This is a genomic window from Lysinibacillus fusiformis (genome assembly GCF_003049525.1).
Lineage (GTDB): Bacteria > Bacillota > Bacilli > Bacillales_A > Planococcaceae > Lysinibacillus > Lysinibacillus fusiformis.
Genome location: NZ_PYWL01000007.1, coordinates 115343 through 173013, shown reverse-complemented (window position 1 = coordinate 173013; position 57671 = coordinate 115343). Strand labels below are relative to the sequence as shown.

Genomic DNA, 57671 nt, shown 5'->3' with positions numbered 1-57671 from the left:
AATCATCATTGTAGCTGTACGTCTTTCTCCCCAGCATTCATGAATATTTGGACAGCGAGCCTCTTCACAAACCGTATGAAGATTTTTCTCACGCATTAGCTTCTTAAGACCTTTATATTCATCATTAGTGTTTAGTTTTATTTTTAGCCAGTCTGGTTTTCTTAAATGTTCTTCTTTACTTGTAGGTTTACAAGATGTCATACGGATATCGCCCCTATCAAAAATATGCATTTTTTATATTAACTATCTTCACTGTTGTCAATGTAACATAATAAATGAACTCCAACAACTATCACAGTAAACATTTCTATTTAAATGGCACAGGTATTTCAATGGATGGTTGAGGCGCATCACTACTATTGGTATAGATGTTCGGGACTGGACCTCTAGTTAACCCCATAGCTACAGGAATATCCTGTGCAACGGTTGAGGATTTACTTGCAAACGGAACAATAATTTGGACATTTACCTCTAAATGAATGCCCACTTCTACATACGCACTATTAATCCCAAATTCTTGAATGGATGAGGTGACATTACTATGGACATTTCCGATCACATGGAATCGTATAGGGATTTTTGGTCCTAAATTTCCGAGCAAAGGAATATTCGCGGCTTGCCCGAGCGGTACAAAAAAGACAATGCCATCGCCATCCTGAATTCTGTTAATATCATATTCAACATTATCTAATTCAGGCAAATGTGATAGCTCTCCTTGTTCTGCCTGCTCTAAATACATTTTTACAAGCTCTAATGTCTCCGCTCGTACACGATTAATAATTTCCGTATTAAACTTTGTCGTCATCATATCAGAACTACCTGGAGGAATATCTTCAATGATATCATTTACATCTAATACATTGGAGGTTCTTGAGTTAATGGCTTTACTTACTACATATGATGCAATTTTTGTAGTTTGTACCTCTGCATATTGCAAATAGGTGGGCATGAGCCGTTCATTTAAATAATAAATAAATAATATAAGACAAACAACCATACTAACAATTAAAATGGTTAATCGATTAAGACGTATTCCCCGTTTATTATAAGAGCGCAATTTCATCCTTTTTCGAGGGAAAAACAAAAAAATCTCCTCCTGTTCCATAACGTATGAACAGGAGGAGTATTTTATTCTACCTTTGCAGGAACCATATAATCCGTCTCAACATTTTCAATTAAAACATTTGGATAGTCCACTAAATTAATTTCATATGTAGCTGCGAGCAGTTGATTTTGCTCCTCAAAAATACGAATCCATGGTAATGCTGCATCCAATGGGTTTTGTCTAGATACAATGCCACGTCGACCATCTGATAATTTTAAGATAACGCCATTTGGATAATGAACGACAGCCCTTTTAAGCGCTTTTACGATGCGAGCATCATATAGCGTACCGGAGCCTGCCTCTACAATAGCTAGTCCTTGTGAAGGAAGCATTTTTTCACGATATACTCGATTCGTTGTAACCGCGTCAAAGACATCGGCTACGCCAATAATTTTGGCAAATGGGTGAATTTCAAAATCAACTAATCCTCGTGGGTAACCACTTCCATCAATACGCTCATGATGTTGAAAAGCGCAATGGGCCACTAGCAATGAAATAGAATGTAAATTGCGTAATAAATCAAAGCCATAGCGGGCGTGCATTTTCATCGCTTCAAATTCTTCATTAGTTAGACGACCTGGTTTTGTTAGGATATCTTTTGGTACCATTAGTTTACCTACATCATGTAGTAATGCACCAATCCCTACTAACCGTAAATCCTCAGCAGAGTAGCCGAGCTCTTTGGCGATGGCTATCGAGTAAAGTGTCACTTGGAAGGAGTGTTGATATAAATACTCATCAAATAAATAAGCATCTGTTAATATCGTTAATATTTCATCATTTCCAGTAACAGCAGAAAGTAGTTCATCTACAATCGAGACAATTGTCTTTGATTGTTGATCTAATATATAAGAGGCATTTACTGAATTTAAACCATCGATTGATTGAAATGAATCTTTAATTGTTGTAATGACTTTATTTCGCATCGCAGGTGGCACAGTTTCTTCTACTTCAATGCCCTCCGAAATATCATCGTCAATGTATAGGTAATGTGTATTTAACTGTTGAAGTCTCTGAATAATGCGGTCATTAATGATGACATCCTTCTTTAAAAGCGGATGCCCCGCCTCATTCCAAATGGTTCTGCCTAATACCATTCCTTCTTTTAATACATCGATTGAAATTAATCGCATGATTTCTTCCCCAATCTATTCTTTAAGCTAACGCTATTACTTAAAGAAACTTTGACCATAATCTATCATAATGTTCCGTAAAAATTCTGGTAATATATATTGCTTCTTTGCATATTTGAAACTTGGATAAAAATATCCAAAAGTAAACAAATCTAAAGTTACAAGTTTATAAATGTGATTATTATCTGCCAGCTTTCCATTAATTAATAACTGACGATTGTCGTTCATGGAAAAACCATATGTCAACATTTTTCCAAAAATTACACCTCTAAACCCTAATCCTTTTAATTCAATATAGGGCCATTCTTCATTTTTGGATTGCATATAAATTTCCTTTATTTCCGTAACGGATAATTCAATTGTACATAAATTAATAGGATGTGGAAAAATCCGATGCACATCTAATGCAGTCACATTTCCTTTTGGGAGGCCATCTAAAAAAATTCCTGCATTAAACAAGGCACAGTCAGCACCACTTTTTTCTAAAATAGCATGTGCAAATAAATCAGATAACTGTGAGTAGTGGAACCATTCCTTATTATAAGATTTTTCGGTCGTAAATACTGGTGTATCCAGTATTCTAATTCCTTCATCCTCTAGGGATTGTACAATTTGCTGTTCGTTTTGGATATTTGGCAAGTCCTTATTATGAATTAAAGTATCCTTTTTTTCAACAATTTTCCTCATTTTTTTATCATATTCGATAACAAGATGTCCTGTATATTGTCCAAATTTCCCGCCACCTGTCAATAAAACACCATTGACAAGTTTCCCTTCTGGCAAGACATGATGTGTATGAGAACCGAATATGACATCAATTTCTGGACATTCCTCCGCTAATAGCTCGTCTTCGGTTATCCCTAAATGTGAGAGGCATAAAACAATATCGACCTCTTTACGTAGTTGATGGGCTAAACGAAGAAGTGTGCTACGCGCTTCAACCAACTGCCAATTTAACGCCTCATAATACACGTCAAACATAGCCGTGGCTGCAATTATCCCTAGCTTCGTTCCCTTCTCTGTTGTAAGCACCACATAGGGCTTCAGCCAGGCTGGATTTCTCCCATTAACCGCATCAATATTACCTACGACGACATCAAAATTTGCATCATCATATAAATGAAAAAGCTCATTATGAGACAATGTAATGCCCTCATTGTTCCCAATTGTCACTACATCATATTCTGCCTCGTTCAGTAATTGTACATTCCCCTTACCGATTGTCGCTTCAGTATAAATATTAGAGCGATCTAAATGATCTCCCACATCAAACAAATAACTCGTTTCCCCTATTCTCGCTAGATTGTTGCGCTCCTCTTTCACATAGCTTTGCATTCGTGGCCAATACTTAAAATGACTATGCAAATCATTTGTGTGAAAAATATGGATTTTTTCAAGCATTAAAGCCACCTCATTTTCATTAGCTAGTCTAGCCGATTAAGCCAATATCCCTTCAACGATGGAACGAATTCCTAATAATAATAAAATAATTCGAAGAACCAGTACAAGCGTATCTGATTTAATTTTTTTATTTAACGCCGCACCAAGCTTCGCACCAATAAAGGCTCCTGGTATGACAGGAATTGTATAAAGCCATGGAACATGCCCCAAATATACATGGCTGGCCGTATTAACAAGAGACGTTAAAAACACTAAAAACATCGAAGTTGCTACTGCTACATGTGGGGGAAATAAGAACAAAATAATCATAGCCGGCACAATCATTGAGCCTCCACCTATACCAAATAGCCCCGAGGCAAAGCCCACCCCGAACGTAAATAAAATCGCAAACCAAATCGGATATCCGTAGACAAAGGTTTTCCCTTCGGCATCCGTAAATTCTTGTTGCAGACCATTTTTCACAAACCATTTTACAGGCTTCAATTTGTCGCGTACAAGTAAAATAATCGATAAAATAATAAGCAAAATACCAAAGTATAAATTGAAGGATGGTAAATCTAAACCTTTATTAACCCAAGCGCCCAAAATAGAGCCTGGAATACTGCCGATAAAAAATATATAGCCAGTTTTATAATCCACCGTTTTTGATTTCATATAGCTTAATGTGGAGGCAAGTCCTGTAAATATCATCATGACAACAGATAAACCAACTACTTTTTGTGGTGTTATATCTGGAATCATTCCAAGGTTTAAACCGATATATAAAGTTGCTGGCACTAATACCACGCCACCGCCTAGCCCAACTAATGAGCCAAGGAGACCGGAAAATAGTGCAATAATTATTAATAAAATAAACGCCATTATAATTCCCCTTCAAACATGTTTAATTGTTTAGGCGCTAACCCAACATCTTTAATATTCAAAACACCCTGTAATTCCTTTGCGTTTTTCGCTGCATGATTACCTGAATTGTTATTAAATAATATAAATAGTTCCTGCACCTCGGACTCAAGCTTCGTGATTTGCTGTCCAAGCTGCTGCAATTCTTCTTTATTATAGTCATATAAAAAGCGCACTTTGCGCCAATTTTCTGCATTCCCCGTGTTGCGCCAACCATGTATATTTCGCCCATGGATACGTACCAGTGCCTTATCTGCAGTCACTACAGGATGGAAGGGCACAGATCCTACACCAGCCTGTGGCTCATCACAAATCGTATGAATCAATTGATGCTCTCGTAAAAAGTCCATTGTTTGTTGTACTACATTATCTGCATACCATGTTTGATTGCGAAATTCGATAGCCACTTCGAAATCCTTTAGTTGTTGACGAATATACAATAAGTATTGAACATTTTTCGACTGACAATCAAACCACGGTGGAAACTGAGCTAAAACCATTCCTAGTTTCCCCAAACGTTTAAATTCATGGGCACATTCAATAAAAGCATTGAACATATCATTTTTGGATTCAAAAGGGATTTCTCCCCGCAAATGCCCCGTCATGCCCTGATAGGCCTTCACTATAAAACGAAAATTCTCCGGTGTATTCTCACACCATTTACGAACATTCTCTTTGGATGGTATGGCATAAAAGGAAGTATCTACTTCCACTGCTAAAAAATGACCTGTATAATCAAATAATTTATCCTTTGAAGTAGTCACTCCACTATAAAGTGAAGGGTGATCGCCCCATCCAGTTAATCCAACTACAATCATGTGACATCCTCCTCTATCTACAACATAATCATAGCATACAGTCTTCTCCTACAATTAAACATCATGTAAAAAATCTAGCTTTTTACAAAGAAAAAGCATGAGTCCTTATACAAATTGAACTCATGCCAAACAAGTTATTTATCAAGATTTTGTTGGATTGCTTCTAAAAAAGTAATACGACTAAACGCTGGGCCACCTTCCATTAGTGGGTTCACAACATTAACAAATACTTGCTCATTTTTAAAGGCATTGATATTTTGGATAATGGGATTCTTTTTAAAATCTTCTAACGCATTTGGAGCATCCGCATTTTCATCCGTTGAAAACTGTACAAATAAATAATCTGGATTCATATCCGCTAGTTGCTCAACAGAAATCGCTTCTTGTGATTTCGCCTTAGCGATTTCAGCAGGAACTTCTAAACCAAGCTCACCATATAAAACAGGGTTTAAAAATACCTCTTTTGGATAGACATAAGCTTGTCCCCCACGAATTCGAATGGCTGCTACTTTTTTGCCTTCTAGCTTTTCTGTTAAGCTAGATTTTGCCGCTTCAATATCCGCCTTATATGTAGATAATATTTTTTCTGCCTCTGCTTGCTTGCCTGTTAATTCAGCTAATAAGTTTAAATTAGATTCCCAATTCGTAGAGATATGCGAAACTAAAATGGTTGGAGCAATTTTCTCTAATTTACTTTGTACTTCCTCTGGAAATTTCGTTGAGCCTAAAATCACATCTGGATCTAATTCTAATATTTTTTCAAAGTTTGGCTTAATCTTCTCCCCAATCGACTCTGCCTTATCTGTAACAGCAGCGTACAACTCAGGGAATTTACCACCGACCGCAATCGCTCCTACTGGATGAACATCAAGTACAACCATATCTTCCATGGCCTCCATCGCACCCGTAACAACAATTCTTTCGACCTTATCTGGCACTTCATAGCTTTCTCCAAGATAATCAATGGTTCTTGTCCCATTTTCATTGCTAGAATCATCTTGTGTTTGTGCCACTTCCTCTTTCGTCGAATCTGTGGACGTATCCTCCTCCGTTGTTTTCTTCTCTCCGCATGCAGCGAGGATCAGCATAAATACCGCTATCATACTAATAAATAGAAACTTGTTTCTCATGTACTCAAACTTCCTTTCTCAATTGATATTGATTCTCATTATCATTTTAGTATGTCTCCTTATAAAAATCCACTATTATTTCAATATATTAAGAAAATTATTTTTCATACAAAACAAAAACCCTTGCCACAAACATAGTTGTGACAAGGGTTAATTAATACTTTATCCGGTAAAACCCGTTATAATACAGGGCTTAATAAGTTCCTAATCTGATGATTGAATAAAGCTTTGAACATTGCCCTCCCTAAAGGGATAAGTGAGGGCTTGGCTGCTTCTCTCCATTTTCTCAGCAATTACTCTCAGGTGCCCCTTGAATTTTATCGAAGGCTATAAAAGCATCCTCTACTTCCTCATAGAAAACGTAAAAAAGGAGCAGATATTAGAATCTGCCCCTTTTATTTTAATTTTACCCGATAGAACCTTCCATCTCAAACTTGATAAGACGGTTCATTTCTACTGCGTATTCCATTGGTAATTCTTTTGTGAATGGCTCGATGAAGCCCATTACGATCATTTCTGTCGCTTCTTCTTCAGAGATACCACGAGACATTAAATAGAATAATTGTTCTTCAGATACTTTTGAAACTTTAGCTTCATGCTCTAAAGAAACGTTATCATTCAGAATTTCGTTGTATGGAATAGTATCAGAAGTAGATTGGTTATCCATAATCAGCGTATCACATTCAATGTTGGCACGAGCACCGCTAGCTTTAGGACCGAAACGAACTTGTCCCATATACGTAACCTTACCACCTTGTTTAGCAATCGATTTAGAAACGATTGTAGAAGATGTGTTTGGTGCCATATGAATCATTTTTGCTCCAGCATGTTGATGTTGACCTTTACCTGCTAATGCAATAGATAATGTCATACCACGAGCACCTTCACCTTTTAGGATACATGCTGGGTATTTCATTGTTAATTTAGAACCAATGTTACCATCAATCCATTCCATTGTACCGTTTTCTTCAACAACTGTACGTTTCGTTACAAGATTGTATACGTTGTTTGCCCAGTTTTGAATCGTTGTATAACGGCAGTAGGCATCTTTACGAACAACAATTTCTACAACAGCTGAGTGTAAAGAGTTTGTTGTGTAAACAGGGGCTGTACAACCTTCAACATAGTGTACATGCGCGCCTTCATCCACAATAATTAGCGTACGTTCGAATTGTCCCATATTCTCAGAGTTAATGCGGAAGTAAGCTTGTAAAGGTGTTTCAACTTTAACACCTGGTGGTACATAAATAAATGATCCACCTGACCATACAGCTGAGTTCAATGCCGCAAATTTATTATCTGTGTACGGGATTACTTTACCCCAATATTGTTTGAAAATATCTTCGTTTTCGCGTAATGCTGAGTCTGTATCTTTAAACACAATACCAAGATCTTCAAGGTCTTGCTTCATGTTGTGATAAACTACCTCTGACTCATATTGTGCAGATACACCCGCAAGATATTTTTGTTCTGCTTCCGGAATCCCTAATTTATCAAAAGTAGCTTTGATTTCGTCAGGTACTTCATCCCATGATTTTTGTGTAGCTTCTGATGGTTTTACATAGTACGTAATTTCATCAAAGTCTAAATCACCAAGATCGCCACCCCATTGTGGCATTGGTTTTGCATAAAATGTTTCAAGTGCTTTTAAGCGGTACTCTAGCATCCACTCTGGCTCTTGTTTCATATTTGAAATTTCACGGACGATTTCTTCAGTTAAACCACGTTTTGAACGGAAAATTGATACGTCCTTGTCATGGAAACCGTATTTGTAATCGCCGATATCAGGCATTTTTTTAGCCATCGTTTATCCTCCGTTCATTGAGATGTATTTTTCAAGGTATTCGACCCTTGCCTTGAGTGAAAGTATGTCACTTTCACCCAGCCGACAAGGCAGTATGATTTATTTCACACCTTTTTCCATTGCTTTCCAAGCTAATGTTGCACATTTAATACGAGCAGGGAATTGTGAGACACCTTGCAGTGCTTCAACATCCTCTAGGTCATATTTATCGCTATACTCTTCACCCATCATCATTTTAGAAAAAATATCAGCAAGCTCTAAAGCTTCATCTACCTTTTTCCCTTTAATCAGTTGAGTCATCATGGAAGCAGAGGACATAGAAATTGAACAGCCTTCACCATCAAATTTGGCATCCTCTACAATACCGTCAGTCACTTTTAATGTTAAGTGAATACGGTCTCCACATGTCGGATTGTTCATATCAATCGTTACAGCTTCACCTTCTAAAGCACCCTTATTACGAGGATTTTTATAGTGATCCATAATGACTGAACGATATAGTTGATCTAAATTATTAAAAGACATCGCCAAAATACTCCTTCGCAGAACGTAACCCTGCAACAAGACGGTCAATATCCTCCTCTGTATTGTACAGATAGAAGCTTGCACGCGCTGTCGCTACTTGCTGAAGACATTTCATTAGTGGTTGTGCACAGTGATGACCAGCACGAATAGCAATACCATTCATATCAAGCACTGTTGCCACATCATGTGGATGGACATCATCTAAGTTAAATGTCACAAGTCCACAACGTTTCATTGGGTCACGTGGGCCGAAAATTTTTAAACCGTCAATGGTTTCAAGCTGATCCATTGCGTAGCCAACAAGCTTATGCTCATGCTTTGCAATATTATCTAGCCCAATCTCAGTTAAGAAATCAATAGCGGCACCTAATCCTATTGCACCTGCAATAATAGGCGTTCCACCTTCAAATTTCCACGGTAATTCCTTCCACGTTGAATCATATAACCCAACAAAATCGATCATTTCGCCACCAAATTCAATTGGCTCCATCTTTTCAAGGTGTTCCTTTTTACCATATAGTACACCTATTCCAGTAGGACCGCACATTTTATGCCCAGAGAACCCTAAGAAATCTACATCCAAATCTTGGACATCAATTTTCATATGCGGAGCAGCTTGAGCTCCATCAGCCACCATAACAGCACCATTAGCATGTGCAATTTGCGCAATTTCTTTAATTGGATTAATAGTTCCAAGTACGTTTGATGCCATTGACACCGACACGATTTTTGTTTGCGGTGTAATCGTCTCACGTACTTTTTCTAAACTAATCGTTCCATCAGCTTCTAGCTCAATGTATTTTAATGTCGCCTTTTTTTCTTTGGCTAACTGCTGCCAAGGAATAATATTGGAGTGATGTTCCATTTGAGTAATGACAATTTCATCACCCTCAGCAACATTTGCACGTCCATAGCTGGATGCTACTGTATTTAATGCTGTCGTTGTTCCACGAGTAAAAATAATTTCTTGTGTTGATTGAGCATTAATAAACTTACGAACCTTTTCACGCGCACCTTCATATTTATCTGTAGCACGGTTTCCTAATGTATGCACACCACGGTGAACATTGGAATTATCAAATTCATAATAGGCTTTAATTGCTTCAATTACTTGAACAGGTTTTTGAGACGTCGCTGCACTATCAAGATACGCAAGTCTATGACCATTTACATCCTGATTTAAAATTGGGAAATAGCTTTTAATGTCTTTTTTCATCATTAGCGAACTTTCCTTTCAATAACCTCCGTCAGTTGCTTTTGAACGCCCTCAATTGGTAATTGCGTAACAACTGGCGCAAGGAATCCATGGATAACAAGGCGCTCTGCTTCTGCTTTCGAGATACCACGGCTCATTAAATAGTAAAGCTGTAATGGATCTACTCGACCAACAGATGCTGCGTGTCCTGCTGTTACATCATCTTCATCAATTAATAAAATTGGGTTTGCATCCCCACGAGCTTTTTCAGAAAGCATTAATACACGTGATTCTTGTTGTGCATCTGCTTTCGTTGCACCATGTTCGATATAGCCAATACCATTAAAGATAGATTGAGCTGCATCTTTCATGACACCATGTTTTAAGATATGCCCGTTTGAGTTTTTACCCCAGTGACGAACCTCTGTAGTGAAGTTAAGTTTTTGTTCTCCACGACCAACAACTACTGTTTTTGTATCTGCATGAGAACCGTCACCAATTAGATGAGTAATATTTTCTGAGATTGTATCTGAGTCATTCATTAAACCAAGAGCCCAATCTACTTTTGCGTCACGCGCTAAGCGTCCACGACGGTTTACATATGTCGTAAAGCCTTTTGCAAGCACATCCACTGCTCCATATGTTACTTGCGCATTATCTTGGACAACTACTTCCGCAATAATATTTGCTTGGCCTTTTGCTTCTTCAACCGTTGAAATATATGTTTCCACGTATGTTACAGCAGAATTTGCTTCTGCCACTACTAGTACATGGTTGTATAATGATGCATCAGCATTATCGTTTAAGAAAACAACTTGAAGTGGTTGCTCAATGACTACATTTTTTGGTACGTAAACAAATACGCCACCGTTAACAAGTGCTGTATGAAGCGCTGTTAACTTATGCTCATCCACTTTAACAGCTTCAGTCATAAAGTATTTTTGAACAAGCTCACCATGTTCACGAACTGCTGTGAAAATATCTGTAAAAATAACACCCTTATCAGCAAGCTCTTGTGATGTTTTAATGTAAGCTGGTGTATTATTGCGTTGAATATAAAGGTTTCCTTGCGCTTCAAGGTCAATTAATCCTTTTGCTTCTTCAGGTAAAGCATCCAATGATGGATATGCCTCACTATGAACTGTAAATGCTGGGAAGTTCATGAAATCCCATTTCGTAATATTAGTTCTATCTGGTTTTGGCAAATCTAAACCAGTTACTTTGTCTAGTGCTGCCGCGCGAAGCTCAGTAAACCAAGTTGGTTCACCATTTGCTTCTGAGAACGAGCGCACGTCCTGTACTGTTACAGGCAAGTTAAGTTCCACTGTCATGCTAGTTCGTCCTCCCTCTTATGCTTCTTGTTCCTCTGTTTCTTCTTCAATACCTAATTCTTTTTTGATCCAGTCATAACCTTCTGCTTCTAAGCGTTGTGCAAGCTCTGCACCACCTGATTTCACAACACGTCCTTGCATCATTACGTGTACATGGTCTGGTGTAATGTAGTTAAGAAGACGTTGATAGTGCGTAATCATTAAGCAGCCAAAGCCTTCACCGCGCATTGCGTTGATACCTTTAGATACTACTTTAAGTGCATCAATATCAAGACCAGAGTCAATTTCGTCTAAAATAGCGATCGTTGGTTTAATCATCATTAATTGAAGAATTTCATTACGTTTTTTCTCACCGCCAGAGAAACCTTCATTTAAATAACGTTGTGCCATATCTTCGTTCATTTCTAGGAATTCCATGCTTTTATCTAATTCACGGATAAATTTCATTAATGAAATTTCATCGCCCTCTTCACGGCGAGCATTGATAGCTGAGCGTAAGAAATCAGCATTTGTAACACCAGCAATTTCAGAAGGATATTGCATAGCTAGGAATAAACCAGCTTGAGCACGCTCGTCTACTTCCATCTCAAGTACATCTTCGCCATCAAGCTCAACAGTACCTGAAGTAACTTCATATTTAGGGTGACCCATAATAGCAGAAGCTAGTGTTGATTTACCAGTCCCGTTTGGTCCCATGATTGCGTGAATTTCGTTTGTATTAATTGTAAGATTTACGCCTTTTAAAATCTCTTTCCCGTCGATAGCAACGTGAAGATCTTTAATAACTAAAGTTGACATGAAAATACCTCCATAGTGTTCAGTGAATGGGTCGACCATTCCTTAATTATCATCATTCTAATCTTAACTGAAAATCGTTCTCTATGCAAACCATTTCAATTACTTTCCTTCTCCTCAAATAAAATCTTGAAAAATAAAGGCTTTGTAAGCATTTTCAGATTATTACTATTTGGAATAGATATTGAGAATAGACTTTCTTCATTTTCAATGAATTATCCCTAATTGAGAATTGATTTCATCTAGCTACATAGTGGAAACCTCGTGAAAAGGGTTAATTGTAGAGGTTTTGTGACAAATTTGCATAAACAACCATAACTATACTATAACCTATTTCATTAAAATGGAATCAATTAAAATGAAGATATTTTCAAGGTAATCTCTTTTACACTCAATAAAATTCTATCGTACGAGATTACTGAATACTTAAACTTTTTTCTGTATTTACAGTCACTTTTTATCTTCAATACTATATAATTGAGCTATAATCAATCTTATTTTTAGATTAATAGAGGTGAAATGTTAGTGGAGTTACGTCAATTACGCTATTTTGTGGAGGTTGCTGAACGCGAGCATATTTCAGAAGCCGCTGAGCATCTTCACGTAGCCCAATCAGCCATTAGTCGGCAAATCGCAAATCTTGAAGATGAATTAGGTACTCCGTTATTTGAACGAGTAGGTCGTAATGTGAAATTAACCCCTATTGGGAAGACATTTCTTGAACATACCATTACAGCATTGAAGGCCATTGATTTTGCTGCCAAACAAGTAGAAGAATATCTTGATCCTGCTAAGGGCTCTATTAAGATTGGCTTTCCAACAAGCTTGGCTAGCTATGTACTTCCAACCGTTATCTCAGCCTTTAAACGTGAGCATCCGAATTTACAATTTCATCTACGACAAGGTTCTTACCGATTTTTAATTGATGCTGTCAAAAATCGAGAGTTAAACCTTGCCTTTTTAGGTCCGCTTCCTCCTAAAGATGAGTCTATTGAGTCGACTATATTGTTTACAGAAAATATTGCAGCTCTTCTCCCTGCCAATCATCCATTGGCGAAAAGAGAGAGTATCCAGCTTGCAGAATTGAGAAATGATCTATTTGTGTTATTCCCAGATGGCTATATATTGCATAAAGTGGCTATGGATGCCTGTCGTGCTGCAGGATTTTTGCCTAATATTATTTCAGAGGGTGAAGATTTGGATGCACTTAAAGGCTTGGTAGCAGCTGGAATAGGTGTTAGTCTGTTACCAGAAAGCTCACTTTATGATTCTGCTGCTCGCTTTACTGTAAAGGTGCCCATCGAATCACCCTCCATCCCAAGGACAGTTGGCATTATTTCTCCAGTCAATCGAGAAATCGCTCCATCAGAAACCATTTTTCTAAATTTCGTCAAAGGTTTCTTTTCACGTCTGTCCCAATTTCAATAAAAAAATCGCCTTGATGGGGGATTCAAACTGTAGACAAAAGCCATCGAGATGTTTGATATAATCTCGATGGCTTTCGTTGAAATTCTCATTATTGGTGATTTTTTTAGGGCGACGAGCGCTCTCCAGTTTCTTGCTCATTAATCCACTGTAATGTTTTGACACCTAATCCACCTGCACGCCACAACACTACATCATGATAGCTCTTCCTTTGGACATATTTGACCCATTTTTCAAGTGTTTCCTGATCGGCATACCAAACCTCATGACTAATATTACTAGAATCTGTATACGTAAAATAAACAGCTCCACTTGCTTTATCGCGTTTTTTGTTTGCGTTTGTTTCAGCTAACACTTTTTCAGCCTCAAGCTCCGTTAATGCAACCGTATTCCCTTGAGCTACCCAATCGAAACCACCCGTGGCAAAGGCGATGGCTAATTTTTGATTGGATTTCTTGATTTTTTTTATTAAATCATTGAGGAAGGTAAAAGTAGCCTTCGCACCTGGTCCACTATGATAACCATGTACATTATAGGCCATTACCGTATAGCTAGGCCCATTTGGTAGCTTCATATCAAATGGAAAGCTAGGCTCTAGCACGACATGCAGTGTAACATTCCTTTTGGCAAGCTCTCGGTAAAGCTCCTTTAAAAATTGAACATATTTTGATAGGTCCTCTTTAGCTATCTTTTCATAATCAATTTCGATGCCATCCGGTTGGTATTGTTCAACTACCTGCAAAATATTATGGATATGCTTTTTCCTTGCTGCAGAATCCTGTAATAGCCTATGCAAAAGTGTGCTATCCTTTTGAACAGATGAAGCATTATCTGTCACATAATCATTAATAAGCGTTAGGATTACACGATGTGATTCATTGTATTGCTGCTGTGTCTGTTGCAACATATCGACTGCATTATCCGTTAGCAACAATTCATCTTGATCATTAAAATACGCACCGAAAACACGTATATCTTGTAATCCTTGTTGAGAATTTTGAACATCTTCTAAGGCTAATTGATTTTGCCATTCAGGTAACCACATAGATAAACGGAGCTTTGCTTTATCTTTTAATTCTTCCTTTGCTATAGCCGGTGGTTCTTTACTATTACTACAAGCAGTGATAAAAATCAGGGCTATACAGATAAATAATATAAAATTTTTCACTTGTTTTAAATTTCACCCCAACTTAGAAGGTTTCAATAAAGAAATCCACAACATGATTAAACAATGTTGTACTTTTATACTTAACCTTCTCGAAATTCGTATATTGGTTTGTAAAAATGGTTTGATCTTTTCTATCTGTAATTAAAATATCTTCAATTAATGTATCGTATATATCATCTGCATACTGTTCATGGGACGTATCTTTATGACTAAACATCGCCCCAAATCCTATTTGTGATCCATGAAGGCTAGGATTTATTTGAATAGTTTCAGATAATATATTATCTACATCTATGTTTATTTTATCCTTATTTACTGCAATGTTAAATACTCTATTTTTTGTTAAGTTTCTTGGGTATTCTTCTTCAACAATCCGTGATCCCTTTTGGGTATCCTGATACGTATAGACGGTCGCCTTATTAAATGCATACTCCTCTTCATTCCACTTAATCTCATTCAATGGAAAACGAGCCTTTTCCACAATGTCTGAAGCTGGTAATTTTTCACTTACTACAAGCTCATTATCGATTAAGGCAATGCGTAAATAGCTATTTGTTTTATCATCATAATTGACGTAGAACGCTTGTTCACCAACAACATTCCCTTTAAATGTAAAATTCGCATTATATTGTTGTGGCATTGTTTCCTTTAAAAGAATCCTACCTTCACTAGAAGGAGCTGATGTTAATATGACTTTATTCTGATCAAATTCTGCCGCCCCATTAACTGTATGCCATTTTTGAGCTACTGCAGGATCTCCTATTTTAAACTCTACATTTTGATTGCTAGCCTGTCTGATCTTCATCATTACATGATTGGTTGACCAATAGGGGGATACTTGTAATCGATTCAAGTTATATAGATCGCTATCTTTATCATTATAGGCACTCAATTCTAAATTAAAGTGCATAAGAAACTTGTCTTTAATTTCCTTGTCATTGGCACTCTGCACCAGTGGGTCCATATTGTTATACAATGAATTAGCATGCATAATGGCATACGCTTTTGGAACTTTCCCAAACTCTTGCTGATAGATATCCTGCATAAGCTTGTAATCTTTCTTAATTCGAATTTCCATCTCTTGTCGAGTTTCACTTGGAATCATATATTGATTACGAATAAAATCCATTAAATAGTGGTTATAATATTCGATTGTTGTTTTATTTGGTATATTATTTTCATCAATCATTCCTAAGGACTGCCCTTTATCATTAAAAATATTAATATAGGTTAGTCGGTACCCATTAGAGCCTAATTCCCAATAGCCGCTTTTCTCCATCAACTTCAAATCTTTTGGCTTTAAAAATTTATGATAACGGGTATCCATTTTATTGGCATACGTAAACATCGTAGCCTTGTAATTTAATTTCTCCATAATATTTTGTGCGAAAATACTAGAATCCGTACGTCCATCCTCAAATGATAAAAACAATGCTTTTTCAGGTAATGGTTTGTTCTTTTGATAAAAATCCAATATATCCTGTTGTGTAATCGTTTGATAGCCTTGTTTTTCAAGCAATGTTAATTGTTCTTCTAAATTCTTCTTTGACACATATTTAGGGGAGTCATTTCTACTCACCCCAAAATAGGAAAGTGCTATAAATCCTTCTTTATTGTTTAATGGTACCGCCTCAGCAAATCTCTTGTCTGTCAGAAAAACGGCTTTAATTAACACGACTGCTAAAAGGACAACAACGATTAATTGTAGGATCGAACGTATAATTTTCCTTCGATTTTTTTTAGCTGGCTGTAAAATTACATTTTTCTCTTTCATTCCTTCTCACCCATTTTTCTAATTTTCAACATTGAAAATCGGGATTTTCGTAATTTTTGCTTTTCTATTTTCTTTTCTTTTGCCAAAACGTCTTGTGGTGTTTCCCTTGTTCCCCATGTTGATTTCCAAAATGTTACCCATGCAACTGGCATTTGCCAGAGTAAAATAAATTCATAATAAAGAACGAAGATAAACCCGAATAACCATAATTTACTTTTTCTAAAGAATAGATGAGCCAAACTCATTAGCATGGCCATTAAAAGTAAGCCTAATAAAAAGGTAGTCGGAAACACGCCATACATAATCGGCACATAGATTAAGTTGTAAACGACGACAATGGGTGCTGCAATTGGCACAATTAAACCTATGATGAAGAAAAGGAACATGAAGGGTTCTTTTTTCCACATAAATAAAAATGCTCGTAAAGATTCTCTTAACCAAGAACGTTTCCATCTCATTTGCTGAGATAAAAAAACCTTTGTGTCAGAGGGGACGATCGTCGAACAAATTGCATTATCCTGATAACCTGTTCGATGAGTTTTCAAAATATAGTTTGTCATACTACGATCATCACCAAATGTAGCAGGCTGCCCAAGAAATTTTTGATTGAGCCATGCTGTTTCATTTTTTAAAATTAGTTCTTTTCGATAACAAGCTAAAGGTCCCGATAAGCATGTCACCGTATCAAACCAAGATTCAGCCGCTTTCATAATACGGAAGGCAATATAATAACGCACTGTCTGTAGTTTTGTCAGAGCATTTGTAAATTTATTTTCTACCTCTGTCCGACCAGCTACTCCACCCATTTTAGGATCTTGGAAAGGCTGTACTAAATTGCGGATTGCATGTGGCTCCAAAAAACTATCTGAGTCCACAAAAACCACTAAATCATGTTTTGCTTGATGAACACCGGCTACCAGTGCTTCACGTTTTCCACCATTTTGAGGGAGCTTAGAAAACTTTAAGCGATCAGTCGTTTTAAAACGCCCACCCTCAAAATGAATAAGATCAATCATTTCCTTAGCTTTTTCCTCCGTCCCATCCGTAGAGCAATCATCCACGACAATCACTTCTAACTTATCTACAGGATAGTACTGATTAATACAGCTTGAAATCGTTCGATGTATCCATTCTTCCTCGTTAAACACAGGGATAATTATGGATACACCGGGCTCATAGTGAGGATTGATTGGTACATTTTTATAGAAAATACCAAATATGTATCTACTTAATAGAAACGTTGCCGCTATAATACTATAAAGGTATAAAAATTTATTAAACCTAAAATAAATAACACTTTCTGCTCTCATCAACATGACAATAAGAGTGACCACCAGTAAAAATAAACTCGCCATAAAAACAGAAATGCCCCACCGCTTTTTTACCATATATTCATTTAGAGGTTGGAGAAATTCACAAGCAAAGTAATACAGCGTTTGACCATCCACCTCTTTGGTAAAATGTCGTACCACCTTTGCCCTTAACTTTACTTTAGCCTCATAACCCTCGGGCATTGCGCCCCCTGGAATTGTAAAATTCATTTCTAAAATTTCATCTATTAATAATTGGTGAGGCTGTTGAGAATATACAAGGATTCCCGTAACTGAAATATCTTCCGCATAGTATTTGTCTGAACTGGTTTTACGTCTTGCTCTTCTCACCATTACCTCAAAATGAGTTTCATAGCGTAAGCTAAGCTGTTGGAGACGATATATTTCATTGACATCTGTCGCATCAATTTCTTCTTTCTGATAAGATGCACCTCGACGATTGACAAGGTTCCGGACATTTTCGGGATCAGGAATATTTGATAGAATCCGACGATCCGAGCGCGGTACTGTTAAAACCTCTTTTTTCGTTTTTATCATTTATTCACATCCCCATTTGCATCTTCTTCTATCCAAGTTGACATTTTACTAAAGCTATAACCATCCTGCTGCAACTTTTCAATAATTAATGGAAGTGCTTCGACTGTTTTCGTACCATCTAAGATGTGCATGACAATGACCTTACCTGGTGCCGCTCTAGATATAACCCGATCGTAAATATCCTGAGCACTGTAATCTAAATTCCAGTCAAAGGATGCAATATCATACATGGCAATGGTTTTAATTCCAGCAGCGGTAATCACTTTGGCAGTACGTTCATCCATAATTCCCTGTGCTGGTCTAAAATAAAGTATCGGTGGTTCCTGTAGCGCATAAGTAAGAGCTTTATGGGCCTTCACTAAATCATCCTGTATTTCCTCTGGCGTCATTTTAGTTACATCTAAATGGTAATAAGAGTGACTTGCTACTTCATGACCTTCCTCTAGTATTAACTTTGCCAATTGAGGATTTTTCTCCACTCCACTACCGATTAAGAAAAATGTACTTTTAATGTTATATTTTTTTAAAACTTCTAAAACATCCTTCACTTGCTGTTCATGTGCCCAGTCATCAAAGGTAATGGCCATTTCTTTTTTAGATGTCTCTTTTCGATAATATAAATGTGGTTCGATATTTTCATAATTTAAATTAGGTTTGATGGCATCATAACCTGCTATTTCTTCTAATGACTTTGTTAAATAACGGTTATCTAACACATCACTTAAAGTAGTAATTGTATAATCATGCTCTTCTGCTAATTGTGCTAGTAAAGGGATGGTATCTATAATGGCAGGATTAATATACGTATTGAGGTGAATAATAGAGCCTCTATCAATATATTTGCCTATATAATCGACCAATTCTTGGGCACCTTGCATTTTTCGATCCAGTGGATTAATAGATAATCCTATCACTGCATTCATGTCCAAAGCAGCAGCCGCTAAGCGCATATTATCTGTAATATCACCGGAACGGCTTCGAACATATTTCGGCTTATATCCTAAATGCTCTTCAAATATTTGATTCGTTAAATAAATCTCCTCATACGTTTGATCATAGTCTAAAGCTGTGACATCTGGAAATGACAATGTACCGTTTTGCACTTCATGACCTCTTTTTAAAATGTCTCGAACAAGCTCTGGCTCCTGTGCCACACGTAGCCCCTCTAAAAAGAAGGTAGCTTTCATATTAGATTCATCTAATTTCTTCAGCAGTAGCTCCATTGTTTGATTATCCGCAAAGCCATTAAATGTTAGAGCCACTTTTGGCTTAATAATATCGGCATGGCTGATTGAATCACTCATCGTACCATCCGTTTCCTTAATCTCTATAGTAGAATCAATTGGTTGAATCGTTTTTTGAGGAGTGGATTGACATCCTGCTAAGAACATCAGGAGTAGAAGCCCACATATTTTTAGCTGTTTCATGTCCCATGAACTCTCCTTATAACTTGTAATAATTTTTATTCTTAAATAAAAAATGGGTATTACGTGTATCAAAAATTAATGACGCTTGTTGATCAATTAATGAATAATCAATGTTAGAATGGTTGGTTAAAATCAATACCGCATCTGCATCTTTAATAATTTGCTCTGTTAAAGGAACTGTATTGAATAGGGATTGTTCTACAGGGAATGTTTGAATAAAAGGGTCGATAATTTGTATTGAGCACTGATTATCAAGTAATTGTTTAATGACATGTAATGCGGGAGATTCGCGTGAATCATTTATTTCCGGCTTATACGTGACACCAATAATAACAATTTTTGCTTGGGGTAGCTCGGTATTTTGCAGACGTAAGTACTGCTCGAGTCTCTCTACAACAAAGCTAGGCATCGAATCATTAATTTTATCTGCTGCTTCTATTAATGTTGCTGAGACACCATGCTGTTGACCCGCCCACAATAAATATTTAGGGTCCACAGGGATACAATGTCCACCGACTCCTGGGCCAGGTTTAAATGGCATGAATCCATAGGGCTTTGTTGAGGCGGCATCGATGACTTCCCAAATATCAATATTCATTTTATAGCAAATTTGACTTAGTTCATTGACAAGAGCGATATTGATTTGGCGAAACGTATTTTCCAGCAATTTCTCCATTTCAGCAACTTTCGGACTTGTTACTGTATATACACTAGTATGAATGACTGTTTCATAAAAAACCTTTGAAACTTCCAAGCATGTGGAAGTAACACCGCCAACAACTTTGGGTGTATTAGCAACTGAAAAATTACTATTACCAGGATCCACTCGTTCTGGTGAATAGGCTAAAAATAAATCTTGACCAACCGCAAAGCCATGTTTTTGCAAAATAGGCTGAACAATTTCCTCTGTCGTCCCAGGATAGGTCGTACTTTCAAGAATGACTAGTGCATTTGAATTAATATGGCACCCTATATCGTGAGCTGCTTCTTCTATATAGGAAATATCAGGAGTGCCATCCTCCGTTGTAGGGGTTGGCACACAAATGATGACAACATCAACAGAAGCAAGTTTGGAAAAATCATAGGTTGCTTCAAATTGATGTTCCTTTAATAGTAACTGTATATTTTCTTTCGGGATATCAGCTATATAGCTTTCACCGTTTTGCAACAGGGCGATTTTTTCTTGATTTTTATCAAAGCCTAAAACATGAAAACCTTTTTGAACAATTTCAATGGCAAATGGTAGACCTACATAGCCGAGGCCAATTACCCCAATTGTCGCTTTTTTTGTTTGAATTTTATTTAATAAAGCTGAGCTCATTGATTTCGTGTTTATCGTCATAACAATAACTCCTTTGGCTTAACTTTCATGTAATTTTTATAGCCATTTTTTTCGTTATCTATTCATCTACTTATATATGCCGAGTATTCTGCAACGTAATAGGCCATTTCTCATTGCCATTTTCACCAAACCCCTTCCATCTCCACATACTTAAGTATGATTTTTTTAGTCAAAATAGATGAATAAAATCTAAATTTCACAAAAAAACTTTTCTAACAATTATATAGTACTACTTGCAACTAAACAATTTCTAAATAATTCCTTCATTCACGATAAAACGCCTACTTTATTAGTATTTAGAACAAAAAAGTTCATTATTTATTCAGATATTTAGTAAATATATTTAGAGTCGCTTTATTAGTGTAGATGAAAAAGTTGATAAGCGACACTGAAGAATGTTAATAAATAGAAAATTAACATTTTTTCCTTTTTTGAAACTCTAAAAAAATCCCTTCAGCATTGGTTTTCACCGATACTGGAGGGATTAGGTAGAACAATCCTTTGAAGCACGTAGAATAGACATTACATAAGTTGTTGTAACTATTTTATATAGCCTTTTTATTTCCTCGGAAATCGACAACTTGTAAATAGTCACTTTCCGAAAGCTATCAAAATTCATTAAAAAAAGAAAAAGAGTACGTAAGTATTTCACTACTTAGGTACCCTTTTATTTAAATTATTGAACAGGTACTACTGCACCTTTCCATTCTTCTAAAATAAAGTCTTGGATTTCTTTAGACGTTAATACTTCTAATAATGTTTTAATTTCTGGTCTTGATTCATCACCCGCACGTACTGCGATGATGTTTACGTATGGCGACTCTTTGTCTTCAAGAGAAATCGCATCTTTGATTGGGTTTAAGCCATTATCAATAGCAAAGTTAGAGTTGATCAGTACTGCGTCCCCTTCGTCGTTTTCGTACATTTGTACAAGCATTTCTGGTGCAGTATTCGCATCAAATTTAAAGTTTTTAGGATTTTCTTCTATATCCTTAATTTCTGCTGCTGTTTTATCAATACCATCTTTTAATTTAATTAAGCCCTTAGCTTCTAATAATGACAGCATACGACCGTGATCAGATACAGAATTAGAAAGTAAGATTGTTGCACCTTCAGGAAGTTCCTCTAAAGATTTATATTTTTTTGAGTAAATACCGATTGGCTCAATATGAACACCACCAGCATTGACGAAGTCATAGCCATTGTCTTTAATTTGTAACTCTAAATATGGAATATGTTGGAAGTAATTTGCATCTAATTCTTTTGATTCTAAATCTTGGTTTGGTAGCACATAGTCTGTATATGTTTCTACTTTAAGGTCAATACCTTTCTCAGCTAAAATCGGTTTTGCTTTATCCAAAATTACTGCATGCGGTGTATTAGAAGCTCCCACTGTTAAAGTAACGTTTTCTTTACTATCTGTTTTATCACCAGATGCTGAATTTGCATCCTCTTTTTTATCAGTACCGCAAGCTGCTAAAGCTAGTACAAGTATTGATAAAAATAATCCTGTTAATAACTTTTTCATTTATGACACTCCCTTTATTTTGATGAAAATATGTTAGCGGCAAGAACCGGAATAACCTCAGTTTTATTAACGTTTATCAATTTTTTCTGTAATGAAATCACCAATCCATTGGATAATAAAGACGACTACTAAGATCAAAATAGTTGCCATTAATGTCACATCTTGGCGATTTCTTTGGAACCCGTCTAGGAAGGCTAAGTTCCCAAGACCTCCTGCACCGATTATCCCTGCCATTGCTGTATATCCAACAAGTGCTACAGCCGTAACCGTAATACCCGAAATTAGTGCTGGTAATGATTCAGGGATTAGAACTTTCCAAATAATTGTGGATGTTTTTGCCCCCATTGAACGAGCTGCTTCAATGACACCTTTATCAATCTCACGTAACGCAATTAATACCATACGTGCATAGAATGGAGCCGCACCGATAATTAAAGCAGGTAAAGCAGCATTAGCTCCACGGATTGTACCTAGTAAAAGCTTAGTGAATGGAATTAATAAAATAATTAACACGATAAATGGGATAGAGCGGAAAATGTTAACGAGTGACCCTGTTAAAAAGCTAACAATTTTATTAGCCCATAACTGATTGGGACTTGTTAAAAATAGGACGATTCCAATAGCTAACCCAAGAATAAATGTAATAACTGTAGAAATGGCCGTCATATATAATGTTTCATACGTAGCCTGCCACATGCTATCCCAGTCTACATTCGGAAAGAGATTAGTTAGCATCTGCAATCACCTCCGTTTGTACTTCCACTGTATTTAAATAGCTTAAGGCTTCAGTCACATTTGCTTTCGACCCATCAATTTGGACTATGAGGGTACCATATGCACCATTTTTCGTTTGTGAAATATTTCCGTGTACGATGCTTACTTCCACATCGAATTGCTTCACTAGATGTGAAATAACTGGCTGTTCTGTTTTTTCACCAACAAAAATCAATTTGACAAGTTGTCCAGTTGGATAATTTGCTTTGATTTGTTCTACTGTATCCTGTGTTTCCTTTGTATTTGTAATTTGGGCTACAAATTTCTTAGTAATGGCTGCCTGAGGTGCCTGGAAAACTTGCAATACTTCCCCACGCTCTACAATTTCGCCTGCCTCCATCACTGCTACACGATGACAAATCTTGCGAATGACATGCATTTCATGAGTAATGAGGACAATCGTTAACCCTAACCGTTCATTAATATCTACCAGTAAATCAAGAATGGCATCTGTTGTCTCTGGGTCTAGTGCAGATGTTGCCTCATCACATAGTAAAACCTCTGGATTATTTGCTAATGCACGTGCAATCCCTACTCGTTGCTTTTGTCCACCAGACAGCTGCGATGGATATGCTTGATCGCGACCTTCTAAGCCAACAAGTGCTATCAATTCCTTCACCCGTGCCTCACGTTGAGCTTTTGATACACCTGCAATTTCTAATGGGAAGGCAATGTTTTCTGCAACTGTTCGTGACCAAAGTAGGTTAAAATGTTGAAAAATCATACTAACCTTTTGTCTAGCTGCTCTAAGCTTTTGACCCTTAATCGAAGAAAATTCTTGATTGTTCACCGTTACTGTTCCTGCTGTTGGTTTCTCTAAACCATTAAGTAAACGAATCATCGTACTTTTACCAGCGCCACTATAGCCGATAATGCCAAAAATTTCACCCTTATTAATAGTAAGGTTAACATCTTTGACTGCCGTTAATTCGCCATTTGCTGTTTTGTATTTCTTCGTTATATTTTGAAGCTGTATCATAGCGAATACTCCTTTTCTTATATAAAAAAACCCCTCCACTTATAGACAAGTAGAAGGGGTCACGTATTATACGTTGAACCGTTCTCTCATCTTTCAAAGAAAAAATCTTTGAGTGATTTGGCACCTTTTCACTATGTGATGGTTGCCGGGCTTCATAGGGCACTTCCCTCCGCCGCTCTTTATAAGAGTTCGATATATTTAATGTTTTAGTAATATATTTGTTACTTTACCACGCTAATAAAGTTCAGTCAATTGATTTTTTTAACAATTCGTACAAAAATGGTACGGATTGAAAAGCATAAATCTTTTCTGTCACTTTGCCGCCATCACACACAAGTAAACATGGGACGCTTTCAATTTGATGTTCAATAGCAATTTGCTCCAAAAAATTAATATTTGCTTTCCCTAGTTTTAGGTGAGGTAATAGTTGTTCTACAATTGACATCATTTTCGATGCCACTGCACAAGTACCACACATCGGTGTATATAAATAAAACGCAGCTTTTTCTCCCGACTGTAAAGCCGACTCCCACTGCTCTTTTGACCATTCTTCCATTTAGTTCACGCAACCTTATAAAATATATTCATTATGGATGGAGAAATGCGCACGCAGTAAAATCATTGCTAACACTTTTCTTGGTGTCGTTTCTACTTCCTTATATGTCGGCATTGTACGTAAATGCTCCGCTTCCGGATAATGTCTGTCCATTAAAGCGCGTAGCTTATCGCCTGAAGTATCAGCATCAAAAAAAGTAAATAGCTCGCAGCCCTCATAGGGGTCTATTAGCTCCTCTAATTGATGCACTCCAATTGTTCCATTCGTACATAGTATTGTAACATTCTCGTTCAAAATCGGCTCAATTTGTAGCTTATCTGAGCGTCCTTCTACTATCAAGCATTTCCCATCGAACATTACGCCACCTCCATTTAGACATATCCACTTATACATTATTATATAATAAAAAACGCCGGTAGTTTCCGACGTTTTTTGATTATGGCTTGTCTTATTCTGCAGTCATCTCTTCGTATTGTTCTGCTGTCATAAGTTTATCAACTTCTGATGCATCAGCAGGCTCTACGACGATCATCCATGCTTTTTCATATGGTGATTCATTAACGAATTCTGGGCTATCTTCTAAATCTGCATTTACTTCCACTACAGTACCTGAGATTGGTGCATATAATTCAGAAACAGTTTTTACTGATTCTACGCTACCGAATGGATCATCTGTTTTGATTTCATCGCCAACTTGTGGAAGTTCAACGAAAACGATATCTCCTAATTCAGATTGTGCGAAGTGCGTAATACCAATACGTACTTTTCCATCTTCTACTTTTACCCATTCATGCTCTTCAGAGTAACGTAAGTCTTTCGGTGTGCTCATGCAAAAAACCCCTCCATAATTATGTAATATATTCACTTTCAGTGTGCCATACTTCTCCTATAAAAACAAGGATAAAAACGGTTATAACCAAGCTTGCTCAAAATCGGATTCTTTAAACCCTAAAGTTACTTTTTTTCCATCTGTTACGATGGGACGTTTTATTAACATACCATCCGTAGCAAGTAGCTTAAGCTGTTCTTCCTCAGTCATATCAGCTAGCTTGTCCTTCAAACCAAGGTCACGATACTTCATGCCAGAAGTATTAAAAAACTTCTTCAAAGGTAGTCCACTTGCTTGCCATAAAGCTGTTATTTCATCCTTTGTTGGTGGCTGCTCTACGATATGTACCTCTTCATAGGAAACGTCATGATCATTTAACCACTTTTGTGCTTTTTTACATGTTGTACATTTTGGATAATGGAAAAATTGAATCGTCATAAAAATGCTCCTCTGCTGTCTTTTTCTGTAGTATACCATCATAATCATTTAGAATGGTGGATCTTCGCTCATTTTCGTAAGTCTATCCATCGGTTCTGTATTTTTATCCGTTACTTTCATAAATTTATCTGGAATAAAAAAACTAGCTACCCATTTGCGGATAGCTAGCGTTTTTCATACGATTAAACGATATATTTTTCTGCTTCAATTAATTTCACAGATGCTTCACGTTTCTTCGTAATTAGGTTGTATGGATTATTACGTGTTAATTTACGTAATGCAGATAAAGTCATACGTGCTGCATCGCCATCTGCGGAAGCAAGAATTGTATCTTTTGCTTCTTTTTCGATTTCAGCAAATGCTTCTTGGCAGAAAATTTGAGTGTATAGCAATTTTTGATGTGCTTTTTCAACGCCATCACGAGCAATCGCTTTTTCTGTACGTAATACAGCTGATTCCATTGCAAATAATTGATTAGCGATATTGGCAATATTCACTAAAACTTCTTGTTCTTGATCTAACTTCGCACCAAAGCGTTGTGCTGCTAAGCCTGCCGCTAATACAGCAATCTTCTTAGCATTTTTCACTAAGTATTTTTCCTGAGCTAGTGGCTCTGTACCGATATCCTCCGGCATTAACATCAGAAGCTCTTGCTGTAGATTTTGCGCAACTTGTAATAGTGGCAGCTCACCTTTTAGTGCCTTTTTCATAAATGTACCTGGTACAATCATGCGATTAATTTCATTTGTACCTTCAAAAATTCGATTAATACGAGAATCACGGTAAATACGCTCTACCTCATATTCAGCCATGAAGCCATAACCGCCATGTAACTGTACCGCTTCATCTGCAATATAATCTAATGTTTCTGATCCAAATACTTTAGCAATTGAGCATTCAATCGCATACTCAGCGATAGCACCTGCAATCACTTTCCCTTCCTTTTGCTCCTCTGGACTTAGCTGGCTTAAACGATCTTCAAATAAACCAACAGTACGATAGTTTAAGGATTCTGATGCATACAATTGAGAAGCCATCGTTGATAATTTTTCTTTTGTAAGGTTGAAGTCAGAAAGCTTTGTTTTAAATTGCTGACGTTGGTTTGTATATTGTACTGCTAACTCAAATGCACGTTTTGATCCACCAATTGTTCCAACCCCAAGTTTATAGCGACCGATATTTAAAATATTGAAGGCAATGACATGCCCACGACCAATTTCACCTAATAAATTTTCTACTGGCACTTCTGCATCTTCTAACACTAGTGTACGAGTAGATGAAGATTTAATTCCCATTTTCTTCTCTTCAGGACCCACAGAAACACCTTTGAATGCACGTTCAACAATAAAGGCAGTGAACTTATCGCCATCAATTTTAGCGTAAACAACAAACACATCTGCAAAGCCTGCATTTGTAATCCATTGCTTTTCACCATTTAAAATATAATGTGTGCCTGCATCGTTTAGTTTCGCAGTTGTTTTTGCCCCTAAAGCATCTGAGCCTGATCCCGGCTCTGTTAATGCATAAGCAGCAATTAATTCACCTGAGGCAAGCTTCGGTAAATATTTTTTCTTTTGATCTTCGTCACCAAATAGCACGATTGGTAATGAGCCAATTCCAACGTGTGCACCATGAGTGATGGAGAAACCACCTGCTACAGACATTTTTTCTGCAATTAATGCTGAAGAAACTTTATCTAAGCCTAGTCCTTCGTATTCTTCAGGAACATCTGCTCCTAGCAAGCCTAATTCACCAGCACTTTTAAGGAGACGTACTGAATGCTCAAATTCGTGGTGCTCTAAATTTTCAACTACAGGTAAAACTTCATTTGCTACATATTCTTCTGTTGTTTTGGCAATCATTTTATGCTCGTCAGTGAAATCTTCTGGTGTAAACACACGATCTAATTCCACATCTTCAATTAAAAATCCGCCGCCTTTAATGAAATCCGTTGTTTTTTTCAGTCATATAAATTCCTCCCAATATATCTATTTTGATAGTCTAATCCCCTATTGAATGATGCCTCTTCAAAATCTGTGATATTTGCTAGAGGCTTAATCTTTATTCAGCATCTTCTCCAGTCATATTAGAGAAGGTTTCTGACGCTACAAACCTTTTGCTGAGTGAAGACAAACATATATAGAAAAGCTTGACATATACATGCTCGGAGGCAACCGGAAACAGTACACCTCAAGCTGATCTAATGAAAATTATAGAATTTCAAATACTCCAGCAGCCCCCATGCCGCCACCAATGCACATAGTTACTACACCATATTTCTTGCCTTGACGCTTTAATTCATGAATAAGTTTTAGTGTTAAAATAGCACCCGTTGCACCAAGTGGATGTCCTAATGCGATAGCTCCACCATTCACATTGACCTTATCTTGGTCAATGCCTAAATGACGAACAACCTGTAAGGATTGGGATGCAAATGCCTCATTGATTTCCCATAGATCAATAGCATCTACTGATAAACCTGCAATTTCTAATGCTTTTGGTACCGCCACAATTGGACCAATTCCCATTACTTCAGGTGGTACACCACCTACTGCAAAGCCTAGGAATTTTGCCATTGGTGTTAAACCTTGCTTGACAGCCTCTTCGCGATCCATCACCAATACAGCTGCTGCACCATCGGAAGTTTGAGAAGCGTTCCCTGCCGTCACACTCCCTTTCACATGGAAAGCTGGACGAAGCTTCGCTAAGCCTTCAACCGATGTACCAGGACGTACACCTTCATCCATACTGAAAGTGAATTTTTTAACCTGTGGCTTATTGTTTTCGTCAACATAATGTTGTTCCACTTCTATTGGTACAATCTCATCATTAAATTTACCTTCTTTGATCGCCTTTTCAGCAAGTTCATGTGAACGAACAGCAAATGCATCTTGATCTTCTCGACTTACATTGTACTGTCGAGCTACTTCCTCAGCTGTATGCCCCATTCCCATATAATATTGTGGAGCTGTTTCTGCTAAAGTTGGATTTAAGCGGGGTGTGTTCCCCACCATTGGCACCATACTCATTGACTCGACACCACCGGCAAGAATAGCCTTTGAGTGCCCTAGCATAATTCGTTCAGCTGCATAGGCAATCGCCTGTAGACCTGAAGAACAAAATCTATTAATTGTTAGAGCCGGAGTTGTATCTGGCAATCCGGCAAGTGCACCGATACTACGAGCTACATTCATCCCTTGTTCTGCTTCTGGCATAGCACAGCCTAAAATTAAATCATCTATCGGTCCCTCATAGCCTGCTTTTTTTAATGTTTCTTTGACAACGGCAGCACCAAAGTCATCTGGTCTTACTGTTGCTAAAGAACCTTTTTTTGCTTTTCCAATTGGAGTTCGTGCTCCTGCTACAATAACGGCTTCACGCATCGTATAATCCCCCTTTGTTTCATGTGCAAGTTTTGTCTATTTCGTCCGTCCATTAGTTACGAAGTGGTTTCCCTTTTAGCAGCATATGTTGCATTCTTTGCTGTGAAAGTGGATCTGCAACGAGGCTAAGGAATGCCTCACGCTCTAAGTTTAATAGATACTGTTCATCGACTAATGTGCCATATGGAACCTTACCACCCGCAATAACATATGCTAGCTTTTTAGCAATTTTCAAATCATGCTTACTGATAAAGCCAGACTCATACATACCTTGCGCACCCATGAGTAATGTACCGTAGCCTGATGCACCCACCACAGGAACTTTTGTTGGTACAGGTGGTTGATAGCCTGCTTCGTAAAGTGCTAAAGCCGCTTGCTTCGCATCATATAATTGATGATCTTGGTTAACTGAAATCCCATCTACGAAGTTTAAGAAGTTATTTTCGCGTGCTTCCTCACCAGATGTTGAAACCTTCGCCATCGCAACTGTTTCAAATACTTTATTTGCAATATGTTGATAGTCTATTTCAACACCATTTGGTAGACCCTTTAGGAATTTTTGATAAAGGGCTTTATTACCTCCGCCGCCCGGAATTAACCCAACGCCTACTTCCACTAAGCCCATATATGTTTCCATCGTTGCCTGAATATGTGCAGCAGGTAAGCAAACCTCTGCGCCGCCACCTAATGTCATGGCAAACGGTGCCGCCACAACTGGCTTACGTGAATATTTAATTTTTTGCATCGCATCTTGGAATGCCTTAATGACAAAATCTAGTTCAAAGATATTATCATCCTGTGCTTCTACTAAAATCATTCCTAGATTTGCTCCAACACAGAAGTTTTTCCCCTGGTTTCCTATAACTAAGCCCTTATAATTAGCTTCTACCTCGTCAATTGCAAAATTTATCATTTGAATAATATCTAAACCAATAGCATTCGACTGAGAATGGAATTCTAATAATGCAACTCCATCACCTAAGTCTATTAAACTAGCACCTGTATTGGATTTAATTACGCCATGTTTTTTCTTATATCGTTTTAAATCAATTTCCTTTTCATTAACAGGCACTTTGACATACTCCGAACCATTATAGTAAGCCAAGTCACCATCTATATCTGAATAGAAAGTTTCAAACCCATTTGCTAACATCTCTTTTACAAAGGCAGGTACTTCTCGACCTTCTGCCTCCATTTTTGCTACAGCTTCTTTCACGCCAATAGCATCCCAAATTTCAAATGGTCCTTGTTGCCAGCCGAAGCCCCATTTCATCGCATTATCAATAGCTACAATATCATCTGCAATTTCACCGTATAGCTGAGCAGAATAAATTAATGTAGGAGCAAATATTCCCCATAATAATTCACCTGTACGATCTTTTGCATATGTTAAAGCCTTCACTTTATTAGCCAATCCACGAGTTTGTTTCGCCATTTCAATGGAAGGTGTTTTTAATTTTTTCGCTGGACTATAGGCCAAAGTCGTTGGGTCAATTTCATGAATCTCTTTTCCTTGCTTTATGAAGAAACCTTGGCCTGATTTGGCACCGAGCCAACCGTTCGTGACCATTTTTTGCAAAAATTCTGGGACAGCAAATACCTGTTGTTCCCCACCTGTTGTTTGATCGTAGACATTTTTAGCTACATGAATAAATGTATCTAATCCAACAACATCGAGCGTACGAAACGTTGCCGATTTGGGACGACCAATTAGCGGACCTGTCACGGAATCTACTTCTCCAACTGAGTAACCGCCTTTTAGCATTTCCTGTAACGTGATGAGTAACCCATAAGTGCCGATGCGGTTAGCAATAAAGTTAGGTGTATCCTTTGCAAGCACAACGCCCTTTCCAAGCACATCTTCACCAAATATTTTCATGAAGCTTACTACTTCAGGTGCAGTTGTATCAGCTGGAATCACCTCTAATAGTTTTAAATAGCGAGGCGGGTTGAAAAAGTGTGTGCCTAGAAAATGCTTTTTAAAATCATCTGGACGTCCTTCTGCCATCGCATTAATACTAATCCCAGATGTGTTTGAGCTAATAATTGTTCCAGGTGTACGAACAGCATCGATTTTTTCATACAGACTTTGTTTAATAGGTAAGTTTTCTACAACAACTTCAATAATCCAATCTACATCTTTTAGTTTCCCTAAATCATCTTCAAAATTGCCGACCGTTAGTAGTGATAAATTTTTCTTAGAAGTAAGTGGTGCTGGCTTTTGCTTTAATAACTTTTGCAAAGCTCCGTTTACAAGACGATTTCTTACAGCTGGGTGCTCTAAGGAAAGACCTTTTGCCTCTTCCTCATGCGTTAGTTCCTTCGGTGCAATATCTAATAGTAATGTTGGTATACCGATATTAGCTAAATGCGCTGCAATTCCAGAGCCCATCACCCCAGAACCTAGAACGGCAGCTTTTTTAATGTTATAAGTCACAAGCAATTCCCCCTTATTCTTCCATTGAATGAATAGCCATTCATTTTTTAGTCAAAAAAATATCAAGTGTACCTTAGTGGATTTTTGTCCCTCTGCTGAATGAATATTTACTAAATTCAACAATTACAACTAAGGTTTACCTCCATTTCAAAACATTGCTAATGAATGAAGATAAAACTACTTTTCTGTTTTTAGTGTAGATTATTTTGTCTAATTTAGCAATCTTTTTTCAAGAATTATTTTTGCAATATACATCTTTTTTTGTCGTTTACGAGCTAAAAGAAGACAATAAGTAGCGATGACTACAGCCAAACAGAAAACTTTCAGGTTACGCGAAAAATGTGTAGAATGGTAAGCAAGGAGAGTGAATACTTAATGAAAACAATTACTACTGCAGAACAATTTAATGAATTAATCAATGGCAACCAAAAAGTACTAGTGAAATTTTACGCTGGCTGGTGCCCAGACTGTACTCGTATGAACATGTTCATCGATCCAATCATTGAAGAGTATAACCAATTTGATTGGTATGAGCTAAACCGTGACGAGCTTCCAGAAATTGCAGACAAATATGATGTAATGGGCATCCCAAGTTTATTAATTTTCCAAAACGGTGAAAAGCTTGCTCACTTACACAGTGCCAATGCAAAAACACCTCAACAAGTAACTGAATTTTTATCTGCTCAACAATAACAATAATGAGAGCTGCATTTCTTCATGAAATGCAGCTCTTTTTGAAAGGAGATACCATTATGCGCCAACAATTGGGGCTACTCGGAAAATCACAATACGATGCTTCGATTGCAGCTAACTATCGTAATTCTGCTTGTGGCCCTACTACCATACACGTTATGTTAAATTATTTGAATGGAACTGCTCCTTCGATTAATGAGCTTTATAAACAGCTTGGTAGTACAAAAATTGGTTTGTTCAAATGGCGTTTGATTCGCAATTTACGCCGATTATATCCATCATGGGATGTTCGTACTTGTTCATTAAAAGAAGCTTTACAGGAAATTGATGCAGGGCGTCCTGTTGCTATGCGCTTTGATCGTTATTTTAGTTTTCGTTGGCGAGATCAAACCTCTACTTTCGCCTATCATTGGGTACCGCTAATTGGCTATGACATTAGAAATGATCAGTTAAACTTAATTTTTCATGATAACGGTACAGCAAATCGTGACAGCATCATTCGTCAGGCACTCTATCAACACAACGAAAAAGTATTGTCCTTTGTAAAAATGGCCCCTCACTAGAGCAAATATCGAATCGCCTACTATTTGCTCTCTATTCTTCTCCTTACCATAAAAAAGCAGAGCATATGACTATACTCTGCGATGATTGATTAAATAAGCGAATACAAAGAACGGGCATGCTTGGCAATAAGCGTGTAGCCACTCTCTTCGATCTCTTTAAATATGTGCGGCTCATAGTTTGGTAATATGAGACTTGTAAGGTCTGCTTCAATAGGCACATCGGTTTGAATCGTTGCGAGCTCATGCGATAATTTCAGCATATCTATATGGTCTTGGATTTTAGTTCGTTGACCAGGCTTTAATTCACCGAGCGACGCTAGTACACTATCAATCGAGCCATATGTTTGAATTAATGTGAGTGCTTGCTTAGGACCAATACCTTTAACGCCTGGATAACCATCACTTGTATCTCCCATAAAAGCCTTTACTTGTGCAAACTGCGCGGGCTCAATACTATACTCCTCTTTAAAACGTCCATGTGTATAAATATCATATTCTGTGTAGCCCTTTTTCATAAAGGCAATCTCTGTAGAGGGTCTCAAAAGTTGAAGTAAATCTTTATCTCCACTAATCACAGTAATTTCAGCCTCGTCCTGCCATTTGGTAATCATAGAGCCAATTAAATCATCAGCCTCCATGCCCTTCACACCAAAATTCTGCCAGCCCATTTGTAGGGATAAATTTTTTGCCATATCAAATTGAGGCAACATTTCCTCCGGTGGCGCTGGGCGATTTGCTTTATAGCCATCAAATAAATCATTGCGGAATGTATGCGCCCCCATATCCCAGCAAACTGCCATATGTGTTGGCTTCATTAAAGATTGCGCAGTTAGTACATGTCGTACAAAGCCTTGTGCTCCATTCGTTGGTGTCCCATCCGCCAAGCGAATAAAGTGACCCATGGCAGCCGAAGCGAAAAATGAACGGAATAACAATGCCATACCGTCAACAATCAGTAGCTTTGGTTTTGTTGTCATTATAAATTTCCTCTCCATAACCGTACAAGTTTGTATAAATTTTTGATACCTATTGAATAGTATAACAAACTTTCAACAATGAGCATTGTCAATACACGGCAATATGCTTACTTACAACGTCACTTTTCCTTTTTTTGAGATGCGATTGCGATGATCTAGCTGAATACCTGTTAGCCATTGTAAAAATGCCGTTACACCAATTTTAACGGTTTCTGGACGCAGCGTTCCTTCCTTAGGATCTGCATAAACAAAATCAATATGGCGAACCCCTTCATTTTCACCTATAAGTTTGAGGATATCAAATAATTCATAGGCTGTTAGACCACCTGGTGTGGCAGCGGGGACATCTCGTGCAAACATAATATCAAGTGCATCTAGATCCACTGAAACATAAATTCGATCAACCTCATACATAAGCTGACGTAACATTTCACGTATTGTGAGCTGAATACCATCACGGCGCATTTGCTTTAATGTAATCATATGAATGCCCTGTTCTCTTGCATAATGAATCATTTCCGGGGAATTGAAAAAACCATGCAATCCGACATTATAGATATGTCTCCCTTCCACAATCCCTGAGGCAATCAATTGATGGATCGGAGAATCTTGAGCCAGCCCAATTTCCTCTTGGTTTCTTGCATCTAAGTGTGTGTCAATTTGAATGATGCCAATACGGTCCTGCGGAAAGGCATTTTTTATTCCTTTTAATGAACATGCGGTAATGGCATGGTCTCCCCCAATCAAGCAAGTAAAGCTTTTTTGAAAAGCTATACTTAAATTTTCTGCCGCCGCCTCGATCGCAGATTCAGAAAGCATTCTATCTTGTTCATGAATCGCCACATCGCCAATATCAACGACTGATAGTGCACGTAAATTTATTTGCTCATCTAAGTTATATGATTGGAAGCTAGGCCATACTTTACGAAACGCAGTTGGATATTGCGCTTTTGCAGATGCTTCTCCTGCATACGATAACAGAGCTCCATACACAACTATATCCACATCATTTGGGTTTGGGTTTGTTTGCTGCTTAATCCATTGATGCATGGCCGATCCATTCTCTTGCTTCCATTGGCATTCCGGTTCTATAAACATATACATCTACCACCTTTATATCTTTTCTATTCAAGTTAAATTAACCTATATTTTTTCACATGTCCCTCAAATGTCCTACCCAATCTTCTCTCTATCTAATAGTACCATTCGTACATTCATCTTCGTCATTGTTTTTCTCTTTTCCTCTTTTCTTTTAAATTTTCTATGGAAAACACAAAAAAGCAAACTAGAAATCAGTTTGCTTCAAATTTCACTATGAGTTGGCGATGCTACTTTTGTTGTTTGAAGTGATTTTCACAAAGTTCAGCTACCTCATACATGGAATAGCTTTGAAAATTGTATTGACTACGTAATTCTTGAAAATAACGTAATAGCTCCTCTAGCATGGCTAAATTTTTAGCTGTATTCTTCCCAAAATTATGAGGATGCCACCATAAATGATAAAAAGCCTCGGCCTTTGCAGCCTCGAGCATACTTTCCTTTATGCGTTTTACCTTTGAGCCCTCGAATACGTGAAATGGACGAAAATAGGGTCTTAAAAAGGCACTTGAACGAATATTAATCAGTTGCTCGCCCCGCATTTCCTCCAACGTTGCCATATGATGGCCAGTAAGATTGATATAGCTATCAAGCCATTTTTTCGCTCCCAAAAGTCTACCTTTTTTCGTAAACTTTTGAGCATCATACAATGGATGATTTTCAGTTCCTCTGTAACAAACATAGCCCGCTTCTACACATGCTTTAAAATAGTCCTTATTCACTTGATTTCTTGGAAAAACCATGGACTTCATTGGCGAAATATAACCCTCGCTTATGGTCTTTGTCGCGTCTAAATCTGCATAAAAGGCAGCTTCTGTTTGACCTTTTTCCAAGCAATAATAATGAGAAAAGGTATGGCTACCTATTTCCTGATGTGGTGTACGTTTAATCTCCTCTATTAAAGATTTACCAAAATGTAAGAGGTCCTCTTGTTCGTTTTCGCCTACTTTAGCTAGCTGGCTATGTGCTGCATAGCGCATATTGTCATACTTAACAGGGATACCTCGTAAATAATGAGCCATTTCAGCCTTTGATTCTGCAAACAAGAGTCCGACTGTCGCCCAAGTTGCATGAATGTCATATTGCTCAAATAACGCAAGTATGCCGGGCAAGGCTTTTCGTACACCATATAGGTTTTTATTGTATTGTCCATATCGAAATACATCATGGACGCCCCACTTCAGCTCAAAATCTAATGAAATAACGAGACCCCCACCATTCATGTTGCTACTTCCTCCATTTTTGCACGCCTAGTAGCAGTGCGCGTATTTTTGATTGGGTAATGTAGCCTGAGTAAACATTGACAACCTGTCCACCAAAGCTTAGTTTGAATGCACGTACATTCCGATTATCGGTTAATTCACCCATATCATATAAAACAAAACCTTGCTCCTTAAAATGAAGAAGATTATGCCAGATTAAAAAACGATTGGCATAGCGGTGTGGTCTCTTTAAATGTGGAGATATGGCTGATGCCGCACAAGTTGCTTCATAATAAGACATTGCTTTATTCTCATGTACAATATCCAGTCGATAGCTTAATGTTTGTCCACAAATACTTTGAATTTCAGATAATAATAATGCTCCCTGTTTGTTGAGAAGCATGATCGTATCCATTTGAGATTTACCCATACCCTCAAGCTTTTTTCTTTTAGCAAAATGATTATAAAATTGCTGAAAAGTTCGTAAGTTTTCGACAGAAGGTTCTTTATATAAAATAACTTGATAATATTCTTTATGTGCGCGTCGTAATATTTTACGGTTTCCTTCAGAAAGTGCTAAGTACAATGACAGCTCATGCCCTTGAAGATCGATATGAATCGTTTCACTTTTAACAAGCTTTCGACTTGGGACAAGAGAATTTGTATAGCCTATTACTTTCATGGATTTTCGAACATTGGCTGGCTTTTCTAGAAAATAAAAATGCTGCATCGCAATATTCCACCGCTTACTTTTAATGGACAGAATGAACATCGCCCCCACTCTCCGTATTTTTTTGTACATGTTGTCGCTCAAAACGAGCTACTTTATAATGTTTCATTCGAGTAATAGGTTTATAGCCGAGCTGTGCTAAGCGCTTTCGTTTTCGCCATTGCCAAAAGCTTGCCGTTACCCACAGTGTTTGTCCAGGTTTGATTTTTCTGAAATAGGCCGTGATAATATCGATTTGCTTGAACATATCATAGTCTAAAAAATAAGTTTGCTTCGGTAACGCTTCTACTATTTGCAGTGAATCGACACGCCAATTTGTAGCGTGTAACGCGAATGCTGGTTTATTTGTTTCCGCAAAGGAATCCTTATAAACGATGTATCCTTTATAATAGAGAGCAATGACTTCTTCCTGATCAAGCTGCATCGCTTCCTGAATAGTCATTTCCTCAAATAAGTTGCCCACAGGTTGCTGTGGTGACACATCCTCTGCTGGAGATAATTCATAGAGCTCCACTTGCTTCAAACGAATAAACCTATCTACGAATTGTTGTCCATATTCTAGCCAATCTTTAAGCTTTCCATACTTTACTAAATAGCGGAATCGTCCAAGTTTGTTACGCTTCCAATCTACAAATCGCTGATTACTTTTTACATATTCCTTAAGCCGCTCCTTTAGTAGCAATAAACCTGTCACTAGCCTCGCACGTCTCGTACCGCTACTGGCAAGCATTCGTCTAGTAAAATCGATATTCGTACGCCAATCAAATTTGTAAGGCTCATAGCCAATACTCATATCAAATAGGCGATAATTAGCCGCGAATGTTCGCTGAATAGATTCCTGATTGACTATACGTCCCGGACCAAATACATTAAATGTCGGTTCGTGAGCAAGCGCATAGGTTACATAGCGTCCACGACAATAAAGTCCATATGTGAAAGCAATCCACTGATTTTCAAAGACAAGTGCATCGACCTCTACTTGTAGCGCCTCCCCATGAAGCATTGTTAAGCGCTCAAAAAAATCTCTTTTCTTCCCTTTTGTAAAGTCACTCGTATCCAGTTTTTTTGCCCATCGTCGATCAAATAATCGAAACATTTGCCATAGCTCGTCCTGTGCAGGGACTCTTCTTGTTAATGTGCCTAGCTTCCGGAGCTTTCTTTCCCGACGATCGACACCATGCATTTTTCGGCGTTGCTGGAAATGTTGAGGAAAGTCTACCTCGGAAAAAGCGAGATATGGAGTGACCACACGGAACATACTTATTCGTAACTGTCTTTCCACGAAATATTGTTCGATGACTTTAGTAGACTCTTTACTTTCCAATAAGCCGTGCAGTGAAAAAATGACGTGCCGATGTTTTTTAAGAAGCTCATCGAACACAAAGGTCGTTGTGTCCATTAACCATTCTTTTTTGGCAACAACCCCTGTATAATTGGCAATACTTTCACCTGCGAAGGTATACACCCTAATCCCCCATCGACTAGTCACCGTAAAGGGGAAAAAGGCCAAAATGATTCCTTCATGTTCCACAGCGAAGAGCTCTACTCGTTCTTTACGCCCTACTATTTGCCACCAAATATAAAACCAAGCAAATTCAATAAATGGATTATCATTGTCCTCTTCCTCTAAAATGCCATCCCAAATTTCCTTGTACCACATGAGCTCATCATCTGTTCTAATACGTATTAATTGCAATTCAATCCCCTTTCTTTACGAGTTCTGAAACAGCTTGCTGATAGACCATTAATGTTTTTTGATACATCGGAGTAAACGTAAAATGCTGTAAGTAACGTCGTTCACTCGCATTACCCATTTTTTTACTTAAGGTAGCATCCATTAATAAATGGTGGAGCCTCTGCTTCAATAATTCTTTATCCTCACGCTCCACTAAAAAACCATTGTCATGATCCACCACTAACTCTTTAACACCACCAACATTTGTTGCAACTATAGGGAGACCTATACGCATCGCTTCAATAATAGAGATGGGCAAACCCTCCCAATCTGACAACAAAACAAACACATCACTTTTCTCCAAATAGCTGTGTACGTCGAATTGATCCCCCAAAAATGTTATGCGATCTGTTAAATTATGCTGTGCAACAAATTCTTCTAAAGCTGGCCGTAGAGAACCATCTCCAATCAATTGAAGCTGCCATGGAACATCTGTCAGTTCTGCTAATACCTCCAGCAATAGATCCTGTCTTTTTGGCACTTCAAAACGAGCAACCATCACTATGACTGGCTGCTCCATATAGGTCTTTTCTGTTGATGAATGACTGTCTATTGGGGCAATACCATTATGAATAGTTAGCAGTTTATGAGCTGGAGCAACCTTTTTCATGAGGGCTAGCTCCCGATCATAATCAGATACCGTTATAATTTTTGTGGTGAATCGTTGAACTGATTTTTCCATTCGATAATAAAGCACCTGTTTCTTTTGAGGAACACCTTCTGTAAAGCTCCAACTATGTGCGGTAAAAACAGTTGGGATACGCAGTAAACTTCCCACTATACGACCTATCACACCTGCCTTGGAGGAATGTGTGGCAACCACATCAGGTTGTATGCTTTTGAAGACGGTTCTTACTTGTAAAAATGCTTGGAAATCCTTTGTTAGATGAATAGCACGTTGCATAGCTGGAATAGGAATAACTGAAATTTTTTCCTCTTGTAAGCGCCAAAGGGATGGCTGATAGGAGCCTGTCACGACAGTCACTTCATGACCATCTTGCTTGAGCTGGATCGCTAAAGATTCCACATGCTTTTGCGCTCCACCGATTTTATCCATTCGTGTAATGAGCTGAACAATTTTCAGTACGGCCACTCCCCATCATTTAATAGGCACCCGTTCTTGCTACTACTACATAAAGAGTTTTCAAAACAATTTGGACATCCATCCAAAAGGAGTAATGATCCACATATTCAATGTCATATGAAATTTTTTGTCCATGGGAAATATTAGAACGGCCGTTAATCTGGGCAAGACCTGTTAAACCTGGTTTTACCTCTAGTCTCCTGGCCTGTAAATTGTTATAGGCATTTGTTATGGTTGGAACCTCCGGACGAGGCCCCACAATGCTCATTTCTCCTTTTAATACATTTAACAACTGAGGAATTTCATCAATACTTAGCTTTCGAAGGACAGCACCTACTTTGGTAATCCGTGTATCCTGCTCTACTTTAAAAAAATAGTCGTCGGGAATACCATTGGTACATATAGCTGGCATATTGACTGGAACTGCCTGTATACACATTGTGCGTAGCTTCCAAATAACAAAGCGGTGATGATCGAGGCCAGTTCGTATTTGTTTAAAAAAAATGGGGCGACCCGTTGAGATGAGTAAAATGAGGAATACAGCTAGCATTAGAGGAATTGTCATAAAAAGTAATAATAATGCCCCGATAATATCAAATATTCTTTTGCCATACTGACCATAGAATGTGAGATTCTTAGTTGTCGGAACGTGCACTTCACCATCCTTTGCATTTTTTTACTACTTAACACTATATATTCATTTTGAACATTTCTAGAACTATTTTAAGAAAAGTGCTTCTAGATGAAAAAAAGGAGTTATAACAGCGGCACTTGCTGAATAACTCCTTTTTTCTTATTATATGCACGCTCCTAAAATTTGGGCATCACATTCGATTACTACATTGCCTTTTAATGCCTTGCTAATCATACATGTTTGTTCCGCTTTTTGTGCGAAGCGAGCAATTTTCGTTTCAAGTTTTTCTGTTAAATTGTCCAATACTATTGTAGGCTTATGAACAATTTTTTCGTACGTAAAAACACCATTTACTACACTGACATACCCTTCAGACTGTAGGAATAAATCGTGTACAGCCACATCAGATCTTTCGAGAAGAGCAGCTAATGTAATTAAATAACAAGTCGCTGAAGCCCCTAATAACATTTCATCTGGATTGGTACCAATGCCTGGTCCATCCATCTCCTGAGGAATAGAAATTTGCGTTTTCAGATTGCTAGCATTGATCGTTCCCGTACCATTTCTTCCATCCGACCAAGTTAAGTCCATTGTAAATTTATGCTGAACCATTTTATATCCTCCTTTACGTACATATAACCATGAAAGAAGACGAGCCGTTATCCGTCAATAAAGATAAGCAAGACGCTTGAACGATAATAGCGCATCCACTTTCGATACGGCTGTCTCTAACTCTACCACATTCTAAAGAGTATGCTCGAATAAGCGTACCGTTTTAAAATAGGAATATTTTACTTTACCAAACAAAAACTAACTATTATTTTACAAAAAACAATGTGACAAATTTTATGGTAGAATAGAATAAATAATTCTTTAGGAGATTTTAAAATGATTTTAACAAAGCAAGAAGCAATACAGGCACTTAAAAAGAACAAGTTTATCGGTTTTACTACTACAACAGGTAATATTATTATGAAAAAGATGAATAAAACCGATTATAATATTTTTGTTTTTGAAGAAGGAAAAGAGAAGCCATTACGTTATGTTGGTTCTATTATGAACGTTATGGCAACTATGAGTGATAAAGCATCGAATAAGGATTTTGTCATTGTAGAACAGCTTCCAACTCAAAACAACGTTGCCGAAACGCAAGCATCTGAAAACGAAGTGTCAGTCGAAGAGAAAGCTGTAGCATCAGAGGTAGAAGAAGTAGTCGTTGATGAGACAGAAAAAGTAGCAGTAGTCGTTGATGAAACAGAAGAGAGCCGTGCGATTGCAGGCTATGAAGATCTATATAAAATGACAGTAAGTGGTCGCATTATTACGGTACGTGAAAATCGTCCTTTAGCTCGTTGTAATGATGAATACGGCTTCCATATTGCGCGACTTACAAAGGATGGAAAAGCTTCCAGTCATAATGTCTTTGAACTGTGGAAACAAACATTCCCTGAGTTAGAGCAAACTCAATTCAAAGGTGCTTTAAAAGCAAAATATGGGACAGGTTGTAAGCTAATCGATAAACCTGGTATCCATTTTTAACCTCATTCACTAAAATGTCTAAACTACAACCCTCAGTTGAAAACACTGAGGGTTTACTGTTTATAAATGAAATTCTTTTCGCCAATTGAACAACCTCACGATGTTAATTTGAGCCACTTTATGAAATCCTGCATGCTTCAGCTTTCGTCGTCTGCGCCGCTCATACCATGGAACTAACGTACAGACGGATCGCCCTTCACGCTGCACTTCCACAACTATTGCCTCTAATAGCTGAGTGTCATATTCTCGAATAAAAGACATATTGGCAGATAGCTCATACGTATAGCCACTCTCTTCTTCGCGTGCTATTTGATCGTGCCTTCTATAGACGATTTGATCTCCATCACCAAAAAATTGATCTCCCTTATAAAAATGCGCTATATAAGCAGGCCGCTCATTCATCGTCATAATATCCTTCATTTGTAGCTCTTGAAAGGGCCTATATCCTTGATCTTGTTTTTGCTCCGCGATATAGATGTCTACTATATGAATAGCTAAGAATCGATGAAGGGCTCCTTTTATTACTCGGAACCATTGTCTTATTCGAGCATGCTTTAGAAAATACAATAATTCCCCTAACCTGTCTCTCTTCCATTTCACAAGCTGGTGATTGCTTGTTAATTTCCCTTTTAACCGATCTCGTAATACCATCCATGACCGAATAAAGCGCTCCGTTTTGCCTTTCGTACTCATAATAAATTTTCGTGTAAAATCAATATCGGTATACCATTGAAACTTATAGGGCTCATAGCCACTACCAAAATCATAGTAATGGAAGCCTAAATCTCGTGCCTTAAGCATATTTTCCTTTTCTATTAAACTGCCGGGGCCAAACCTATTGAAATCAGGCTCATGGCCCATAGCCTGACAAAAATTACGATCTCTACAGCATAAATCAATAGTAAAACCAATCCAATGCCCTTCAAATTGCAAGCTATCAACCTCGACTCTAAATGCTTCATTAGAGACATTAGCCAAACGTTCATAAAACAATCGAGTCTGTGCTTCGGTAAATCTGCTTTTGTCCAATTTCTTGCGCCATCTTCGCGTAAATAGCGTAAACATTTCATGAAAATGACTGACGCCAACATCCTGAAATTCGACGTGCCCAAGTAGTTTTAATTTCTTTTCATAACGCTTAATACTTTTAAACGTCTTACGATGCTTTTTCAAAAAATCATTAAGTGTCATCGATTGAAAATCTATAAATGATGTGACGGTTCGAAATATGGAATAAGGCATTTGGTATTCTATCGCATATTTCTCAAGCTGTTGGGAAGTATCTTTACTTTCAATTAGACCATGAAATGCGAGCAAATAACGCTTATATTTTTGCATGAACACCTTTAATATATAATGAATAGCCCGCTCCAGCCATTGCTTCTCTGCTATCACTTCCATATAAGTCGCATACCCTTGTCCTAAAAAACCAAAGTGATGAATTTTACCAAACCCCACAGAATGAACTAACGGAAAAAATGCCACTGCTTTACCTTGATGTTCGACTATAACTATTTCTACGTTGTCGTGTATACCAAGCGTTGCCCACCATGTTGTCACCCATTCGTATTCAATAAAAGGGTTATTATTTTTTTCTCGTTCGAGTATACCTGACCAAGTCCTTCGATAGGGCTCTAACGTTTCCATTGAAGTGATTATTTTATAATCTAGCAACGCACTGAATCGCTCCCTTTTCCGTTATCATCATCCCTTATTTAGTAGCCACTATATTCCTAGCAAGAAAGTATTAGAACAGGAATAGTCCATCAACGTGAAACCCTCCCCATTCAATTGAATAGGAAGGGTTTTGGTTTCGTCCACACTATACCTTTAAAAGTGGCTCCTCTATTTTGTTTACGGCATGGGCCATATGAGTCGTTGCTACATAGCTAAGTGTCATGCCAGGTCCAATCGTTGCGCCTGGTCCAGGATAGGTTTCTCCCATAATAGACGCCGAGCAATTACCTGATGCATACAAACCTTCTATTGGTTGGCCATCCTTTTTCACAACACGAGCAAGTTCATCCACTACTAATCCACCCTTTGTACCAATATCTCCCGGATAAAGACGCACAGCATAAAATGGAGCTTTCTTGAACTCTGCTAAATTAGGGTTCGGTAATGTCGGGTCTCCGTAGTAATTATCGTAAGCACTATCGCCCCGATAAAAGTCATCATCATGACCATTCTGTGCAAAGGTGTTAAAACGATCTACCGTTTCTACTAAGCTTTCTACTGGCACATCCATTTGCCTCGCAAGATCGTCAATCGTTTCGGCACTTTTCACGATCCCATGGTCATACCAGCTTTTTGGAAATGCTTGTCCTGGAAACAGTCCTGTAAAAATATAACGACTTTTAGCAGCAGCATCAATAAGAATCCAGGAAGGTACAGCCTGTTTCGTCTCCTCCTGATGCTTGTACATTGTATCTACAAACTCATGATAGGGTGCTGCTTCATTGACAAAACGTTGCCCTGCACTATCTATTACCATCATATTTGGAACGCCCCGATCAGCCACAAGGAAGAATGGTTGTCCTTGTGGATCAATAACAGATGGTGCTCCCCATACCTTATCCATTAAATCGAGAGTAGCTCCAATTTTCACACTAGGTGCTATGATATCGCCTGTTTGCCCCATAGGCGAAGAAGTCCACGCAGCATTAGTAGGAGCAGGCAAATATTTTTCACGCAGTGCCTGATTATGTGAAAAGCCACCTGATGACAAAACAACGCCTCGCTTTGCCTCTATCCGCTGCTCTTGTCCATTACGTTCAACTATCACCCCAACAACTCTTCCATTATTCATGATGAAATCTTTAAAGGCCGTTGATAACCAAAGCTCTCCATTTGCTTCAGCAAGTGATAATCGTAGACGTGCCACTAATGCTTCACCTAGCGCTACGGGCTCGCTCTTGGTCACCTTGGATTTCACTAAACGCATTCCTAATTTCAACGCAGTCGTTTTCCCTTTGAATGTTCGCGTCATCATATTGACCTTATGAAACTCGTAACTATTCATCGTAAAGCCTTTGGTGGATAAAGTTGCTCGACGCATATGATCGGCCAGTGAGCCCATTTTTGTTAAATCGAAAATAAGAGGTTCAATGGAGCGTCCCTGCGACAAACCGCCCAATTTTTCAGGATAATAATCGGAATAGCCCTTGGCATATCGGAAGCGCATATGATTCGTTTTATTGTATAAAAATCGCAACATTTCTGGCCCTCTTGTAATATAAGCTTCCTTTAACGCTTCAGGCACACGATCACCTATTGTGGAATCTAAATATTGGCGTGCGAGTTCATGTGAATCTGGGACACCTTCACCTTTAATAACATGATTATTGGGAATCCATAAGGCGCCACCAGAAATTGCAGAAGCACCCCCGTAACGATCTGTTTTTTCAATCACTACTGATTTTAATCCTTGTAATTTTGCTGTTAAACCTGCTGTCAATCCCGCTGCTCCAGAGCCTACTACAATTACATCAAAACTTGCATCCCACTTCATTCAACCATTCCTCCCCTATGAGCTAAATCGATGAATATAATCTTTCTATTAAAAAGTATAGAATTAAACTAATTTTCAGTCAATTTAATATGTTCGCCATTTTCCTACATAAAGCTGGCATTCCATGTCAAGAAAGTTTGCTACAAGCATATTCAACTTTACATAGCATATATTTGGAAAAACGACTTTAAGTTTATGATGAGGCGGGGGATTTTACAGGTGAGTGCAATGATACTTGGTGGATTTCTATTTTTCAGTGTGAGCATAGGTGGCGCAATTGCCTGGATTTTCTCTAAGCTATTTCAACATACAACTCAAGGGCTGTCATTATTATGCGGAGGTTTTTTAGTAGGCTTACTCGTTCTAGATATTATTCCTTCTTCATTTCAAATCTATCAATCATTCGGAATTATACTTGGGATTTTTATTGGCTATTTCATTTTCCAACTATTAGATACTTTATTTCATGCTTCTCATGCGCAAAATCCCTCTGTCTCTCTACTAACCCTTGCCATGATTATTCATACTATACCGATTAGTCTTACTGTCGGTAATTTACTTGGCAATGCAGCACTAAGTATTTCTCTCACAGCCTCCATTATTCTTCACCATGTTCCTGAAGGTTTTGCTCTATCAACCGCACTCATTGCTCAAGGCGAAAGACTATGGAGACTTTTTATTTATTTCTTTATCTTTTCTATTTTCTTCAGTATTTTTATTTGGTTTGGGCAATATTGGGCCTTACCCGAAAAGGCACAGGGTATCTTAATGGGCATTTCTATAGGTTTGATTGCCACAGCCAGCATTTCTGAATTCATTTTACATCAACTTAAGTATGTCTCGTTCAAAGCTTTTTTTATGTATCTCATTTTAGGCTATATGCTAAGCTATATTTTCCATACACTAGTTGAATAAGCTACGAGTTGTAAGAGAAAAAAGACAAAGAACAAGCAATCCACCAGCATAAAGTGGATTGCTTGTTCTTTTTATTCCTCGTCACTTAATTTCATTAAAGTAAGTGTAAGAATTTTTGAAACCTCTGCACGAGTAAGATTTCCTTTCGGATTAAACTTACCATTCGTACCATTTAAAATGCCTAATTGCTGCAATAAGCCAATAGCCTCTACTGTTTCCTTGCGCATTTGATTTTTATCTGTAAATGTATTGTTGCTGCTTACTTGAGAAAGATCCACTTCCATGGCTTGTAAATATCTTGCTGTCACATATGCCATTTCCTCACGTGTAACAGGTTTTTTTGGCTCGAATTGACTACCATCGTAAATATCAATTAAGCCATACTCTTCTAAAATGGCTACTTCCTTCGCACCCCAAAAACCATTAAGGTCCGTATATGTAGCTGGTCCTTCATAATCTTCATTTACATTTAAGCCCGATGCTCTGAAAATAATTGCTGCCAATTCTCCACGAGTCACTTGCCCATTTGGATTAAATGTTGTGGCAGATGAGCCATTAATAATATCTGCTTGATAGAGTAATTGAATATAACTCTCCGCCCAATGTCCAATTGCATCCTTGAAGTACCCACCTGGCTTTAACTCCACATCTGCACGAGCAAATACTAGCAACATTTCATTTAAATCTGCCGCACTAATTACTTCCCATTTATTTGCTGTATAGATTTCACTCTTAAAGCCATTTCCAGTTTGCGTAATTTTAATTTGAATTGCATTACCGAATGCCTTCTTAATTTCTTCAAAGTTTTCCTTAAACTCTTTTTCTCCTTCTGGATAAAGGTTTGTACCATCTTTATAGGATTGAAGAATCGCATCTAGTGAAATTTTCACGGTTATATTTGTTTTCGTTGTAACGATTGTGACCTCATTATTTTCAAAGCCTACTTTAGATAGCAACAATATTTTATAAATATCCTGATAGGACATCGCCTGTAATTGATCAGTAGCTGCAACAGTTTGCTTTTGATGAATACTATTTGCAACACCTACTGCTTCCTGTGCATATGCCTGTCCGCCTAGTCCTCCTGTAAAACATACAATACTTAGTGCTCCCGCTAACATAATTTTTTTCATTACTATTTCCTCCTTCGATGTATAAATTCAGTGTACTAAATCAATAGTTAGCATTTCTATAAAAAAATGTAAATTCTATAATAATTATATAAAAGACCTATTTTTGTCCTATTATATTAGAACTACTCTTTTTTTCACTTACAACAAAGACCAAAGAGGAAACAAGATAAATTTTTATGGATTTAAGTATATGATGGGTCATTTACAAAACATGACTCCCCTATATATGCTACTAATGTAATAAATATGAATAATTAGGTATAAAGCAACTGGTCCTATATGTCATCACCATCCACATACAATAGTAGCAATCAAGCTTTCAGGAGGGTGCTAAATGGTTATTACCCCTGGTATTTCAGATTTGCCTTATAGGGTTCAAGTGGATGGAACAAAGTTTTTCACCTTGATTGCAGAGGAAATAACGTGGGAGCTCGTAGATGGGATATTTATTCAGGCATGGGGCTACAATGGTTCTACGCCTGGTCCGACCATTCGCGTTTTTCCTGGGGATCCTATTTGTATTCGGGTTATTAATCGGTTACCTGAAAAAACAAGTGTACATTGGCATGGCTTAATCGTGCCGAATGCTATGGATGGTGTACCACCTATTGAACCATCACCTTTTATTGAACCAGGGCATTATTTTGATTATCACTTTACGATAAAAAATCCACCTGGGACGTATATGTATCATTCTCATGTCAATGTAGCTGTGCAAGATAATGCTGGGCTATTGGGAGGATTTATTGTTGAAGATCCGAGCAAACAGAACCTACCACAGCATAAAGATTATTTATGTTTATTACAGGAATGGGCAGTTCATCAATTGCCTTGGGGAACTCTTACAAAGGGTACGTATCCTTTAAATTTTAAGAAACCAGAATTTAATTTTTTTACAATGAATGGGAAATGCTATCCATCCACCAAATCCTTCCCCGTAAATTTCGGTGATACCGTTAAAATTCGTTTTGGCAATATTCAAATGCATCACCATCCCATCCATTTACACGGTCATCAATTTCATGTTGTTGGCGCAGATGGCTTTCCGATTGCTCGTCATACACAAATTGCCAAAAACACTATTCTTGTGGCATCTGGCGAAACGTGGGATATAGAATTTCTCGCCAATAATCCTGGTATTTGGCCTCTCCATTGTCATATGCCCCATCACGTTACCAATAATGGGGCTCCTGGTGTTGGGGGGATGTTTACAACAGTGAATTATGGTTAAGACATGGACAGCTTAGTTGCTGTTCTTTTTTATTTCTACAGTTATGTTTAGTCGATTTTGGGTACATACTTGAAAAGGAGCCGTCCCACAAACTTTATATCATTATAATAATAGAGGCTATCATTTGATTTTTTATTATCTAAAGAAGTAGTATGTAGTTGTAACGAAGGATTTTTTACATATCCACACTATTATATTAATGTAACAATTTCAAAGGAGGAATTTCGATGAATTATCAAAACATTACGGTCGCAGGTAGCGGTGTGTTAGGAAGTCAAATTGCTTATCAATCTGCTTTTAAAGGTTTTCAAGTAACCATTTACGATATTAACGACGAGGCGTTGAAAAATGCACAGGATCGTATTACAAAATTGAAACCACTTTATCAACAAGACTTAGGAGCTACACAAGAAGAAGTAGATGCTGCCTATGCTCGACTAACATTTAAAAGCGACTTAGCACAAGCTGTTGCCGATGCTGATCTTGTAATTGAAGCAATCCCTGAAGTTGTCCAAATTAAAACAGAATTTTATACGAGCCTTGGCAAAGTAGCACCTGCAAAAACAATTTTTGCTACTAACTCATCTACTTTATTACCTAGCCAATTTGCAGAAGCAACGGGCCGTCCTGAGAAGTTTTTAGCGCTACACTTTGCCAATACTATTTGGAAAAACAACACAGCTGAAATTATGAAACACCCAGGCACAGATATGAAAGTATTCGATGAGGTTGTTGCATTTGCACGTGCAATCGGCATGGTTCCACTACCATTATATAAAGAGCAACCTGGCTATATTTTAAACTCATTGCTCGTACCATTTTTAGATGCCGCTGAATCTTTATTAGTAAAAGAAGTGGCAGATCCAGAAACAATCGATAAAACATGGATGATTGGCACAGGCGCACCACTTGGTCCATTTGCCATCTTAGACATCGTAGGTATCAACACTGCTTATAATATTGTTGAAGCAAAAGCAATGGCTACTGGTGATGAAAACATGAAAAAGCTAGCCAACCTACTGAAAACAGAGTATATCGAAAAAGGTAAGCTCGGTCGTGCAACAGGTGAAGGATTCTACACATATCCAAACCCAAGCTTTGCTGAACCGGATTTCTTAAAGGGTTAATGAAGAAAGAGCAATTGTCCGAGAACAAGGATAATTGCTCTTTTTTTGGCTTATGTGAAGAAATCCCAAAAGCTAGGAGTATTGATAAATTCCTTCGTTGCAAGTTTTTCAATAATCTTTAATTTAATCTCCTGTTCTAAGTCTTCTCTTTCCTGATAGCTTGTCTGATGGAGACATTGTTTAATTTTAGGTGAAAAATTCTCGATGAATAGAAGTGACTCCTCATTATAGTTATTTTCCCTGTCCATCCGTTATCCCTCCTCTTTACGAAGCTTTTGTTGTAGTTTTTGTAATGCCTTGCGATGAAGATTCGATATATTTTGGGGTGTTGTTTGTAATGTTTCAGCAATCGCCTTTATCGAATAATCTTTCACATAAATCATTTCTAAAATTTGAAGCTGCTTATCCGTTAAGCCTTTCAAGGATTGAAATAGCTCTTCATTTTCAACAGCCTCTAGTAATCCTTCTTGAATGATTTCGTCCTTTCTCATCATCCCAGTCTCAAATAGTCCATCGTCTACAATTAATAAAAAACGGTCGTGCAATCTTCTCCTTTTTTTATCAAAATCCAAGCTATAGAAATAAATTAAATTACTGACATATTTTATTTTTTGAACATTTATATAATGTAATTGAAACGTCTCATCAACCCTTTTCATATTACAATCGGTTGGATATAAAATCGCTTTTTCAACTAAATAAAGATTTTTAGCATTAGCCAAAAAGCTTTTGATAATTGGATTTTTTATCTGTTCCATATTTCTGTAAAAAAACTCTTCGATCTTGTAGTTATCGTTTTTCATCATCATCACTCCTATCTATACGCCTTCTTGCTAAATAAAGTGACTATCATCTATCTATTATAAACCAAAATAAGAACAAATGTTCTTAAAAATCAAAATCATATTGATTTTATGTCACTTAAAATCACTTTTACATACGTAAGACACAATATTGGTGAAGGAGGAAGATGTCATGCTAACACCCGAAAATATTCAAATGTGGATAAACCTAATTGGTAATTCAGGATTCCCAATTGCCATCACCATCTATCTCTTTGTGCGATTTGAAAAGAAAATGGAAAATTTAGAAGCTGTCATCATAAGAAGGTTAAATAAAAATGAGGAATAGTAAAAAAACACGGCAACATTCTTTTAATGAATGCTGCCGTGTGATTTCGCACTACTCGTGCATACAATATATGTAAAAATAAATATTTCTGAGATGGGAGGGGATTATGATTACTCACAATACAATGGTATCAGCCGATATAGCCATGACCATTTTTTTCATGCTAGGCATTACTTATAATTACTTTTATGATTCATTCCCCATTCAAATTGAATACTTGGGCAATCTTGTATTTTGGCTGATACTCCCATTATCAATTATTATTGTTGCACTAAGCATATGGTTACTGACAAAGAAAGTAAGCATGGTTAGCTGTTTATTAGCATTTTCTTTTGCGGTCATTACTATTTTTATTTTATTGTTATATTGAAGTTCGTATAAAAGCCTTTGAAGATTTGATTACTTCAAAGGCTTTACATATAGAACCATATAATCTTCATCAAAGCATTGCTGGGCTATTTTTAAAGCTCTCTTCTCTGTCCCAAATATTTGAAAACCTAATGATGTGTATAGTCCTTTTGCCGATTCATTAGAAGATACTACGGTTAAATTAATTTGCTCTACATCTGCTAATTGTTTCCCTTGCTTGATTATTGCTTGCATTAAACGTTTACCTAAGCTAAGCCCTCGTTTTTCCGGAGACACATACACGGCAAAAATACTCGCCTTATGCTTTAGCTTCATTTTGCTTTCCTGCACCAATGTAGCAACCCCAAACAATTCATCCTGATCAAATGCTCCGAAAGTAAATGAACCTTGTGCTTCCAGTCTACTTGCAAACAACTCAAGCGCCATATCTCTTTCCTCTTCAAAACTTGAACCAAATGCCTCAGGATTTGTTTGTAATCCCTCTAATCTTAATTGACGATATGCCTCAGCATCTTGTGCTGTTAATAACCTAATTTCCATATATTTTCTCCTCCCCTTTTTACTAATCGACGAACAATGTTTGAAAACGGTAAAAACTTTCTAAACTAACAGCCGTAAAAACTGTTCAAAATGAACGCCTGCCTCACGAGGCACTTGCTCCTTGGATGTCGCCTCAATAGCAGCCGCTAAAAACGATTCTGCTAGCTTCATGGACTCCACTAAATCCTGCCCACGCATCATACCGCCCATAATAACAGATGCAAATAAATCACCCGTGCCCGAGTAGCTTTCACCATTATAGTCACGAATGCTATGGAAAGAACGGTTCGCATCGATAAACATATTCCCGACATAACGCTTGCTCTCCACTACAGGTGGATTTAAGCCAGTAATAATGACATGTGCCCCTGTGGCCTGCTGGAGCTGCTGCCCCGCCTCTTCTAGTGCCTGAATATAATCTCTTTCATGCTGATAGCTTTGCAACCTCTCAAATGACAAGCCTGTGAGCAAACAACATTCCGTCACATTAGGCGTAATAATATCTGCACACTTTACTAGCTCCTTCATCCGTTCCAGTAAGTCGCCCGTAAACATTTTATATACCTCACCGTGATCACCCATTACAGGATCAACTAGCAAGGTCGTATCCGTTGAGTGAAACACGCCTAAAAAACGGAAAATATTATCGATTTGCTCTTTACCTGTGACAAAGCCCGTGTGAATACCGTCAAAGCTAGCCCCAAGTTTGCTCCACTCATCCACAAAGTAGTCCATTTTTGAGGTTAAATCCTCACAATAAAAGCTCGAATACCCTGTTTGTGCCGTTAGAATGGCAGTTGGCAATGGCACAGCCTGCACGCCCATCACAGATAATACAGAGATGGCAGCCGTTAGCGAGCACTTCCCAAAGGATGACATATCCTGAATTACAGCCACTTTTTTCATCATACATTCCACCTAACTCATCCTGTTTATACTCACCTCATCGTATCACAATTAGAAAGATGCGAAAATATCCTCCTACTGACCTCTAACTATTTTATAAAATTGACACTTTTATAACAGTCAGTCCTTTGCTAAAGTAAAAATCATCAAAATATTCATCATAGTGAGGAAGATAAAGATGCAAAATATACAAAGATCATCCTATACAAGACCACGCACGAAAACATTTGATTTAGTCATTACAGCCATTTTAGCGGCACTTGTTTTCGTTGCTACCATGTTTATTAATCTTAAACTACCATTTGGTCAAGGTGGACTGATTCACTTAGGGACGTCCATGCTATTCATCTCAGCCATTTTATTTGGACCTAAAAAGGGGGCACTTGCTGGAGCCATCGGAATGGGCTTATTCGATATCGTAGGTGGCTGGTTAATTTGGGCACCCACTACTATTATTTCACGCGCATTACAAGGCTTTATCGTTGGTAAAATTGCTTGGTCAAAGGGATATAAAGGCGACCATATTGGTTTAAACATTTTAGGGGCTGTAGTATCCATGCCCGTAATGATTGCCGTCTATTATATCGGGCAAGCGATTATGTTCAATAGCTGGATTGCACCGTTAGCATCCATTCCAGGTGATATTATTCAAAACGTTGTTGGCCTAATTATCGCTATCCCCGTATGTGTCGTACTGAAAAAAACACCTTATTTCAAAAGGAATTTATAATAAAACACGCCATCCTGCTCTATTATTTTGCAGCACGGATGGAGTGTTTTCTTTGCTTCTACATAGAAAAATAGGTGATTTTCAGGATAAAGTGACATTCGCCTCGATCATTTTCATACTATATGGTGGAGGTGGTAAAAATGCCAAGAGTAAAATACCGCGATGCAGACGTTGCTTTAATGGCAAGGATGATGCGAGCTGAGGCTGAAGGTGAAGGACAGCAAGGCATGTTATACGTGGGCAATGTGATTGTCAATCGAGCTGTCGCATCTTGCTTGGACTTCAACGACGTGAGAACTATCGAGCAAGTCATTTATCAAGTACAAGGAGGAAACTATTCGTTCGAAGCCGTCCAAAAGGGCAATATGTTTTACCAACGTGCAAGAGAAACAGAAAAAAGATTAGCCAAACAGAACTTAGACTTCTGGCGTCAGCACCCAGCCAAATACGCCCTTTGGTACTTCAACCCATACGCCCCATGTCCCCCAACATGGTATGGCCAACCATTCACAGGTCAATTTAAAAACCATTGCTTCTATGAACCTGCACCAGATACTTGTGAAAGTGTTTATATGGGGTAGCTTTGTTTTTATTTTTAAAGGGACTGTCTAAATAACTGCTGTTACCTTTTTTTGTTCATATCTATTTCAACAGCTTATTAAAAAAAATGCTAGCACTATTCAATTCAGCCAATAACTAAAAAGGTTTCTTTATTTAATCCTACGCTATACCATTAAAATCAACCTATAATAAAGGCTGAAGAGAGTAGTAATAAAACTACTTCACTTCAGCCCCTTTCATTATTTACTTTTAACTTTTACATAGCGGCTATACACATAACCCGTTTTCTCTTTATAAGAAATTTTATACCAGCCTTGTTCTTCCCCTAAAATCGTTATTTCAGTATTTTTTGAAATTGTGCCATATACTTTACCTGCATTCGATGGTTTCGAACGAACATTTAAGTGATACGTTGTCACAATGCCTTTAGTTGGTTGTGGTTTATTAACAGAAGGCTTTGATTTATCTGGCTCTGGTTTGCTTGGATTTGTTGTTGGTTTTTCCACTGGCTTGTCTGTTACTTTATCTTCCTCAGCTTTAGGGTGATTAATAGCTTTTACTAGCTTTTGATAAAATTCACCTGTCGTTTTTACTCCAGAAAATCGGCTTTCTTTGACGTTGGCCTTTGCTGCTAGCTCCGCTATTTCTTCCTTTGTTATGGCATCCTTGACATTAATAGATGCAATATTTGTATATTTTCCATCTTCCGTAGTAGGAATTGCTAAAATGTCTTGGTTAATTAATTCAACAACAGCAGCACGAGTTGGTGATTTTGTATCGACACCAATTATTTTCCAGTTATTTTGGATGACTGGCTCATAAACACCGTTCATCTCTTCTTTCAGGTATCGAATTGCTAGATTACGAATTGTTCCACCTGTTTCCCCATAAGCACTTTCATCTTTAGAGGACCAAGTCATATTGAACTTACGCCCTTCAAGCGCCTGACCTTTTGATACGAGAAAGTCCATTCTATATGCGTTCATACCAAGCTTTAAATGATCTTCCATTTTAATTGGCGTTCCATCTAATTTACGAAGATTTTTGATTCTGTTGCCTGGCTGCTCCGTTAAATCGATGCCATACTTTACATGACCAAAATAGTCATTTGTACTATATTTCGATGAACGTCTTGTTTTATCAAAACTAATCGTTACATCTCCATCTCGCGTACTATTAAAATAGCCAACAGCCCATTCCATATAATCTTTTAAATCTTTTCCTGTTACTTCATAAACAGATACTTCTCCGCCAGCAAATTGATAATTATAGGCAATATCCTTTTTCTTGATAGGACCTATGTTCAATGAAGCTTTGTCATTATCAATCTGATGCGCTACTACATCAGCCTTACTATAATGCAGCATTACCTCATGGAAAAAGTCTGATAAAGGTGTTTCTTGAATGTGTACTGTAGGAATTCCTTTAATTTCATTTTTCGGGACAAGATTTGTTCCTTTCAGCTGTGCCACTTCGATATTGGCATCTTCACGTGCAAACTCATGGTAAGGCTTTAATGTTTCTTCTAGTTCTTTATCAGATTCAACAAATGTGCCATCTTCGTTCTTTACAGGAATAGCCGAAGCGTCTTTTTCTTTTAGCAGCAATTGTTCGCCTTGGCGAGTAAATGTTAAATCAATTCGTGAAATATGTGTTCCATATTTATTAGGCTCTGTTATAAAAACGCCATTCACTTCTTCTTTATTAATCAGGACATGATTATGACCTGCAAAAATAGCTGTTAGCTCTGGAATGGCGTTTGCCATCTCCTTCACGCCAGTCCCTGGAATACCATTTTCATTTTCCAGCCCCATATGCATGAGGCCAATCATGACATCTACTTTGCCTTCTAATTCTTTGACCGCTTTTTTAGTCTCTTCAATTGGATTTTTGATCACTAGTCCATCTAGATGATCCGTGCCTTTTTCATACTCTGTAATCAGTGGAGTTACCATCCCGATAACACCGATTTTTACCCCTTCACGCTCAATAATTGTATATGCAGGTAAATAACGATCTCCATTTTCTTTATAAACATTACCAGCAAGTCTTGTACCATTAAATTGGCTAGAAACTTTATCAAGGATGCCTAAACCAAAGTTGAATTCATGATTTCCATATGTCCAAGCCTCATAGCCCATTTCATTAACAGCGACCATCATTGGTGATTGAGGCTGATTGTTGAATAATTCTGCAGAATTATCCTGTATTAAATCTCCATTTTCCAACAAGATTGTATTCGGATTATCGTTACGAATATCCTTAATAATTGTATATAATTGCGTTAAACTGCCTGTGAGATTTGGGCCATCCACCGCATAATCCCAAGGCATAGAACGGCCATGAATATCTGATGTAGCGAGGAGTGTAATATGAATATCTTTATCTTCCTCTTGTGCATTTACAGGGGTTTGCGTAAAGAAAATCCCTGTGGCCAGTATCAATGCCACCATACTTAGTATAGATATAACTTTTCTAAATCTACTCATTTCCTAGTTTGCTCCCTTTAATTCTGAATTTTAAGATTCCTAATCAGTTTAGCATTTATGGTGATCACCATCCAGGTAAAATTAATCATAAAAGTAATAATAATGAATAATTTTAACAAATTTCAGCGTGATTAAGGGGGAAAAAGCTATAGTAAAAGGATATTTAACAAGCGCTTAATGCTCGCTTAAATACCCCTAATTTAGCCATTAAGATTGATATGACATTACCTTCGACTAGAGGTTTCGCCAAGTCATTGTAGGTCGGCTTTCATGCGCTGTTCCTTCAATAACAGTACTCCCATCAGGCCAATGGCGGAAAATACAATTGGGGTGATAAATCCATAGTAGTACCCATCTCCTATATAACCTGAAGTCGATTGAAAATAATCCAACACATAGCCAAAAATAATCGGTAGTAATGCAGCGCTTAAAAAGCCTCCTGTATTCGCAAAACCAGAAACGATACCAGATTCAGTGATAGGAAAAGTTTGACGAACAGCCGCGAACGTTAAGGCACTTGCTCCATATCCAAAGCCGATAATGAAGAATAGTATAATAAGAAGGATTAGGGACGGATGCCCCTTCCATAAGAGAAAGGATAACCAGCTCAATAAAACAGCCATTTGAACACCAATATAAGGCTTCTTAATCGTTTCTAACCGGCCAGCAAGCCAACTCGTTAAGGGGGCCCCGATAAGTGCTCCGATA

The 57671-nt window shown here is 37.7% G+C and carries 55 protein-coding genes and 1 riboswitch (2 of these 56 running past the window's edge); of the genes, 11 read left to right on the top strand and 44 right to left on the bottom strand.

Going from position 1 to position 57671, the window contains the following annotated elements; genetic code table 11:
* The 12 genes from lipA to sufC form a co-directional block, all read right to left on the bottom strand.
* Positions 1–201, bottom strand: the 5' end (the start) of a protein-coding gene (gene lipA, locus C9J29_RS16445; protein WP_043990437.1) for a lipoyl synthase. It extends 717 nt beyond the left edge of the window; only the first 201 of its 918 coding nucleotides appear in the window; it begins with the start codon at positions 199–201; its stop codon lies off the left edge, out of view.
* A gap of 106 nt (positions 202–307) precedes the next feature.
* On the bottom strand, positions 308–1105 hold the full coding sequence (yunB, locus tag C9J29_RS16440; protein WP_008178049.1) for a sporulation protein YunB: 798 nt from the start codon (positions 1103–1105) through the stop codon (positions 308–310).
* Positions 1106–1128: 23 nt separating this feature from the next.
* Positions 1129–2238 (bottom strand): HD-GYP domain-containing protein, encoded by a 1110-nt coding sequence (locus C9J29_RS16435; protein WP_008178047.1) that lies wholly within the window; start codon positions 2236–2238, stop codon positions 1129–1131.
* A 36-nt stretch (positions 2239–2274) separates the two neighbouring features.
* Positions 2275–3639 carry a bifunctional metallophosphatase/5'-nucleotidase gene (locus C9J29_RS16430; RefSeq protein ID WP_107922465.1) on the bottom strand — a complete coding sequence of 455 codons (1365 nt, stop codon included), beginning with the start codon at positions 3637–3639 and terminating at the stop codon, positions 2275–2277.
* 36 nt (positions 3640–3675) lie between these two features.
* On the bottom strand, positions 3676–4500 hold the full coding sequence (locus C9J29_RS16425) for a sulfite exporter TauE/SafE family protein (RefSeq protein ID WP_025116650.1): 825 nt from the start codon (positions 4498–4500) through the stop codon (positions 3676–3678).
* Positions 4500–5357, bottom strand: a complete 858-nt coding sequence (locus tag C9J29_RS16420; protein ID WP_090003324.1) for a DUF72 domain-containing protein — start codon at positions 5355–5357, stop codon at positions 4500–4502. Before C9J29_RS16420 ends, C9J29_RS16425 begins: the two co-directional genes overlap by 1 nt.
* A gap of 134 nt (positions 5358–5491) precedes the next feature.
* Entirely contained in the window at positions 5492–6487 is a 996-nt protein-coding gene (locus tag C9J29_RS16415; protein ID WP_043990435.1) for an ABC transporter substrate-binding protein, read from the bottom strand.
* Positions 6488–6893: 406 nt separating this feature from the next.
* Positions 6894–8291, bottom strand: a complete 1398-nt coding sequence (sufB, locus tag C9J29_RS16410; RefSeq protein WP_008178036.1) for a Fe-S cluster assembly protein SufB — start codon at positions 8289–8291, stop codon at positions 6894–6896.
* Between the two features lie 99 nt (positions 8292–8390).
* On the bottom strand, positions 8391–8816 hold the full coding sequence (sufU, locus tag C9J29_RS16405; protein WP_008178033.1) for a Fe-S cluster assembly sulfur transfer protein SufU: 426 nt from the start codon (positions 8814–8816) through the stop codon (positions 8391–8393).
* Positions 8806–10035: a cysteine desulfurase gene (locus C9J29_RS16400; protein WP_107922464.1), complete on the bottom strand. Its 1230-nt coding sequence runs from the start codon at positions 10033–10035 to the stop codon at positions 8806–8808. The genes sufU and C9J29_RS16400 overlap by 11 nt, the downstream gene beginning before the upstream one ends.
* The gene (gene sufD, locus C9J29_RS16395; protein WP_107922463.1) at positions 10035–11342 is read right to left on the bottom strand and encodes a Fe-S cluster assembly protein SufD; all 1308 of its coding nucleotides are present in this window, start codon (positions 11340–11342) and stop codon (positions 10035–10037) included. Before sufD ends, C9J29_RS16400 begins: the two co-directional genes overlap by 1 nt.
* 18 nt (positions 11343–11360) lie before the next feature.
* A complete protein-coding gene (sufC, locus tag C9J29_RS16390; RefSeq protein WP_043990434.1) occupies positions 11361–12140 on the bottom strand; it encodes a Fe-S cluster assembly ATPase SufC in 780 nt (259 codons plus the stop codon).
* 522 nt (positions 12141–12662) lie between these two features.
* On the opposite strand from sufC, the gene C9J29_RS16385 reads away from it, so the two are divergent.
* Entirely contained in the window at positions 12663–13565 is a 903-nt protein-coding gene (locus C9J29_RS16385; RefSeq protein ID WP_090003326.1) for a glutamate biosynthesis transcriptional regulator GltC, read from the top strand.
* A 103-nt stretch (positions 13566–13668) separates the two neighbouring features.
* Here the strand turns inward: C9J29_RS16385 and C9J29_RS16380 are convergent, their stop codons facing one another.
* The 15 genes from C9J29_RS16380 to C9J29_RS16310 form a co-directional block, all read right to left on the bottom strand.
* On the bottom strand, positions 13669–14730 hold the full coding sequence (locus tag C9J29_RS16380; RefSeq protein ID WP_089986186.1) for a glycosyl hydrolase family 18 protein: 1062 nt from the start codon (positions 14728–14730) through the stop codon (positions 13669–13671).
* A gap of 22 nt (positions 14731–14752) precedes the next feature.
* Positions 14753–16504 carry a polysaccharide deacetylase family protein gene (locus C9J29_RS16375; RefSeq protein WP_107922462.1) on the bottom strand — a complete coding sequence of 584 codons (1752 nt, stop codon included), beginning with the start codon at positions 16502–16504 and terminating at the stop codon, positions 14753–14755.
* Positions 16501–18372 (bottom strand): glycosyltransferase family 2 protein, encoded by a 1872-nt coding sequence (locus tag C9J29_RS16370; RefSeq protein ID WP_107922461.1) that lies wholly within the window; start codon positions 18370–18372, stop codon positions 16501–16503. Before C9J29_RS16370 ends, C9J29_RS16375 begins: the two co-directional genes overlap by 4 nt.
* A complete protein-coding gene (locus C9J29_RS16365; protein ID WP_237068863.1) occupies positions 18369–19799 on the bottom strand; it encodes a polysaccharide deacetylase family protein in 1431 nt (476 codons plus the stop codon). Before C9J29_RS16365 ends, C9J29_RS16370 begins: the two co-directional genes overlap by 4 nt.
* A gap of 16 nt (positions 19800–19815) precedes the next feature.
* Positions 19816–21141, bottom strand: a complete 1326-nt coding sequence (locus tag C9J29_RS16360) for a nucleotide sugar dehydrogenase (RefSeq protein ID WP_307723780.1) — start codon at positions 21139–21141, stop codon at positions 19816–19818.
* 676 nt (positions 21142–21817) lie between these two features.
* Positions 21818–22669, bottom strand: coding sequence for a MetQ/NlpA family ABC transporter substrate-binding protein (locus tag C9J29_RS16355; protein ID WP_008178012.1), 852 nt, complete (start codon positions 22667–22669; stop codon positions 21818–21820).
* Between the two features lie 66 nt (positions 22670–22735).
* A complete protein-coding gene (locus C9J29_RS16350; RefSeq protein WP_107922460.1) occupies positions 22736–23404 on the bottom strand; it encodes a methionine ABC transporter permease in 669 nt (222 codons plus the stop codon).
* Complete coding sequence (locus C9J29_RS16345; RefSeq protein WP_036120001.1) at positions 23394–24422, bottom strand: methionine ABC transporter ATP-binding protein; 1029 nt, start codon at positions 24420–24422, stop codon at positions 23394–23396. The genes C9J29_RS16350 and C9J29_RS16345 overlap by 11 nt, the downstream gene beginning before the upstream one ends.
* A gap of 83 nt (positions 24423–24505) precedes the next feature.
* Positions 24506–24610: riboswitch (SAM riboswitch) on the bottom strand.
* 56 nt (positions 24611–24666) lie between these two features.
* Complete coding sequence (locus tag C9J29_RS16340) at positions 24667–24978, bottom strand: thioredoxin family protein (RefSeq protein WP_089986190.1); 312 nt, start codon at positions 24976–24978, stop codon at positions 24667–24669.
* A gap of 15 nt (positions 24979–24993) precedes the next feature.
* Positions 24994–25335: a toprim domain-containing protein gene (locus tag C9J29_RS16335; RefSeq protein WP_025116633.1), complete on the bottom strand. Its 342-nt coding sequence runs from the start codon at positions 25333–25335 to the stop codon at positions 24994–24996.
* A gap of 91 nt (positions 25336–25426) precedes the next feature.
* Positions 25427–25807 carry a glycine cleavage system protein GcvH gene (gcvH, locus tag C9J29_RS16330; RefSeq protein WP_025116632.1) on the bottom strand — a complete coding sequence of 127 codons (381 nt, stop codon included), beginning with the start codon at positions 25805–25807 and terminating at the stop codon, positions 25427–25429.
* An 81-nt stretch (positions 25808–25888) separates the two neighbouring features.
* Positions 25889–26245 (bottom strand): arsenate reductase family protein, encoded by a 357-nt coding sequence (locus C9J29_RS16325; RefSeq protein WP_008179957.1) that lies wholly within the window; start codon positions 26243–26245, stop codon positions 25889–25891.
* Between the two features lie 182 nt (positions 26246–26427).
* Positions 26428–28209 carry an acyl-CoA dehydrogenase family protein gene (locus C9J29_RS16320; RefSeq protein WP_107922459.1) on the bottom strand — a complete coding sequence of 594 codons (1782 nt, stop codon included), beginning with the start codon at positions 28207–28209 and terminating at the stop codon, positions 26428–26430.
* 246 nt (positions 28210–28455) lie between these two features.
* A complete protein-coding gene (locus C9J29_RS16315) occupies positions 28456–29628 on the bottom strand; it encodes an acetyl-CoA C-acetyltransferase (RefSeq protein WP_107922458.1) in 1173 nt (390 codons plus the stop codon).
* 52 nt (positions 29629–29680) lie between these two features.
* A complete protein-coding gene (locus C9J29_RS16310; RefSeq protein WP_107922457.1) occupies positions 29681–32065 on the bottom strand; it encodes a 3-hydroxyacyl-CoA dehydrogenase/enoyl-CoA hydratase family protein in 2385 nt (794 codons plus the stop codon).
* Positions 32066–32413: 348 nt separating this feature from the next.
* Here C9J29_RS16310 and C9J29_RS16305 point away from each other — a divergent pair, with 348 nt between their 5' ends.
* On the top strand, positions 32414–32758 hold the full coding sequence (locus tag C9J29_RS16305) for a thioredoxin family protein (RefSeq protein ID WP_083244814.1): 345 nt from the start codon (positions 32414–32416) through the stop codon (positions 32756–32758).
* Positions 32759–32817: 59 nt separating this feature from the next.
* Positions 32818–33321, top strand: coding sequence for a C39 family peptidase (locus C9J29_RS16300; protein WP_043990671.1), 504 nt, complete (start codon positions 32818–32820; stop codon positions 33319–33321).
* A gap of 89 nt (positions 33322–33410) precedes the next feature.
* Here the strand turns inward: C9J29_RS16300 and C9J29_RS16295 are convergent, their stop codons facing one another.
* The 8 genes from C9J29_RS16295 to C9J29_RS16260 form a co-directional block, all read right to left on the bottom strand.
* Entirely contained in the window at positions 33411–34298 is an 888-nt protein-coding gene (locus C9J29_RS16295) for a 5'-3' exonuclease (protein ID WP_008179968.1), read from the bottom strand.
* A 111-nt stretch (positions 34299–34409) separates the two neighbouring features.
* Positions 34410–35402: an agmatinase family protein gene (locus C9J29_RS16290; protein WP_008179969.1), complete on the bottom strand. Its 993-nt coding sequence runs from the start codon at positions 35400–35402 to the stop codon at positions 34410–34412.
* Positions 35403–35626: 224 nt separating this feature from the next.
* A complete protein-coding gene (locus tag C9J29_RS16285; protein WP_090003084.1) occupies positions 35627–36619 on the bottom strand; it encodes a polysaccharide deacetylase family protein in 993 nt (330 codons plus the stop codon).
* A 4-nt stretch (positions 36620–36623) separates the two neighbouring features.
* Positions 36624–37370: a hypothetical protein gene (locus C9J29_RS16280; RefSeq protein ID WP_237068862.1), complete on the bottom strand. Its 747-nt coding sequence runs from the start codon at positions 37368–37370 to the stop codon at positions 36624–36626.
* Positions 37351–39024, bottom strand: a complete 1674-nt coding sequence (locus tag C9J29_RS16275; protein WP_107922455.1) for a GNAT family N-acetyltransferase — start codon at positions 39022–39024, stop codon at positions 37351–37353. The genes C9J29_RS16280 and C9J29_RS16275 overlap by 20 nt, the downstream gene beginning before the upstream one ends.
* A 1-nt stretch (position 39025) precedes the next feature.
* Positions 39026–40156: a glycosyltransferase family 4 protein gene (locus tag C9J29_RS16270; RefSeq protein ID WP_008179977.1), complete on the bottom strand. Its 1131-nt coding sequence runs from the start codon at positions 40154–40156 to the stop codon at positions 39026–39028.
* A 10-nt stretch (positions 40157–40166) separates the two neighbouring features.
* Positions 40167–40802, bottom strand: coding sequence for a sugar transferase (locus C9J29_RS16265; protein ID WP_008179979.1), 636 nt, complete (start codon positions 40800–40802; stop codon positions 40167–40169).
* Between the two features lie 141 nt (positions 40803–40943).
* Positions 40944–41393 (bottom strand): SACOL1771 family peroxiredoxin, encoded by a 450-nt coding sequence (locus C9J29_RS16260; protein WP_008179981.1) that lies wholly within the window; start codon positions 41391–41393, stop codon positions 40944–40946.
* 276 nt (positions 41394–41669) lie between these two features.
* Between C9J29_RS16260 and C9J29_RS16255 the strand changes: the two genes are divergently transcribed.
* On the top strand, positions 41670–42320 hold the full coding sequence (locus tag C9J29_RS16255) for a 3-ketosteroid-delta-1-dehydrogenase (protein ID WP_107922454.1): 651 nt from the start codon (positions 41670–41672) through the stop codon (positions 42318–42320).
* Positions 42321–42380: 60 nt separating this feature from the next.
* Here the strand turns inward: C9J29_RS16255 and C9J29_RS16250 are convergent, their stop codons facing one another.
* Together C9J29_RS16250 and C9J29_RS16245 are read right to left on the bottom strand one after the other, a co-directional pair.
* Entirely contained in the window at positions 42381–43994 is a 1614-nt protein-coding gene (locus tag C9J29_RS16250; RefSeq protein WP_107922453.1) for a GNAT family N-acetyltransferase, read from the bottom strand.
* Positions 43995–44142: 148 nt separating this feature from the next.
* On the bottom strand, positions 44143–45831 hold the full coding sequence (locus tag C9J29_RS16245; protein ID WP_107922452.1) for an FAD-dependent oxidoreductase: 1689 nt from the start codon (positions 45829–45831) through the stop codon (positions 44143–44145).
* Between the two features lie 228 nt (positions 45832–46059).
* Between C9J29_RS16245 and C9J29_RS16240 the strand changes: the two genes are divergently transcribed.
* Positions 46060–46746, top strand: coding sequence for a ZIP family metal transporter (locus tag C9J29_RS16240; protein ID WP_233301568.1), 687 nt, complete (start codon positions 46060–46062; stop codon positions 46744–46746).
* A gap of 71 nt (positions 46747–46817) precedes the next feature.
* Here C9J29_RS16240 and C9J29_RS16235 read toward each other — a convergent pair whose 3' ends face one another.
* Entirely contained in the window at positions 46818–47879 is a 1062-nt protein-coding gene (locus C9J29_RS16235; protein ID WP_089986199.1) for an S-layer homology domain-containing protein, read from the bottom strand.
* A 334-nt stretch (positions 47880–48213) separates the two neighbouring features.
* Here C9J29_RS16235 and C9J29_RS16230 point away from each other — a divergent pair, with 334 nt between their 5' ends.
* Positions 48214–49110, top strand: coding sequence for a copper oxidase (locus C9J29_RS16230; RefSeq protein WP_107922451.1), 897 nt, complete (start codon positions 48214–48216; stop codon positions 49108–49110).
* Positions 49111–49337: 227 nt separating this feature from the next.
* The gene (locus tag C9J29_RS16225) at positions 49338–50237 is read left to right on the top strand and encodes a 3-hydroxyacyl-CoA dehydrogenase (RefSeq protein WP_089986201.1); all 900 of its coding nucleotides are present in this window, start codon (positions 49338–49340) and stop codon (positions 50235–50237) included.
* Between the two features lie 50 nt (positions 50238–50287).
* Here the strand turns inward: C9J29_RS16225 and C9J29_RS16220 are convergent, their stop codons facing one another.
* Both C9J29_RS16220 and C9J29_RS16215 read right to left on the bottom strand, forming a co-directional pair.
* A complete protein-coding gene (locus C9J29_RS16220; protein WP_008179990.1) occupies positions 50288–50485 on the bottom strand; it encodes a hypothetical protein in 198 nt (65 codons plus the stop codon).
* Between the two features lie 3 nt (positions 50486–50488).
* The gene (locus C9J29_RS16215; RefSeq protein ID WP_008179991.1) at positions 50489–51046 is read right to left on the bottom strand and encodes a sigma-70 family RNA polymerase sigma factor; all 558 of its coding nucleotides are present in this window, start codon (positions 51044–51046) and stop codon (positions 50489–50491) included.
* A 166-nt stretch (positions 51047–51212) separates the two neighbouring features.
* Between C9J29_RS16215 and C9J29_RS16210 the strand changes: the two genes are divergently transcribed.
* Together C9J29_RS16210 and C9J29_RS16205 are read left to right on the top strand one after the other, a co-directional pair.
* Positions 51213–51368 carry a YvrJ family protein gene (locus C9J29_RS16210; protein ID WP_081936992.1) on the top strand — a complete coding sequence of 52 codons (156 nt, stop codon included), beginning with the start codon at positions 51213–51215 and terminating at the stop codon, positions 51366–51368.
* A 106-nt stretch (positions 51369–51474) separates the two neighbouring features.
* Positions 51475–51738, top strand: a complete 264-nt coding sequence (locus C9J29_RS16205) for a hypothetical protein (RefSeq protein WP_237068861.1) — start codon at positions 51475–51477, stop codon at positions 51736–51738.
* A gap of 29 nt (positions 51739–51767) precedes the next feature.
* Here the strand turns inward: C9J29_RS16205 and C9J29_RS16200 are convergent, their stop codons facing one another.
* Together C9J29_RS16200 and C9J29_RS16195 are read right to left on the bottom strand one after the other, a co-directional pair.
* On the bottom strand, positions 51768–52277 hold the full coding sequence (locus tag C9J29_RS16200; RefSeq protein ID WP_008179994.1) for a GNAT family N-acetyltransferase: 510 nt from the start codon (positions 52275–52277) through the stop codon (positions 51768–51770).
* 60 nt (positions 52278–52337) lie between these two features.
* Positions 52338–53186: a pyridoxamine kinase gene (locus tag C9J29_RS16195; protein WP_174804720.1), complete on the bottom strand. Its 849-nt coding sequence runs from the start codon at positions 53184–53186 to the stop codon at positions 52338–52340.
* Positions 53187–53361: 175 nt separating this feature from the next.
* On the opposite strand from C9J29_RS16195, the gene C9J29_RS16190 reads away from it, so the two are divergent.
* Together C9J29_RS16190 and C9J29_RS16185 are read left to right on the top strand one after the other, a co-directional pair.
* The gene (locus C9J29_RS16190) at positions 53362–53913 is read left to right on the top strand and encodes an ECF transporter S component (protein ID WP_089986204.1); all 552 of its coding nucleotides are present in this window, start codon (positions 53362–53364) and stop codon (positions 53911–53913) included.
* 140 nt (positions 53914–54053) lie between these two features.
* The gene (locus tag C9J29_RS16185) at positions 54054–54494 is read left to right on the top strand and encodes a cell wall hydrolase (RefSeq protein WP_025116607.1); all 441 of its coding nucleotides are present in this window, start codon (positions 54054–54056) and stop codon (positions 54492–54494) included.
* A 219-nt stretch (positions 54495–54713) separates the two neighbouring features.
* Here C9J29_RS16185 and C9J29_RS16180 read toward each other — a convergent pair whose 3' ends face one another.
* Both C9J29_RS16180 and C9J29_RS16175 read right to left on the bottom strand, forming a co-directional pair.
* Positions 54714–56963 carry a 5'-nucleotidase C-terminal domain-containing protein gene (locus C9J29_RS16180; protein WP_237068860.1) on the bottom strand — a complete coding sequence of 750 codons (2250 nt, stop codon included), beginning with the start codon at positions 56961–56963 and terminating at the stop codon, positions 54714–54716.
* A gap of 251 nt (positions 56964–57214) precedes the next feature.
* On the bottom strand, positions 57215–57671 hold the 3' portion of the coding sequence (locus tag C9J29_RS16175; protein ID WP_107922449.1) for an MFS transporter. It continues 803 nt past the right edge of the window; 457 of the gene's 1260 nt are visible here — the last part of the coding sequence; its start codon lies off the right edge, out of view — the gene reads right to left on this strand; its stop codon occupies positions 57215–57217.

Coding starts and splice junctions, on each gene's coding strand:
- yunB (WP_008178049.1), bottom strand. CDS start 1,105: ATGGAACAGGAGGAGATTTTTTTGTTTTTCCCTCGAAAAAGGATGAAA.
- C9J29_RS16435 (WP_008178047.1), bottom strand. CDS start 2,238: ATGCGATTAATTTCAATCGATGTATTAAAAGAAGGAATGGTATTAGGC.
- C9J29_RS16430 (WP_107922465.1), bottom strand. CDS start 3,639: ATGCTTGAAAAAATCCATATTTTTCACACAAATGATTTGCATAGTCAT.
- C9J29_RS16425 (WP_025116650.1), bottom strand. CDS start 4,500: ATGGCGTTTATTTTATTAATAATTATTGCACTATTTTCCGGTCTCCTT.
- C9J29_RS16420 (WP_090003324.1), bottom strand. CDS start 5,357: ATGATTGTAGTTGGATTAACTGGATGGGGCGATCACCCTTCACTTTAT.
- C9J29_RS16415 (WP_043990435.1), bottom strand. CDS start 6,487: ATGAGAAACAAGTTTCTATTTATTAGTATGATAGCGGTATTTATGCTG.
- sufB (WP_008178036.1), bottom strand. CDS start 8,291: ATGGCTAAAAAAATGCCTGATATCGGCGATTACAAATACGGTTTCCAT.
- sufU (WP_008178033.1), bottom strand. CDS start 8,816: ATGTCTTTTAATAATTTAGATCAACTATATCGTTCAGTCATTATGGAT.
- C9J29_RS16400 (WP_107922464.1), bottom strand. CDS start 10,035: ATGATGAAAAAAGACATTAAAAGCTATTTCCCAATTTTAAATCAGGAT.
- sufD (WP_107922463.1), bottom strand. CDS start 11,342: ATGACAGTGGAACTTAACTTGCCTGTAACAGTACAGGACGTGCGCTCG.
- sufC (WP_043990434.1), bottom strand. CDS start 12,140: ATGTCAACTTTAGTTATTAAAGATCTTCACGTTGCTATCGACGGGAAA.
- C9J29_RS16375 (WP_107922462.1), bottom strand. CDS start 16,504: ATGAAAGAGAAAAATGTAATTTTACAGCCAGCTAAAAAAAATCGAAGG.
- C9J29_RS16370 (WP_107922461.1), bottom strand. CDS start 18,372: ATGATAAAAACGAAAAAAGAGGTTTTAACAGTACCGCGCTCGGATCGT.
- C9J29_RS16365 (WP_237068863.1), bottom strand. CDS start 19,799: ATGAAACAGCTAAAAATATGTGGGCTTCTACTCCTGATGTTCTTAGCA.
- C9J29_RS16360 (WP_307723780.1), bottom strand. CDS start 21,141: ATGACGATAAACACGAAATCAATGAGCTCAGCTTTATTAAATAAAATT.
- C9J29_RS16355 (WP_008178012.1), bottom strand. CDS start 22,669: ATGAAAAAGTTATTAACAGGATTATTTTTATCAATACTTGTACTAGCT.
- C9J29_RS16350 (WP_107922460.1), bottom strand. CDS start 23,404: ATGCTAACTAATCTCTTTCCGAATGTAGACTGGGATAGCATGTGGCAG.
- C9J29_RS16345 (WP_036120001.1), bottom strand. CDS start 24,422: ATGATACAGCTTCAAAATATAACGAAGAAATACAAAACAGCAAATGGC.
- C9J29_RS16340 (WP_089986190.1), bottom strand. CDS start 24,978: ATGGAAGAATGGTCAAAAGAGCAGTGGGAGTCGGCTTTACAGTCGGGA.
- C9J29_RS16335 (WP_025116633.1), bottom strand. CDS start 25,335: ATGTTCGATGGGAAATGCTTGATAGTAGAAGGACGCTCAGATAAGCTA.
- gcvH (WP_025116632.1), bottom strand. CDS start 25,807: ATGAGCACACCGAAAGACTTACGTTACTCTGAAGAGCATGAATGGGTA.
- C9J29_RS16325 (WP_008179957.1), bottom strand. CDS start 26,245: ATGACGATTCAATTTTTCCATTATCCAAAATGTACAACATGTAAAAAA.
- C9J29_RS16315 (WP_107922458.1), bottom strand. CDS start 29,628: ATGCGTGAAGCCGTTATTGTAGCAGGAGCACGAACTCCAATTGGAAAA.
- C9J29_RS16305 (WP_083244814.1), top strand. CDS start 32,414: ATGGTAAGCAAGGAGAGTGAATACTTAATGAAAACAATTACTACTGCA.
- C9J29_RS16300 (WP_043990671.1), top strand. CDS start 32,818: ATGCGCCAACAATTGGGGCTACTCGGAAAATCACAATACGATGCTTCG.
- C9J29_RS16295 (WP_008179968.1), bottom strand. CDS start 34,298: ATGACAACAAAACCAAAGCTACTGATTGTTGACGGTATGGCATTGTTA.
- C9J29_RS16290 (WP_008179969.1), bottom strand. CDS start 35,402: ATGTATATGTTTATAGAACCGGAATGCCAATGGAAGCAAGAGAATGGA.
- C9J29_RS16285 (WP_090003084.1), bottom strand. CDS start 36,619: ATGAATGGTGGGGGTCTCGTTATTTCATTAGATTTTGAGCTGAAGTGG.
- C9J29_RS16280 (WP_237068862.1), bottom strand. CDS start 37,370: ATGTTCATTCTGTCCATTAAAAGTAAGCGGTGGAATATTGCGATGCAG.
- C9J29_RS16260 (WP_008179981.1), bottom strand. CDS start 41,393: ATGGTTCAGCATAAATTTACAATGGACTTAACTTGGTCGGATGGAAGA.
- C9J29_RS16255 (WP_107922454.1), top strand. CDS start 41,670: ATGATTTTAACAAAGCAAGAAGCAATACAGGCACTTAAAAAGAACAAG.
- C9J29_RS16245 (WP_107922452.1), bottom strand. CDS start 45,831: ATGAAGTGGGATGCAAGTTTTGATGTAATTGTAGTAGGCTCTGGAGCA.
- C9J29_RS16240 (WP_233301568.1), top strand. CDS start 46,060: ATGATACTTGGTGGATTTCTATTTTTCAGTGTGAGCATAGGTGGCGCA.
- C9J29_RS16235 (WP_089986199.1), bottom strand. CDS start 47,879: ATGAAAAAAATTATGTTAGCGGGAGCACTAAGTATTGTATGTTTTACA.
- C9J29_RS16230 (WP_107922451.1), top strand. CDS start 48,214: ATGGTTATTACCCCTGGTATTTCAGATTTGCCTTATAGGGTTCAAGTG.
- C9J29_RS16225 (WP_089986201.1), top strand. CDS start 49,338: ATGAATTATCAAAACATTACGGTCGCAGGTAGCGGTGTGTTAGGAAGT.
- C9J29_RS16220 (WP_008179990.1), bottom strand. CDS start 50,485: ATGGACAGGGAAAATAACTATAATGAGGAGTCACTTCTATTCATCGAG.
- C9J29_RS16215 (WP_008179991.1), bottom strand. CDS start 51,046: ATGATGATGAAAAACGATAACTACAAGATCGAAGAGTTTTTTTACAGA.
- C9J29_RS16210 (WP_081936992.1), top strand. CDS start 51,213: ATGCTAACACCCGAAAATATTCAAATGTGGATAAACCTAATTGGTAAT.
- C9J29_RS16205 (WP_237068861.1), top strand. CDS start 51,475: ATGATTACTCACAATACAATGGTATCAGCCGATATAGCCATGACCATT.
- C9J29_RS16200 (WP_008179994.1), bottom strand. CDS start 52,277: ATGGAAATTAGGTTATTAACAGCACAAGATGCTGAGGCATATCGTCAA.
- C9J29_RS16195 (WP_174804720.1), bottom strand. CDS start 53,186: ATGATGAAAAAAGTGGCTGTAATTCAGGATATGTCATCCTTTGGGAAG.
- C9J29_RS16190 (WP_089986204.1), top strand. CDS start 53,362: ATGCAAAATATACAAAGATCATCCTATACAAGACCACGCACGAAAACA.
- C9J29_RS16185 (WP_025116607.1), top strand. CDS start 54,054: ATGCCAAGAGTAAAATACCGCGATGCAGACGTTGCTTTAATGGCAAGG.
- C9J29_RS16180 (WP_237068860.1), bottom strand. CDS start 56,963: ATGAGTAGATTTAGAAAAGTTATATCTATACTAAGTATGGTGGCATTG.